49 protein-coding genes and 1 pseudogene (1 of these 50 running past the window's edge) are annotated in these 57,671 nt (G+C 31.0%); 35 read left to right on the forward strand and 15 right to left on the reverse strand.

Features of this window, described 5'->3' with window-relative positions:
* Positions 1-80: 80 nt before the first annotated feature.
* The gene (locus ACWG42_RS08945) at positions 81-2,048 is read right to left on the reverse strand and encodes a hypothetical protein (RefSeq protein ID WP_455791682.1); all 1,968 of its coding nucleotides are present in this window, start codon (positions 2,046-2,048) and stop codon (positions 81-83) included.
* A gap of 328 nt (positions 2,049-2,376) precedes the next feature.
* Between ACWG42_RS08945 and ACWG42_RS08950 the strand changes: the two genes are divergently transcribed.
* From ACWG42_RS08950 to ACWG42_RS09005, 12 genes are all read left to right on the forward strand, one after another.
* Positions 2,377-3,765, forward strand: a complete 1,389-nt coding sequence (locus ACWG42_RS08950) for an exopolysaccharide biosynthesis polyprenyl glycosylphosphotransferase (protein ID WP_455791684.1) — start codon at positions 2,377-2,379, stop codon at positions 3,763-3,765.
* A 45-nt stretch (positions 3,766-3,810) separates the two neighbouring features.
* Positions 3,811-4,260, forward strand: a complete 450-nt coding sequence (gene pssD / locus ACWG42_RS08955) for a PssD/Cps14F family polysaccharide biosynthesis glycosyltransferase (RefSeq protein WP_455791685.1) — start codon at positions 3,811-3,813, stop codon at positions 4,258-4,260.
* A 13-nt stretch (positions 4,261-4,273) separates the two neighbouring features.
* On the forward strand, positions 4,274-4,774 hold the full coding sequence (locus tag ACWG42_RS08960) for a glycosyltransferase (protein WP_455791686.1): 501 nt from the start codon (positions 4,274-4,276) through the stop codon (positions 4,772-4,774).
* Between the two features lie 80 nt (positions 4,775-4,854).
* Positions 4,855-5,949, forward strand: coding sequence for a glycosyltransferase (locus tag ACWG42_RS08965; RefSeq protein WP_455791688.1), 1,095 nt, complete (start codon positions 4,855-4,857; stop codon positions 5,947-5,949).
* 112 nt (positions 5,950-6,061) lie between these two features.
* The gene (locus tag ACWG42_RS08970; protein WP_455791689.1) at positions 6,062-6,784 is read left to right on the forward strand and encodes a glycosyltransferase family 32 protein; all 723 of its coding nucleotides are present in this window, start codon (positions 6,062-6,064) and stop codon (positions 6,782-6,784) included.
* 401 nt (positions 6,785-7,185) lie between these two features.
* On the forward strand, positions 7,186-8,469 hold the full coding sequence (locus ACWG42_RS08975) for an O-antigen ligase family protein (RefSeq protein WP_455791691.1): 1,284 nt from the start codon (positions 7,186-7,188) through the stop codon (positions 8,467-8,469).
* Positions 8,470-8,518: 49 nt separating this feature from the next.
* Entirely contained in the window at positions 8,519-9,724 is a 1,206-nt protein-coding gene (locus tag ACWG42_RS08980) for a CDP-glycerol glycerophosphotransferase family protein (protein WP_455791693.1), read from the forward strand.
* Positions 9,724-11,157 (forward strand): lipopolysaccharide biosynthesis protein, encoded by a 1,434-nt coding sequence (locus ACWG42_RS08985; RefSeq protein ID WP_455791694.1) that lies wholly within the window; start codon positions 9,724-9,726, stop codon positions 11,155-11,157. The genes ACWG42_RS08980 and ACWG42_RS08985 overlap by 1 nt, the downstream gene beginning before the upstream one ends.
* A gap of 15 nt (positions 11,158-11,172) precedes the next feature.
* On the forward strand, positions 11,173-12,303 hold the full coding sequence (locus tag ACWG42_RS08990) for a polysaccharide pyruvyl transferase family protein (protein ID WP_455791696.1): 1,131 nt from the start codon (positions 11,173-11,175) through the stop codon (positions 12,301-12,303).
* Positions 12,303-13,511, forward strand: coding sequence for a Coenzyme F420 hydrogenase/dehydrogenase, beta subunit C-terminal domain (locus ACWG42_RS08995; protein ID WP_455791697.1), 1,209 nt, complete (start codon positions 12,303-12,305; stop codon positions 13,509-13,511). Before ACWG42_RS08990 ends, ACWG42_RS08995 begins: the two co-directional genes overlap by 1 nt.
* Positions 13,512-13,539: 28 nt before the next feature.
* The gene (locus tag ACWG42_RS09000) at positions 13,540-14,598 is read left to right on the forward strand and encodes a pyridoxal phosphate-dependent aminotransferase (protein WP_455791698.1); all 1,059 of its coding nucleotides are present in this window, start codon (positions 13,540-13,542) and stop codon (positions 14,596-14,598) included.
* Positions 14,599-14,624: 26 nt separating this feature from the next.
* Positions 14,625-15,962 (forward strand): Gfo/Idh/MocA family oxidoreductase, encoded by a 1,338-nt coding sequence (locus tag ACWG42_RS09005; protein WP_455791699.1) that lies wholly within the window; start codon positions 14,625-14,627, stop codon positions 15,960-15,962.
* A gap of 582 nt (positions 15,963-16,544) precedes the next feature.
* On the opposite strand, the gene ACWG42_RS09010 is transcribed toward ACWG42_RS09005, so the two are convergent.
* From ACWG42_RS09010 to ACWG42_RS09055, 10 genes and pseudogenes are all read right to left on the reverse strand, one after another.
* Positions 16,545-17,576, reverse strand: coding sequence for an acyltransferase (locus ACWG42_RS09010; RefSeq protein ID WP_455791700.1), 1,032 nt, complete (start codon positions 17,574-17,576; stop codon positions 16,545-16,547).
* A gap of 23 nt (positions 17,577-17,599) precedes the next feature.
* Positions 17,600-19,120, reverse strand: coding sequence for an oligosaccharide flippase family protein (locus ACWG42_RS09015; RefSeq protein ID WP_455791701.1), 1,521 nt, complete (start codon positions 19,118-19,120; stop codon positions 17,600-17,602).
* Positions 19,110-20,246, reverse strand: coding sequence for a glycosyltransferase (locus tag ACWG42_RS09020; RefSeq protein ID WP_455791702.1), 1,137 nt, complete (start codon positions 20,244-20,246; stop codon positions 19,110-19,112). Before ACWG42_RS09020 ends, ACWG42_RS09015 begins: the two co-directional genes overlap by 11 nt.
* Positions 20,239-21,153, reverse strand: coding sequence for an SP_1767 family glycosyltransferase (locus ACWG42_RS09025; protein ID WP_455791703.1), 915 nt, complete (start codon positions 21,151-21,153; stop codon positions 20,239-20,241). The genes ACWG42_RS09020 and ACWG42_RS09025 overlap by 8 nt, the downstream gene beginning before the upstream one ends.
* A gap of 1 nt (position 21,154) precedes the next feature.
* Positions 21,155-22,120, reverse strand: a complete 966-nt coding sequence (locus ACWG42_RS09030) for a glycosyltransferase (RefSeq protein WP_455791704.1) — start codon at positions 22,118-22,120, stop codon at positions 21,155-21,157.
* Positions 22,107-23,330, reverse strand: a complete 1,224-nt coding sequence (locus tag ACWG42_RS09035; protein ID WP_455791706.1) for a hypothetical protein — start codon at positions 23,328-23,330, stop codon at positions 22,107-22,109. The genes ACWG42_RS09030 and ACWG42_RS09035 overlap by 14 nt, the downstream gene beginning before the upstream one ends.
* A gap of 6 nt (positions 23,331-23,336) precedes the next feature.
* On the reverse strand, positions 23,337-24,446 hold the full coding sequence (locus tag ACWG42_RS09040) for a glycosyltransferase family 4 protein (protein WP_455791707.1): 1,110 nt from the start codon (positions 24,444-24,446) through the stop codon (positions 23,337-23,339).
* Complete coding sequence (locus ACWG42_RS09045) at positions 24,424-25,176, reverse strand: WecB/TagA/CpsF family glycosyltransferase (RefSeq protein ID WP_455791709.1); 753 nt, start codon at positions 25,174-25,176, stop codon at positions 24,424-24,426. The genes ACWG42_RS09040 and ACWG42_RS09045 overlap by 23 nt, the downstream gene beginning before the upstream one ends.
* A 2-nt stretch (positions 25,177-25,178) precedes the next feature.
* Positions 25,179-26,276 (reverse strand): non-hydrolyzing UDP-N-acetylglucosamine 2-epimerase, encoded by a 1,098-nt coding sequence (wecB, locus tag ACWG42_RS09050; RefSeq protein ID WP_455791711.1) that lies wholly within the window; start codon positions 26,274-26,276, stop codon positions 25,179-25,181.
* A gap of 10 nt (positions 26,277-26,286) precedes the next feature.
* Positions 26,287-26,442, reverse strand: a pseudogene (locus ACWG42_RS09055) (DapH/DapD/GlmU-related protein); the annotation flags it as partial.
* A 430-nt stretch (positions 26,443-26,872) separates the two neighbouring features.
* Here ACWG42_RS09055 and ACWG42_RS09060 point away from each other — a divergent pair.
* From ACWG42_RS09060 to ACWG42_RS09070, 3 genes are all read left to right on the forward strand, one after another.
* A complete protein-coding gene (locus ACWG42_RS09060; protein ID WP_455791713.1) occupies positions 26,873-27,781 on the forward strand; it encodes a tyrosine-type recombinase/integrase in 909 nt (302 codons plus the stop codon).
* 141 nt (positions 27,782-27,922) lie between these two features.
* Entirely contained in the window at positions 27,923-29,404 is a 1,482-nt protein-coding gene (locus tag ACWG42_RS09065; RefSeq protein ID WP_455791714.1) for an LCP family protein, read from the forward strand.
* Between the two features lie 128 nt (positions 29,405-29,532).
* Positions 29,533-31,401: a polysaccharide biosynthesis protein gene (locus tag ACWG42_RS09070; RefSeq protein ID WP_455791715.1), complete on the forward strand. Its 1,869-nt coding sequence runs from the start codon at positions 29,533-29,535 to the stop codon at positions 31,399-31,401.
* 69 nt (positions 31,402-31,470) lie between these two features.
* Here the strand turns inward: ACWG42_RS09070 and ACWG42_RS09075 are convergent, their stop codons facing one another.
* On the reverse strand, positions 31,471-32,700 hold the full coding sequence (locus ACWG42_RS09075) for a glucosaminidase domain-containing protein (RefSeq protein WP_455791716.1): 1,230 nt from the start codon (positions 32,698-32,700) through the stop codon (positions 31,471-31,473).
* 276 nt (positions 32,701-32,976) lie between these two features.
* On the opposite strand from ACWG42_RS09075, the gene ACWG42_RS09080 reads away from it, so the two are divergent.
* From ACWG42_RS09080 to ACWG42_RS09145, 14 genes are all read left to right on the forward strand, one after another.
* Entirely contained in the window at positions 32,977-34,191 is a 1,215-nt protein-coding gene (locus tag ACWG42_RS09080) for a DegT/DnrJ/EryC1/StrS family aminotransferase (RefSeq protein WP_455791717.1), read from the forward strand.
* Entirely contained in the window at positions 34,185-34,883 is a 699-nt protein-coding gene (locus tag ACWG42_RS09085) for a sugar transferase (RefSeq protein ID WP_455791718.1), read from the forward strand. Before ACWG42_RS09080 ends, ACWG42_RS09085 begins: the two co-directional genes overlap by 7 nt.
* A gap of 14 nt (positions 34,884-34,897) precedes the next feature.
* The gene (locus ACWG42_RS09090; protein ID WP_455791719.1) at positions 34,898-35,890 is read left to right on the forward strand and encodes a glycosyltransferase family 2 protein; all 993 of its coding nucleotides are present in this window, start codon (positions 34,898-34,900) and stop codon (positions 35,888-35,890) included.
* Between the two features lie 16 nt (positions 35,891-35,906).
* Complete coding sequence (locus tag ACWG42_RS09095; RefSeq protein ID WP_455791720.1) at positions 35,907-37,118, forward strand: CDP-glycerol glycerophosphotransferase family protein; 1,212 nt, start codon at positions 35,907-35,909, stop codon at positions 37,116-37,118.
* Positions 37,054-38,187 (forward strand): glycosyltransferase family 4 protein, encoded by a 1,134-nt coding sequence (locus ACWG42_RS09100; RefSeq protein ID WP_455791722.1) that lies wholly within the window; start codon positions 37,054-37,056, stop codon positions 38,185-38,187. Before ACWG42_RS09095 ends, ACWG42_RS09100 begins: the two co-directional genes overlap by 65 nt.
* Positions 38,188-38,204: 17 nt before the next feature.
* On the forward strand, positions 38,205-39,728 hold the full coding sequence (locus tag ACWG42_RS09105; RefSeq protein ID WP_455791724.1) for an O-antigen polysaccharide polymerase Wzy family protein: 1,524 nt from the start codon (positions 38,205-38,207) through the stop codon (positions 39,726-39,728).
* Positions 39,715-40,593: a glycosyltransferase family 2 protein gene (locus ACWG42_RS09110; RefSeq protein WP_455791726.1), complete on the forward strand. Its 879-nt coding sequence runs from the start codon at positions 39,715-39,717 to the stop codon at positions 40,591-40,593. Before ACWG42_RS09105 ends, ACWG42_RS09110 begins: the two co-directional genes overlap by 14 nt.
* Before the next feature lie 4 nt (positions 40,594-40,597).
* Positions 40,598-42,121, forward strand: a complete 1,524-nt coding sequence (locus tag ACWG42_RS09115) for a lipopolysaccharide biosynthesis protein (protein ID WP_455791728.1) — start codon at positions 40,598-40,600, stop codon at positions 42,119-42,121.
* A gap of 171 nt (positions 42,122-42,292) precedes the next feature.
* Positions 42,293-43,867 (forward strand): LCP family glycopolymer transferase, encoded by a 1,575-nt coding sequence (locus ACWG42_RS09120; RefSeq protein WP_455791730.1) that lies wholly within the window; start codon positions 42,293-42,295, stop codon positions 43,865-43,867.
* Positions 43,868-43,945: 78 nt separating this feature from the next.
* Positions 43,946-44,644, forward strand: coding sequence for a CatB-related O-acetyltransferase (locus ACWG42_RS09125; protein ID WP_455791731.1), 699 nt, complete (start codon positions 43,946-43,948; stop codon positions 44,642-44,644).
* 189 nt (positions 44,645-44,833) lie between these two features.
* Positions 44,834-45,820, forward strand: coding sequence for an extracellular solute-binding protein (locus tag ACWG42_RS09130; RefSeq protein WP_455791733.1), 987 nt, complete (start codon positions 44,834-44,836; stop codon positions 45,818-45,820).
* Complete coding sequence (locus ACWG42_RS09135; RefSeq protein WP_455791734.1) at positions 45,808-46,596, forward strand: ABC transporter ATP-binding protein; 789 nt, start codon at positions 45,808-45,810, stop codon at positions 46,594-46,596. Before ACWG42_RS09130 ends, ACWG42_RS09135 begins: the two co-directional genes overlap by 13 nt.
* Before the next feature lie 133 nt (positions 46,597-46,729).
* Entirely contained in the window at positions 46,730-48,166 is a 1,437-nt protein-coding gene (locus ACWG42_RS09140; RefSeq protein ID WP_455791735.1) for an ABC transporter permease subunit, read from the forward strand.
* Positions 48,167-48,198: 32 nt separating this feature from the next.
* Positions 48,199-49,107 carry a sugar phosphate nucleotidyltransferase gene (locus tag ACWG42_RS09145; protein WP_455791737.1) on the forward strand — a complete coding sequence of 303 codons (909 nt, stop codon included), beginning with the start codon at positions 48,199-48,201 and terminating at the stop codon, positions 49,105-49,107.
* Positions 49,108-49,149: 42 nt separating this feature from the next.
* Here ACWG42_RS09145 and aepX read toward each other — a convergent pair whose 3' ends face one another.
* The 3 genes from aepX to phnW are packed head-to-tail and all read right to left on the reverse strand — an operon-like array spanning position 49,150 to position 52,665.
* Positions 49,150-50,445, reverse strand: coding sequence for a phosphoenolpyruvate mutase (gene aepX / locus ACWG42_RS09150; protein WP_455791739.1), 1,296 nt, complete (start codon positions 50,443-50,445; stop codon positions 49,150-49,152).
* A gap of 1 nt (position 50,446) precedes the next feature.
* Positions 50,447-51,580, reverse strand: a complete 1,134-nt coding sequence (gene aepY / locus ACWG42_RS09155; RefSeq protein WP_455791741.1) for a phosphonopyruvate decarboxylase — start codon at positions 51,578-51,580, stop codon at positions 50,447-50,449.
* Positions 51,577-52,665 carry a 2-aminoethylphosphonate--pyruvate transaminase gene (gene phnW, locus ACWG42_RS09160; RefSeq protein ID WP_455791743.1) on the reverse strand — a complete coding sequence of 363 codons (1,089 nt, stop codon included), beginning with the start codon at positions 52,663-52,665 and terminating at the stop codon, positions 51,577-51,579. Before phnW ends, aepY begins: the two co-directional genes overlap by 4 nt.
* Before the next feature lie 283 nt (positions 52,666-52,948).
* Here phnW and ACWG42_RS09165 point away from each other — a divergent pair, with 283 nt between their 5' ends.
* The 6 genes from ACWG42_RS09165 to secA form a co-directional block, all read left to right on the forward strand.
* Entirely contained in the window at positions 52,949-53,662 is a 714-nt protein-coding gene (locus ACWG42_RS09165) for an NTP transferase domain-containing protein (RefSeq protein ID WP_455791744.1), read from the forward strand.
* A 78-nt stretch (positions 53,663-53,740) separates the two neighbouring features.
* Positions 53,741-54,886: a DEAD/DEAH box helicase family protein gene (locus ACWG42_RS09170; protein ID WP_455791746.1), complete on the forward strand. Its 1,146-nt coding sequence runs from the start codon at positions 53,741-53,743 to the stop codon at positions 54,884-54,886.
* A gap of 31 nt (positions 54,887-54,917) precedes the next feature.
* On the forward strand, positions 54,918-55,592 hold the full coding sequence (locus tag ACWG42_RS09175; protein WP_455791747.1) for a ComF family protein: 675 nt from the start codon (positions 54,918-54,920) through the stop codon (positions 55,590-55,592).
* A complete protein-coding gene (locus ACWG42_RS09180; protein WP_455791749.1) occupies positions 55,589-55,786 on the forward strand; it encodes a cold-shock protein in 198 nt (65 codons plus the stop codon). Before ACWG42_RS09175 ends, ACWG42_RS09180 begins: the two co-directional genes overlap by 4 nt.
* Positions 55,787-55,991: 205 nt before the next feature.
* The gene (locus ACWG42_RS09185) at positions 55,992-56,189 is read left to right on the forward strand and encodes a cold-shock protein (protein WP_455791751.1); all 198 of its coding nucleotides are present in this window, start codon (positions 55,992-55,994) and stop codon (positions 56,187-56,189) included.
* A gap of 121 nt (positions 56,190-56,310) precedes the next feature.
* Positions 56,311-57,671: the 5' portion of a preprotein translocase subunit SecA gene (gene secA / locus ACWG42_RS09190; protein ID WP_455791752.1), read on the forward strand. The gene runs 982 nt beyond the window's last position; 1,361 of the gene's 2,343 nt are visible here — the first part of the coding sequence; its start codon is at positions 56,311-56,313; its stop codon lies beyond the right edge, outside the window.

The raw sequence follows: 57,671 nt of genomic DNA on the forward strand, positions 1-57,671 counted from the left end.
ACATAATTACTATATCATATTTTTTCAAAAAACCGATAAGAAATCGGTGTTTTTGTCGCGGAACTTTCATAATGATTAATTTATTCAATTTTATATTGACTTTTATTAACTAATTTTTTTGTATCATTATTTTGATAAATGTAATATAAAATAATCATGAGTTGCGTTAATGCATGATATGACCAAGTATGTTGGTTCTTTCTAAATTTCCTGAAAAAAGAATGAATACTTGTTTTCCTATTTAAAATATGCATAATTCTATTAACACTATTTTCATAGTTTCTTTTTTTAAACTTTTTGATAAATATATATTGATGCATCCATCGTGTTTTATATGCGCGCAGTATAAAATCTAAAAACTTCATTGCCAATGTAATCGTTGTAATTAAGATTCCAATCACAGATAAAAAAGATTGTATTTGAGTAGAAAAACTACCATCTTGAATCGTATAACCGAAATATAAAATTATGATTCCAGTCATTAAGGTTACAATATAATTCCAATTATCATTTAATGCATTTAAAATCGACAAAAACAAAGATCCTGCAGAAAAAGAATTAATTTTCAATCCTACAATTTTTTGATTTTCAAACCTTTCAGTAGCATATTCTCTAGCTTCTACAATTGAAGAAAATTCTTCTTTCGTATAGTTTTTAGCGATAATATTGAAATGCATACGCCTATTTCGAATGGATGTCTTATTTTCATTGTTAATCATTAGAAATGAAAAACCATAATAGACCCAATTGGCATCAAGAAGTTGTGCGTTTAACTCGGCAAAAGTTTCTCGTTGTATTTCTCCTTCGAAATCAATCCTATAGGGATCATTGTAGTTTAAGGTCGGATAATCTTCATAGACAGAGGTTTTGTATATTTCTGGGAATTCATCTCTAAATTCTGTTTGCCCATTTACAGAAGGATAAAAAGTATCAGAATCAATGCTTTTACCTTCTCTTTTACCGATAATTAAATATTTATCTTTGGTCTCAATGTTTCCTGATATTGCAATCGTATGAGTATTCGGGGATTTCTTCAAGTACTCATTTAAATTTTTTCTAAGTGAATTTTGATCGGTATAATCTAAAGTCAGATATTTTTGGGCTTCATCTTCTTTATCAAAAAAATCGTTTAGAGTCTGCTTATGAGTAGCTAAAAGTGGATGATCAATAATATAAGCATTATCAAATATATCTAAAGTTGCGAATGTTGTACGTTCACATATAAAAGTGAAAACATCAATATTGTTGTTGAATATATCGTTATTATATGAAACTTCAATTGTTCTTGGCATGACCCCTGAATAATATACACTGTTGGATAATAAGCGTACATAATGCTCTAGTTGTATTTCCTTATAAAAGCCATTGAAATTATCTAAATCTTTGACTAATAATAAATTATCATTTTCAATGATATATCCAAAAGAATGAGAAGACAGAAATCGAATGGAATTTTCTTGTATCCCACACGGGAAATAAACATGATTATCAACTATGTCTATCATTAAAGATTCATTCTTTTTATACTCTTTCAATGTAGAAATAATTTCTTTGTCTGCACATTTAAAAATAAATCCAAAATTATATGCCATTTTGACTAAAGTAGCTATGAACATAGAATTTAAATAATCTAAGCTCTCTATGTGAAGTTTAAAAAGAGGGAAATTTATTTTTACATCTGTATTTTTGATACCCATGAAAGAATCAAGTGATGTTTTGTCTGTTGCATGGCAGTTTGCAAACTCATGAAGATTTTCTTGGTTTCTAAATGTACCTTTTGCAATTGCTTTTATAATTTGTTTTGAAGAAAAGTAAGGATGTAAACCATAGTAAAACTCTGTGTCATTTTCATCTATCTTTGGTGTTTTTGTAGTTGCGGTGAAGGCGATGCTTTTTGATGTTTTTTTTGTTTCTATAATAATTGAACACTTGTGATCTTCTTTACAGGTAAAAAATCTAATAAAATTTACACCCTTTAGATTCCTTGTTTGGTTTTCTATTAATTTGTTTAACGTTTTACATTCTTCATCATTTAGTATATTGTTCATAATAAGCAATCCTCGTAAAGCTATTATATCATATAATGTATATTATATATTTATTCATTCAAATTTAATCTGTTGCGGTTGATTAATATAAATAATAGCCTTTCGTTTTATTTGAAAGCTTACTTAGAAGGATTACAGTATGTGTAATGAGATACTTATTTGAATTATGACGTAAATGTTACTATTTGTGTATATTTACTATGTATTCTTGCAATGTTTATGTAATAGTTATATAATATTAAGGTAAAAATATACGATCAAGAGGATGAGTTACTATATAGTAGAATGTATTGCATTCTACTATATATTTGTAAGGGGATATGGCGATATGAAGAAATATGTTTTAACAATTTTATTGTTCACTTTAGAAGCGATCGTTTTTTACAATGTTTCATTATTTTTTAATATTGAAACAGACCTGATGATTCGATATGCAATAACGTTATTTGTTTTTTTATTAATTTTTAATCATTTTAGTATAACGTCTAGTCTTATATGGGATGAGATAAAATCATTGTTTAAAGCATTTTGTAGCTATACAATCACGACATTCATTATCGTCGAACCAGAAGAAATTTCTTTTAGATTAATGGGAGAAAATATACTTTTGGCTATTTTTATGTTCGTTGTATGTCTTTTCCTGGATCGTTTTTTGCGCATTTTGCTTAGACCATATTTGTCAAAACGAACTTTAGTCATAGGGACTGGATATGATGCGAATCGCCTTGGTGAAATTGCTGGACATAATCGTTTTGCATTGACCAATGTAATCGGGTATGTAAAATATGGTGACAAGGTAATTGATCCAACGTTGATCGAAAGGATGGAAAAGTGGCAATTAGAGGATGAAAAATTTGCATTTTCTATTTTTAATTTTGAAGATTTAGATGATGTCATTTTTAAAGAAAATATCCAACAAGTTATTATAGCTCTTCCAAATTCGTCAAAATCGGATGTAAGTAATATTATGACTAGATTGCATAATAAGGTAGATGAAATAAAATATTTACCAAGTCTAGATATAATGATGACATTTGATTCTAAAATTCAGGATTTTGACGGAATGTTGTTAATTTCAACAGCAAAAGGTAAAATCAACTTATTGAATAGAGTCTTTAAAAGAATAATTGACATCATTAGCGGCATATGTGGTTTAGTTCTATTGATACCACTCACATTGTTTGTGAAAAGGAAGAATAGACAATCTGGAGATGATAACCCAATATTTTTCATTCAAGAGAGAATTGGACTTAACGGAAAGCCAATTAAAATATATAAATTTAGAACTATGGTACCCAATGCAGAATATATATTAGAAGAAATGATGGCAAGTGATCCTAAAATCAAAGATGAGTATTTGAAAAATAAGAAAATAGTAAACGATCCTAGAATTACAAAAATTGGCGAGTTTCTTAGGAAATCATCTCTTGATGAATTTCCACAGTTTATAAATGTCTTAAAAGGCGAAATGAGCCTTGTTGGTCCTAGGCCATATTTATATAGGGAAAAAAAGGATATGGATATTTACTATGATTCTATTATACAATGTAAACCAGGTATTACTGGTATGTGGCAAGCAAATGGTAGAAGTGATGTAGGATTTGCTGAACGATGCAAGTTGGATGATTATTATTTTAGAAACTGGACAATTTGGCTGGATATGATTATTATATATAAGACCATAAAAAGTGTATTATATGGTAAAGGCGCTTTATAACGATAAATTCGTAAAGTATATTCATTCAAGAAAGGAAGAAATATTATGAAAATTTGCTTGGTTGGGTCTAGTGGCGGTCACTTAACCCATTTATATATGTTGAAGCCAACTTGGGAAAAAGAAGAAAGATTTTGGGTAACCTTCGACAAAGAAGATGCAAGAAGCTTACTCAAAGGTGAAAAAGTCTATCCATGCTTTTATCCAACGAATAGAAATATAAAAAACTTAATCAAAAACACTTTTGTTGCTTGGAAGGTTTTAAAGAAAGAAAAGCCTGATGTCCTTATTTCATCTGGTGCAGCTGTAGCTGTTCCCTTTTTCTATTTAGGGAAAATAATGAGGAAAAAACTCATATATATTGAAGTGTTTGATCGGGTGAATAAACCAACATTAACTGGAAAACTTGTTTACCCAATTGTAAATGAATTTATAGTTCAATGGGATGAACAAAAAAGGGTTTATCCAAAAGCAAAAAATTTCGGCAGCATCTTTTGAGGAGGTATATCAAATGATTTTTGTAACGGTAGGAACACATGAACAACAATTTAATCGTTTGGTTAAAAAGGTTGATGTACTTAAAGGTAAAGGGCTTATTCAAGAGGATGTTTTTATTCAAACTGGATACAGTACATATGAGCCCAAATATTGCGAATGGTCCAGTTTAATCCCTTATAAAGAAATGTTAACAAAAGTAAGAGATGCTAGAATCATTATAACACATGGTGGACCAGCAAGCTTCATTATGCCTTTACAGGAAAACAAAATACCTATCGTTGTTCCAAGACAGCAGGAGTACGATGAACATATCAATAATCACCAAATTGAATTCGCAACGTTTATTGAAAGTAAACAACAAAATATTATTGTTGTCTTGGATGTTGAAAAGCTAGGGACGATTATCGATAAATACGATGAACTAGTCAAATTATCAGATAATCAAATCAACTCAAATAATGATGATTTCAATGCATCTTTACAAAACTTGTTAGAGATGTTTGAGCATAATTAGGATACTTTACTTTCTTTTATCATGCATTTATAACAGGAATATATATAGTGAAACATATCACGGATTGGAAGCGATTAAGTATGAAAATATTGTATATTTGCACAGTGGAATTGTCTAGAAATGGCATAATTACTTGGATCCAAAGCTATTCTCATCAGTTAAAAAAACTTGATGAAAATATTGATATAGGAATCATAACACCTTTTATTAGCGACCAATCTCTTATATCAGAATTTACAAAAGATGGAATTTTAATTACAGAGATTAAAAACAGAAAATCTAATCCTTTGAAATATATGTTTAACCTGTATAAATTATTAGCTAATAATCGATACGATATTATACATATTCATGGAAATAGTGCGCTAATGGTGATTGAACTAGTGATTTGTGCGATTGCGAAAATTAAAGTTAGAATTGTACATGCACACAATACAAAAACTGAATTTCCAATTATTGAAAAATTATGCAGACCTCTTTTTTACAGGCTTTACTCTAATGCTATTGCTTGTAGTAATGCTGCAGGAGAATTTCTATATAAAGAAAATAGTTTCACTGTTATCAAAAATGTAATCGAGATTGACAAATTCATTTTTGATTCCATAACAAGAAATAAAGTAAGAATCGAACTCGGGGTTAATGACGAAATGCTTATAGGACATATTGGATTATTTGAAAAAGTGAAAAACCAAGCTTTTCTAATCAATGTGTTGAAAAGACTAAAAAGAGAGTTATTAAATTGTAAACTTCTTTTAATTGGAGAAGGGACTTTAAAAAAAGAACTTGAAATTTTAGTTAATGAGTTAGACCTATCATCATTTGTAATTTTCTTAGGCAATACATCCATAGTAGAAAAATATTATCATGCAATGGATTTGTTTGCATTGCCCTCTCTACACGAAGGATTGCCCTATGTTTTAATAGAAGCACAGACTTCATCAACACCGTGCATTGTATCTAACAGAGTATCAAAGGAAGCTTGTCTATCAAATGATTTTGATTTTCTTGAACTGGACGAAATTATATGGATGAACAAAATTCGTGAATACTGCGGTAGTAGTTATATACAAAAAGAAGCTAAAAACATAGATAAAATCGAGAAAGAATTCGACTTAGAAAGAAACTGTATGATTCTATTTGACTATTACCAAACTTGTCTACGTGAACTTGCTTAGACTAAACTTAGAATGCTGAGTTAATTGTATGAAGATGAAGAATATTTGTGACAAAAGGATCATTAAATTTGATCTTTATATGTAATCAAAACACTACGAAAGGAGTGGTTCAATGATACCAAAGACTATACATTATTGCTGGTTTGGAGGAAAACCATTGCCCAAAGAGGTTGAGAGTTGTATTAAATCATGGAAGAAATACTGTCCCGATTACAAAATCATTCAATGGAATGAAGAGAATTTTGATATAAGAAGTCATCCTTTTATCGAAAATGCGTATAAGAATAAATATTGGGCTTTTGTATCAGATTATGTTCGTCTAAGGGTGATTTATGAGAATGGAGGCATATACTTAGATACAGATGTTGAAATTATCAAAAACTTGGATCCCTTGCTTCGGAATAAATGTTATTTTGGAGTTGAACAAGGTTGTGAAATGGTTGCAAGTGGTCTTGGGTTTGGCGCTGAGAAAGGACATCCAGCTATTTTAGAAATGATTAAAATCTATGATGAGTATATATTTGATGTAGAAAGAGTTATGGAAATATCGTGTCCTGTTTTGAATACCGAAGCATTGAAGAAATATGGAGTAGTCTACAATAATGAACTTGTGGTTTGCAATAATGTAACTATTTATCCTCCTTTGTATTTTGATCCATACTCTCCGGAAACTTTAGATAATTTATTGTGTGATGAAACTTACTCCATTCATCATTACAGTGCCTCTTGGACTTCATGGAAATTGAAAAGAAAAATCTGTAGATTTATTGGCAATACAAATACATTGAAAATAAAAAAAATTATATACTTTATTCATAGGAAAGGGAAAATATGAAATTCCGTAATAAGTTAAAAAAGTTATTATATAAATATGAAAATGAACTTTTGTACTTTATTCTATTACCGTTTCTATATCCTAAAGGATTTGATAGTTTTTCTAATTTGTATAAAGATATTTTCAAAATATGGATATTTATATCGTCAATTCTATTTATAGGTATTTTTCTTTATTTTCATCTTTTTCGCAAAATAAAGTATAAGCGGTATGTGTTATTCATATTAATATACTATTCTTTATTCATTATAATTACATTTTTAAATCAAGGAAGTATAAATGAAGGACTACAAAAATTATTTATTGTACCCATTTTTTGTCTCCTATGCACAATATGTTTACAATACAATCCTATTAAATTTACAAAAGTGATTGCCAATATACTGATATTTGAATTATTTTTGGGTTTAACAATTTTTAATCCTTGGCTGATGAATCATATAACACAAGAAAGCCATTTGATGTTCTTGGGGCATGTTCAAACCGCTGTTTCTGTTGGTATAGTATCATTATTTATAAGCTATCTATTAAAACTTCAGAATTACAAATCTAGTGCATTTGTTTTGAGCGCTTTTGCACTACTTTATATGTTACTATCGGCAACTCTCACTTCATTCTTTGCAATTTTCTTCATATGTAGTTATCTAGTTGTAGTGAAGTATAACATTATAAAAAAATTACTACAATCTCCTGTTCATCTTTTTTTTGGGATATATTTTATAGTCAATATTTTTCTTATTTTTTATAGTTTATATAGTAATCTTTATATTTTGTTTGGATTTGATTTTTCATTTTCAGGAAGAACAATCATTTGGAAAGAGGTATTTAACTTACTAGAGCATCATTGGCTTTTTGGGTATGGAGCATATGGTGTATTAATAAAAACTTTCTGGTCAACAGGTATGAACTATGCGCATAACGATTTTATGCAGCATCTGTTGGATGGAGGTATCATTCTTACGATATCGTTTTATTTGTTTATGATTTCCGCATGTGTAAATATAAACAAAACAAAGATAACTAAGCTAAAAATCACCTCTAATGCATGTTTAATTCTTGTATTATTAGTCATGTTGTTTGAAAGTATTTCAGAATCCAATTATTTGTTTTTATTATTATCTTATTTTGTTTATTTGCCAAATCTTTGTATAAAACAAAGTGTGCAAGAAGGAGAAATTATGGGATTGTATAGGAAATACAAATTGAAATTTAATAAATTGTATTATGGAATTAAAATAAAAAAAAGAGCGAAGTTTTGTGGTGAGAATTTATATGTTGGTGGAAAATCATATGTAACAACTAATACATATCTTGGCTCTAATGTAAATTTCAATGGTATGTCAATCATGGGAAATGGTAATGTTTCTATTGGAGATTATTTTCATTCTGGCATAAATTGTCAAATTATTACATCGTTTCATAATTATGATAATGGTAATGCAATACCATATGATAATACTTTTATAAATAAAGATGTGACAATAAAAGAAAATGTGTGGATTGGTAATAATGTTATTATCCTAGGTGGTTCAACCATTGGCGAAGGAGCAATAGTACAAGCAGGAAGTGTAGTTGTTAAGGATATTCCTCCTTTTGCAATAGCAGGAGGGCATCCTGCTATTGTATATAAATATCGTGATATAGACCATTATATGCGTTTAAAGAGAGAGTCTAAGTTTTATTAGAATAATAATATGTTTTTTGATATAAGAGTGCAGATATGGAGTGAATTTTATGATAATCAAATATATTAAAGAGAATGGAATTAGAAGAATTTTTCAGGTTATTTATCGATATAAAATACATAATATTTTATGTAAAATATTGAATATTTATTTGAATCATTGTTCATTATTAGATGTCATTGTAATTGAAAGTCATACCGATTTTGATTTCAATGGAGGTGCATTTTATGAATATCTTCTAGAAAACAATTTAAATGAAAAATACAAAATTGTATGGTTGTTAAAAAATGATATTCCTAGATTACTTCCACATAATGTCATAGGAGTTCCTTTATATAAGCCTAGTATGAAAAAAGCATATTACATTTGTAGAGCCAAATATTTTTTGGCAGATAATGAAATTACTGAAAAAGTTAGAAAAGATCAAAAATCATTTTATTTGACTCATGGAGCAGTTACATTAAAGAGCGTAAAAGGATTAGCATCATTGCCAAGTAGTGTTGATTATATTTTATCGCCCTCTAAAAATTATGACAAAACAATTGCTGAACAATTAGATTGGCCTTACCCAAATACTAATATGTTACACATCGGTATACCATCCAATGATATTTTATATAAAAGCAATAACAAAAGTGACATAAAAAAAATCATAGGTCAAGAATACAAAAAGGTTATACTTTGGATGCCTACATTTCGAAAAGGTGGAGGATTTCAACGAAATGATAGCAATGTAGATTTACCTTTGGGAGTCCCTCTTATCGAAACTATAGCTCAGTTAGAACAATTACAAGTGTATTTGGAAAAAAACGAAATTCTTATGATTATCAAAATACATCCAATGCAAGATTTAGAAACAATATTCAATTTAAAAGAACAAAAAAATATAAAAGTTTTGACTAATGAAATTTGCAAAAGCAAAAAAATAGATAATTTTGAATTATACAAATATGCTGATGCGTTAATAAGTGATTATTCATCTGCAGCATATATATTCTTATTGTTGAATAGACCTATCGCCTTTATTTTATCTGATTTTAAAGACTACAAACTTGATTACTCAGTTGATAATGTTGATGATTATTTAGTTGGACCTCAAATTTATACATTCGAGGAATTTATTACATTTATTAATGATGTTATAGTAGGTAATGATGTGTTCAAGAAAAAGCGTGAAACATTAATTGACTTCCTTTATGATTGGCAAGATGGCGAAAATTGTAAACGGTTAGCAGAATTCATGGGGATAATCTAATGAAATTACTAAAAAAATATGAACAATCATCAGTCCCGTTTAAAGCATCATTATGGTATACTGTGTGCAATGTTCTACAAAAAGGTATGGCATTGCTTGCTACTCCAATTTTCACAAGGATTATGACGCAAGATCAGTTTGGAACTTTTACACTCTTTCAATCTTGGTTTAGTATATTGCTGATCTTTGCATCTCTAAATCTATTTCAAGGTGCGTTCACAAAAGGACTAATACTGTATGAGGGTAAAGAGGCACAATTTACCAGTTCTCTCCTAAGCTTATCATTACTAGGAACTTTCATTGTTATAGTGGTTTATTGTTTAAATATCGATTATTGGACGCATGTTTTCTCATTAAATCCAATTATTATGATTGCAATGTTCATACAAATAGTTGCTATTACTGTAACTGAATTTTGGGCAGCGAAGGAAAGATTTGATTTTCAGTATAAAAAATATATAACAGTTGTATTACTTTCTACAATTATCAGTTTGTTACTAAGTGTTTTAACTGTAATGAATACTGATTCCAAAGCTGAAGCTAGAATTTACTCAGATACATTTGCTAAAAGCTTGTTTGGTATAATTATACTTGTTTATTTATTCAAACAAGGTAAACAATTGTATAATGGAAAATATTGGAAATATGCATTACTATTCAACTTACCACTTATACCACACTTTCTATCAACTTTTATATTAAATCAGTCTGATAGAATAATGATAGCTAAAATGGTGGGAACAAAGGAAGCTGCTATCTATGGAGTAGCATATACAGTTGCGACTATGATGCTTTTGGTTGTCAATGCTATTAATAACACACTCGTCCCTTATATTTATAAGAAAATAAAAGCAACTGATTATTTAAGTATAATGAGGAATACAAAACCCTTATTTTTGCTAGTTTTTACTCTATGTCTAGTAACTATGATATTTGCACCAGAAATAATATATATTTTTGGAGGAAATGATTACATGGAAGCAGTTTGGATTATTCCTCCTGTATCGGCTTCGTTATATTTCATTTTTGTATACAGCATGTTTAGTACAGTAGAGTATTATTATCAAAAAACAGGCTTAATCGCAATTGCTTCATGTATCTGTGCTATATTTAATATCCTATTAAACTATATCTTTATATCATTATTTGGGTACTATGCAGCAGGATATACAACATTAGTTTGCTATATTCTATTTTCAATATTACATTATGTATTTTATAAAAAGATTTTTAATAAAGAAAATCATGATATCACTCAGTTGTATGATATAAAAACAATCATTGTACTATCCATTGTTATTCTGTTTTTCATGAGCGCCATGATATATATATATCAATGGAATGTTGTAAGGTATGTGCTAATAACTGTGATGGTTATCCTCTTCATAATTTTCAAAAAAGGAATTTTTAGAGTATTAAAAAAATTTAAATAAAAGGAGATTAAATAAATGAAAAAAATCGGTATAATGAGTTGTAATATTTACTGTAATTTTACGAATTATGGATCTGCATTACAGTCTTGGGCTTTAAAAGAAGCTATAAATAGTATCAGTGAAGGAACTATTCAAGGAGTTTTAGTGGACTATTGCCCAGAAGTGTTATTGAATAGAAATTTTTTAAATCCACTCCAGTATATGTGGGATACTGATCCAATATCTAGAAAAATGTGCGAGTTATCACTCCCAGCTATACGTATAAATTATTATAAATTTGATGAATTTTATCATAAAAAGTTTCAAAGAACAAATAATAAATATACTAAAGACAATTTTAACGATATTATACATGATACTGATCTTGATGGTTTTGTATGCGGTAGTGATACTATATTCTGTGTTGATGAGTTTGGATTTGATGATGGATACTATGCTAATTTTTCATGTATGAAGAACCAATCAATTTCTTATGCTGCTAGTTTTGGAGATACGCATTTTGATGAAAATACTTACAAAACATTAAATCAACGATTACAAAACTTCAAAGCTATATCAATACGTGAAAATGGAATGTTGTCATATATAAAAGAACATGTTGATGTGCCTGCAGAAAAAGTTATTGATCCAACATTATTATTAGAAGAAAAGGATTATATATGTATCGAAGCACCAAGACAAGAAGAAAGTAAATATATTTTGCTTTATGCTAGACGTTATAATCCTCAAATGGAAGAGTTTGCAGAAACGAAAGCAAAAGAAAATGGTTGGAAAATCATTGAAATCAGTTTGAGAGCAACAAATGCTGAACGTCATCGTGTGTTTTATGAGGCGGGTGTAGAAGAATTTCTGTCATTAATTAAGCATGCGGAAATGGTAATAACAAATTCATTTCATGGCTTGATTTTTAGTGTACAGTATCGTAAGGAATTCTTTGGGTTTTCAAGAGAACAGTGTGACACTAAGATAATTGAACTCCTTAATTTATTCGGACTTTCTGATAGACTATTAACTAGTGGCAAGGAGGCGATGGTTAAGGAAATTGATTATGTAGATGTACATAAAAGAATTTCAATAGCACGCGCCGCTTCTAAAGACTTTTTAAAAAAAGCAATGTTACTTATAAATAAAGTAGAGAAACTCTAATGGGATACTTAGAATCAGGCAAGAAAGAAGAGTGCACTGGCTGCGAGGCTTGTGCGAGCATATGTCCTAAAAAAGCAATATTAATGAATGAGGATATGGAAGGATTTAGATATCCTATTATCATTCAAGAGTTGTGTATACACTGTAGTTTATGCAATAAAGTATGTCCATATGGATACGAAAATGAATTGAAGAATTATGAAAAGCCTTCAGTTTATGGTGGTTACAACATATCAGAATCTGTTCGAGAAGAAAGCACATCAGGAGGGGCCTTTTCAGCAATTGTTGATACATGGTACGATGAAAGTTCTGTTATATTTGGTGCTACATCAGATGTGCTCGATGTCTATCATATATATACTGAAAGCAAATATGAATATCAAAAGATACGTAAATCTAAGTATTCACAGAGTGTTATAGGGGATACTTATGCACAGGTAAGAAAGTTTCTTAATGAAGATAGAAAAGTGCTTTTTTCTGGAACACCTTGTCAAATATCTGGATTGAAAAAATTTTTAAAAATTTGTAACACAAGTGAAGATAATCTTCTAACTGTTGAAGTTATATGTGAAGGTGTTCCAAGCCCCTATTTTATAAGAAAATATGCAAATTATATAAACATGAAATATAAGTCACCTATTACTTCGATTGATTATCGACATAAAGATGGAAAGCGATGGGATTTCGAAGTTATGTCAACTAGATTGAAAAACGGAAAGTATTTGAAAAGAGATAGATGGTTTAATCCATTTTGGTCTATATGGCTGCAGCATCTAATGAGCCGTCCCTCTTGTTATCAATGCCCATTTACATCAACAGAAAGAATTGCGGATATAACACTAGGAGACTTATGGGGTGTTCATATTTATTGCCCAGGTTTATATGGACATAATGGTGGAGCTTCTCTAATTTTGTGCAATACGGAAAAAGGAGAAAAGGCATATCAAAACGCAAGAAAGAAAATGAATGATTCTGAACTGAATTTGAATGATGCTTTACGTTATCAATCACCTTTACGTAATCCAATTTCAAAGAATGAGAAAAGAGAAGTATTTATGAAAGATTTAGCTGATGAAAAATTAGGATATAAATTTATATGCAAAAAATGGGCAGATTCTTCAAGTTTAAAATTATTGTTTTCCAAATATGTGTGGGGAAATAAACAAAAAGTAAGGCTATGGAATTTTATGCATCGATTCGATCGATGATAACTTAAATGAGAAAGGTAAAATTATAATGAACATTTATGTAGATAAGAATATAAAAAATACTGAACGAGTGTTTCCTGAACAAAATCGATATGACTATTATCGATATGATATGAATGAGAATCCTGAAGGTCTTCCAAAAGATTTTGTAGATTCTGTTTTAAGTGAAATTACGCCAAATTTTCTTTCCATGTACCCTGAACCGGATTGTTTTTTGAAAAAGTATGCAAAGTTCATAGGAGGATCATATGAAAATGTCTTAGCTACAAATGGATCTGATATGGCTATTCGCTATTTACTAGAAACTTTTGGCGAAAGAGGGAAAGAGGTTGTGACTGTTGCACCATCTTTCGAAATGTATTGGGTCAATTGCTCTATTTTAGGATTAAAGCATAAGCCAGTCTCATATAATAATGATATGACTATTGATATAGAAAATATTATAACAGCTATTACTAAAGATACACGTATTGTTGTTTTATTAAATCCTAATAATCCAATTGGAAATGTATATACTGAAAAGGAGTTGCAATTAGTAATCAATCGTGCTAATGAAGTTAATGCAGTTATTATAATTGATGAAGCTTACCATTATTTCTATTCACAAACATTCATAAATTATGCTTTAGAGCATCAAAATGTGATTGTCTTACGAACATTCTCTAAGTTATTTTCTATTGCTGCATGCAGAATTGGTATGATTATAAGTTCGCCAAATATAATCAATCATGTAAAGAAAGCGAAATTAACTTTTGATGTTAATTCTATTGCACTCTTATTTGCTGAGCGTATCATTGATAATCCAGATCTCATAACTAAGCTAATCGATATCGAAAAAAAGGGGAGAAATTATACTTTAGAAACATTACGTGCCAATAATTACGAATGTAGAGATTGCAATGGAAATTTTATATTTATAAGAACTAAAAATGATGCTAATGAAATTGCTAGGAAGTTAAAAGAAGAAAGAAAAATCCTTGTACATGACTATAGCAACGATTTACTAAAGAATTATATTCGCGTATCTATAGGATCTATCGATGCAATGAAAATATTTTTAGAAGCATTTTTTGCTATTGATAAATAAGATAACAATGGAAGAGAGATGATAGAATGACTAAGGTTATTACATATGGAACATTCGACCTACTACATTTTGGACATATAAAGTTACTTGAAAGAGCAAAAATGCTTGGTGATTATTTGATAGTGGGTGTCACAGCTGATGATTTTGATAAAAAACGTGGTAAAATCAATGTTCAACAATCATTAATGGAAAGGGTAGAATCAGTTAAAGAAACTGGCTTGGCAGATGAAATTATAATTGAAGAATATGAAGGACAAAAAATCGATGATATTATTAGAATGGAAGTTGACATTTTCACCATAGGTTCTGATTGGGTTGGACAATTTGATTATTTAGATGAATTTTGTACAGTTGTATATTTGGATCGCACAAAAGGTATCTCAAGTAGCGAATTAAGGAGTGAAAAAAGAGAAGTTAGATTAGGTTTAGTTGGTGAATCAAATGTTATTAATAAATTTGCAAATGAAAGTCAATTTGTAAACGGTGTAAATATTACTGCATTATGTACAACTGATAGCTCATTTCTTTCCACTAACCTCATAAATGCAGATATGGTAACAGATAATTATAAATCATTTTTAGAGAATATAGATGCTGTCTATATAATTTCTCACCCGAGCAAGCATTATCAGCAAATAAAAGAAGCGATACAAAATAATAAAAATGTGCTTTGTGAATCGCCAATTGCATTGAATAAAGCAGACTGCGATGAATTATTTTCTTTGGCACATGAAAAAGGTTGTATATTGATGGAAGGTCTAAAAACCGCATATTCAACTGCTTATTCTCGACTTCTATTGTTAGTGAAAAGTGAAATCATTGGTGCTATTACATCAGTTGAAGCAACTTGTACCAGTCTAAAACTATTTCAAAATAGTCAGACAACATCAAATACTTGGAACAGCATATGTGCATGGGGACCTACTGCAATGCTGCCTGTTTTCCAGATTTTAGGCACAGATTATATAGAACATTCTATTGTATCGAAAATATCAAAGAAGATAGAGAACTTCGATCTGTTTACTAAAATTAATTTTATCTACAAGTCTTCAGTTGCTACAATTAATGTAGGTAAAGGCGTAAAATCGGAAGGCAACCTAGTGATAGCAGGTACAAAGGGATATATATATGTCCCATCGCCTTGGTGGAAGACAGATTATTTTGAAGTCCGTTTTGAAAATCAAGAAGATACTAAACGTTATTTTTATCAACTTGAGGGTGAGGGTATAAGATATGAAATTGTTGCATTTTTAAAAGCAATAGAAACAGGTAAAAATAAAAATAATATTGATCAAAATATCACAAGTGCAATATCCTCAATAATTGAAGATTTCTATCAGGGTAACTATACCAAGATTATATAGATAACTCAATTTGAAAATTAGTTAAAATTTACGTTTTAAAATATTTTAAATTATTTTCATTTACAAATTAAGTTCTTATGTAAAACAATAGAATTAATATTTATGAACTAATTTAATAAAAAATCTATTATATTGATTAATTTAATATTTTATAGTCAGACGCAGAAGACTAATTAAAAAACAAAATGAAATGTTGCACTTGGCCTTGTAAAGTAAAATAAGACAGTAAAAAAATTAGAGCCTTGAATCAAGCAAATGTAGTTACTTTCATTTTATAAATCCAAAGAAGAATTTATTGCCTCATTTTTCCTAAGAATAAGGTTTCAAGCTTGCACCTCTAAAAAGTGTACTCCTGAAGTTCAGAAACTGTTTATTTGATTGCTCTTTCTTTTGTATTGCCTGTGAGTATGCTTCTATTTGTTGATTGCGCTTGTTTTAGATGAATATCTGATATGCGCAAGATAAAATGGTTATGTATTAGTTTAGGTATGTCGTACATATGAATCTAAAGCAACATTATTTAATTTGAAAAGTTATTTGCCAAAAAGTGAATACTTCATTAATATTACTAAATAAACAGTTTTATTTACTGATATAGGTTTTTTTTAAATATAAAATCAAAATATATAGATACTCAATTATTTGAGAGATCATAATTGAAGAGAAAAACACTAGAAAAATAACTATAGGATAATATAGAATTCTATTATGGACCTCTGGAATATTGTTTCTTAAAATAGTATAGTACATTTCATCAAATATACTTGATACTAGATATGCCCCTAATGAGAGTTTTGCAATTGTAGAAATTATGAAAGAAATAAATCTAGTTGTTTTTAATTTTATATTTAAGACTAAAACAAAGAAAAGAACACTATTTATTAAATTTTGATAACTCATCCAATCAGTTGAACTGTTTATTATAAAATTACCATTTAAGGTTGTTCTAGATATGTAGAAATTGATAATTCCAAACATAAAAGCAAATAATATTAACAAAACGAAATTTTTTATAGGTTTAATTCTTATTGGGTAATATTTTAAATATATTCCTACATAGTAATATAATATCGGGTATAAGAACATCCAATAGTTGACACCATATCCTACTATAATTGTAGGTAGTGTAACACATATGAATAAGGTTATCAGTAAAATGATATGATCTTTTTTTACTTTTAAAGTATGCCAAATAATATTTAGGAAAGGAATTAATAAATAGAGTCCTATATACATATTTATATACCAAGAATATCTTGCAGCGGAAAAATTAAAAATCATTTTTAATATATCTAAAATATCGTAGTTTTTGCCTTCACTAATTAAACTGAATAGTATACAAATGATACTACTAGTAATATATACAAATAATGTGTGAAGAACTCCTTTATAATAATAAAGAGTTAGTTTTTTATTATTCATTAGATAGCCTGTCAATAGAAGGAATAAAGGAACGCAAATCATAAAAAATGTCCTTAGAACTGTTTGAAGCAACATTTTAATCCCTTCAAGAGGAGTATCATAAAATTCAATAGACGAAAAAAAATGCACACTTATTACAAAAAGCAGAGCAAAACATCTTATTAAGTCGATATTCAAATTCCTTTTATTCATCAATAATTACTCCGTTTCCTTTGCTAAACTTCCTTTTTCTTAAATTTAGATAGCGTGTCTTTTAGCATTAAAAGCTCCGATTCATTTATGCCGAATTTCATATATAAAAGTATAAATGATAAAGAATACAGTATACCGTAAAAAGCAAATAGAGCATGGGAATTAATTGGAAAGAAGATGATAATACCACATAAAGGTAGTGTAGCACACAAGAAAATAAATATTAATGGTAATAAATTTTTGTAAATTTTCAGAATATTGATTTTCATAACTTTTTCATAGTAAAATGTCATAAACACACCAAATCCGAGAAACATTGTTACAAAAGTGGTAATGGCCGCACCTATTTCATAAAAGTTGTTTATTAAAACAAAAGAAATAATCAAGTGTAGCAGTGCAATTCCTAGCATAAAAAATGCGCTAAATTTATGTTTGTTTAAAACCCTCTGAATTACTATTCCAATACTCTGTACACCCTGAATGCTAGATGCAGTCATAAGAATCACAGCAACTAGGTATGAATTTTCATAATCTACACCTGCCCAAATATTAATTATGAAATATTTTCCGACACAGATAAATCCACCTAATACAAATAGCATTAGTACTGTTTGTATTCTAGAAACTTTGATAAATATTTCTTCTAAAGAAATTTTTGCATTTTCTTTTGTAGAAATCAAATTAATTCTAGGAGCATAGATATTCGTGATTATATTGAAAATATTCAAAAAGTATGTATTAAGTTGTGCACCTATTGAATATATAGCAACGCTAATAGTGCCCAATAGTTTTCCTAGCATTAGTTTATCTATATTCCAGTTTATTTGATCCGTAATCATGGCTAAAAAAATAAAGAAAGTAAAGTTGAATATATCCTTCATTATTGTGAAATTTAAGTTTTTAAATACAAATTTTATTTTTGTCTTTTTAAATGCATAATAAATATTTGCAAAAATTCCAATGAAGTTTATTAGTGTAGTGGCCAGTACCAATCCAATTGATTGATATCCAAGCAGTAATAACGGAAAGGATATCATAGGGTTTAATAATGCTTTTATTACATCTAATAGCTTTAAAAAAATGAATTTTTCATTTGCAGCAATATTAGATGAGAAAACTATTGCGGGGAAATTGAATGCAATATTTATTACCATAAATAAAATCAATATTTTTGCCGTTCTAATTTCATTTGCTGATGCATTTGATGCTAATATAGAATCTGCGTTTAAAACAAGAAATATACCTGCAACCAAAGAGATTATACCTATGACAGAGAAAATAATTAGGAAAATACTGTTTGTTTTTTTTATGTTTTCTGTATCATTCAAAGCTTTGTATTTAGAAAAGTATTTGAAGTATGCACTATCAAAACCAAAACTTAATAGACCGAGATAGCTTACAATCGAGTATACTAGTTGATATAAGCCATATTCACTCTTACCTAATATATTTAACATAACTGGGGTATATAGGATCGAAATAAATGTAGATATTATTATTGAAGAGTATGATAATAAAACACCTATTTTAATTTCATTTTTCATTATAGCCAATTATCTCCATGATAATCTGTTTTATATTAACTGAATTATAAAATATCTCAGTGTTTCTTGAAAACCTATCATATTCTTTAAGTATTTCATCGATACAGTTTTTGATTGAATCCTTATTCTTTATATCACAAATAGTACCTATCATATTATTCTGTATTTCGTATTTCAATCCAGGAATGTCATTTCCTATAACAGGTTTTTTTAAGAAGGTATACTCGTAAATTTTATTTGGCGCACAGAATACAGAATTTAACGACTTATCATTAGCATAGTATGTCAAAATACCAATATCTGCTGCAGCGATTGCAGCTAAATGATTAGGGGCAGATATATAACCGAGATAATGTATATTAGATGAGGGAAATTCTTTTAATAGTCCGTCTAAGTAATTACTTCTATGTCCAATTAAAATCAATTCATACTTTTCAGAGTTCTCATACATCATTTCAAATAATGAATCTAGTTTTCTCTCCTCAATGAATATTCCTGCATAAACAATTATTGGCTTCATTTTTATTTTTATTTCATTAAGAAGATTATGTTTATCATTATCCAAAGTTGATATTACTTTACTAAATTCATAAGGTTTATTCGGCAAAATTTCAGGAAGTTCATCTAAACCCAATATTGTTCTAACAATATGGGCACGACAATATTCAGGGACTATGACTTTTATTGCATTTTTGCAAATGTTTTCTAGTAGCTTATCTTTGTGAAGTTGTAGTTGCATATTTAATTCATACAGAGTAATAAAGTAAGAATAGTTACGTATTTTATTTCCTATTAAATGTGCACTTTCCTCATGAAGGACCCATACACAGTCATTCACTGAAATATAGTTATAAACGGATCTTGCAATTAGTTTTTTCCAAATTTTATTTAATCTAAATTTAAGAATGCGACTTATACTGCGTTTTTGTGAATACACAGGAACTGTTCTATGGTCAAGAAATATATATTCAATTTTGCTCGTGAACGTTTTTGAAATATAATCTGTCTCATTGTACATAGTTATGAGAGTTACATCGACTTTTAAATCCTGCAATATTTTGACTAAAGTGACTACAGGTGGTAATTCTTCAATTGTGGTCAAACATATCAACTTAATTTTATTCATCACTATTCTCCATTCTTTTTATTCTAGTCACGATTTCATTTTGATATTTTTTACTATTACAGTTTTTAATATTTGTACCTCCATAAATCTTGGCTTCATTTGTATATTTGTTTTTTACTGGTATTTTATCTGTTGCTTTTATCAAAAACCATTCATATTCAATATCGATATGGCCAATATCAATAGCTTGTCTTTGTTTGTTTGATAAATCATATGCAAGAACAGTTGCCGTTGGTCCTATTGCTAACAAAATTAATGTGTTTGTTGTTGAAAATTCTAACGTTTTCTCTAATATTTTATCATAAACGCTATATGCATCTTCCGCTGGTACCAAAATTCTTGAGATGTTTTTGCTATTGTCGAAAAGATCGTTCCCAATCCCCAATCTGGTTTTCTCGCCCTCTATAATCAATACATCACGATTATCCCATAACATTTTGATTAGTTTAAAGCGTTCGCGAGATAATTGATAATCTTTATAATCTATATAAAATCGCGTCATATTAGCATTAAAATATTTCTTGTTTTTATCGAGATATTTAAGATACTTTTTTCCATATTTTGAAAGTTCCAGAATCCAAAATTCCGATGATTTTTTTTTCATTTCGCTAAAGTCAATACGAAAAGCATCGGGGAGACATATTATCAATTTGTCAGAATCGGTATAGATGACTTCTTTTAGTCTTTCAGAAAGTGATTTAGAATAGGTTTGAAATGACTCTTGATGGATGCATTCCATCCATTTGAACTCCCCATCTCCAAATCTGCTTACTGATTTCTTTTCAGATATGATATAGTCTAAAGTATTTTCAATTGTAGATATTTCGAGGTTTCTTAGAAAATATGATACATAGTAATATCTAATCCTTATTAAACTATGATAAATTGCCTTAATCAGATTTTTCATTTTAAAATTTCCTTTTCATTTTTAGTATTGAATTGAGTAGACCATATCTATATAGAAAAATCTTATATTTATAAGGATTTTTTGTACATAAGCTAAATTTTGCTCTCTTGTAATAAAATAGAAACTGTTTATAGATTTCATTCATATCAATTGTATCATTTGATGCTGTAACTGATAATGAAAGTCTTAACGCTAAATATAAAGTACACATATACTGGTTTAGGCATTTAGTATTGAAATTCTCTTTATCAATGAAACTTTCAATTTCATGCATCGTATTATATATGTCAAGGCAATCTTTTTCAGTTCTACTATTTGTAATAGAATCTTTTCTAGTGGCTAAATAATTGTATAATTTAGCATCAATAACTTTTATTTTTCTCGCTGTGTAAACTAACTTATACGTAGTTGCAATATCTTCGTATCTTCGATTTTCTGGAAACTTTGTATTTGTGAATAGTGATCTCCTGTAAACTTTATTCCATGCATAAGCCATGATTTTCTGAGAAAACAAAAGATCTAGCATTTGTTTATTATCAAATTCTCCACTTTTTATTCTTTGCTCGCGATACTTATCAGTGAGCTTTAAATGTTTCTCGTCTACAATAGAAAAATCAAATATTAACATATCTATATCGTCTGTTAATTCTCTGTTGATGACATATAAATAGTCATCTGTAACAAAATCATCACCGTCGACAAATAATATATACTCTCCCTCTGCAGCTATCAAACCATTATTTCTAGCCATTGATAGCCCTTGGTTTTTTTGATGAATAACATTTATATTCTTGTATATACTTGAAAAATCATTACAAATATCTCCACTTCTATCACTTGATCCATCATCTACTAGTATTAATTGAAAATCCTCGTATTTTTGGTTAATGAGACTATTGATACACAACTCTAGATATTGTTCAATGTTGTACACAGCAACGATTATGCTATATTTATATTTCCCCATTTTTATAGTTCCTTTCATTCAATAAGATGCCTAACAGAAACCCTAAGCTAACAGAAAAAGGGTGTACGAAAGCGGATTCACTTGTAGATGATATTAACAACGATGTTATAATTAACAACCCCGATGTATAAAAGTATTGCGATATTTTTTGCAATGATTGAATTTTAACAATTAAGCATATTAAACTACCAATATATATCAATAGCCCAATATAGCCAAATTGACCAAGTATCATTGGCCAAAAAGTATCAGATATATCTTGATTCCATTCAACAGATACTCCCCACTTGTCCCACAAGTCGTAAGAATAGTAAAAGGATGAATATGGTCTTATCGAATAAGCGGATCCAAAAGATGAAAATCCGGACCCTAATGGAAAGTAATCATTAGCAATTTTAAAAGATGTTTCAGTCAACAAAAGTCTTGATGCTTGACTGTTTACTAAATAATAATCTGATATTTGTTGCCAGGAGGCGAAAGCAGCAAATGGTGATGCAATAATAAAATGCTTAATGCTTATTTTTTTATTCTTTACTATTATCCAATAATAAAGAATAATGAAAAAAAGGATCGTCCCAAACGCTTTGGCACGCAAAGTACTCGCTATCAGAACTATGCAAAGAAGAATATACTTTTTATTATTTATTCTGAAATTTTCTAAATACACTAGAAATGCCAAAAGGAATACTCCTACAGTTACTAATCTACCAGGATGTTCGAATATAAGTTGCATGCTCCTTATCCCAAAGCGAAGATAGCCACTTGGAAATAAATTGAATACGATGTCTAAAATGAATAAAAGAAATAAGAATAGAGTAAGCAATCTAAGATGCTTATTCAAATTGTTTATATTCTTATGAATGTCTAACAATTTCAATAGTAAAATTGTAGTATAAATAGATAATACAAACTTAAAGCAAATAACAATGTCAGGCAGGATAGATGTCAGAGGTCTTGTATTGTTTATCGTTGAAAAGCATCCAATTATAAACAATATAAAATTCAGAAGAAAAATTTTTTTATCATTTATATCAAAAAATTTTTTATTTGGATTTTTTCTACGACATATTACAAAAAGGGGGAAAAACAGAAAACTATATAATTCATCATAATATTTAAAAAGTGAAACAAATTGTATATTTTCAAATAAATTTTGAAATACGAATAAATATAGCAATATTACAAATAAGTTTTTTTTAATAAAATCCATTTCTCCTTACTCCTTTCCTTTATATAGTTTACTGTATAAATTTTCAAGTTCTAAAATATTCTTCCTAATGTCAAAGTTTTTAACTGCAGAGTTATACCCATTATCTGATAATGAAGTATATAATTCACTATTTGTATATAATTCATATATCAAGCAAGCTAATGTATTTGAATCTCCCTTGTTGAATAATAACCCATTATCTTTATTTTTTATTATTTCTTTCACACCTCCTACATTTGTAGAAATAATAGGGACTCTCTCCACCATGGATTCGACAATGGACAATCCAAAAGTTTCATATAACGATGACTGAACAAACAAATGATAATTGTGAATATGCGTATATGCATCATTTACATATCCTTTTAGGCAAACAACGTTTTCTAACTTGTGGCTATTGATATACATTAGTAATTCATGTTTACAACTTCCTTCTCCATATATATCACAAATTAAGTGAACATCTGGATGTTTATCAATGAAGTATTCAAGCGCCTTTAATAAAGTTAAATGATCTTTTACTAATTCCAATCTCCCTATTGAACAAATTTTGAAAGTATCATTCTTTTTTTCCTTATCAAATACTTCATATAATTCAACACCATTATAAATAGTTACTATTTTGTCTTTTCGTATGTGTCTTGATATAAGAATTTCCTTTATAGAGTTAGATACTGCGACATACTTGTTATTAAAAATTGAAAGGATGACTTCTAAAATAGCAAAAGCTTCCCGATAAAAGACAGATTTATCTGCTCTATCGAATTTTGCATCACCATGAATAGTAGTTAGCCGCTTTGTTTTCCTATAACCGAGGGAAATCAAAACTGCAAGAAGATTAGACAAGATTCCATTTGAATGTATTAAGTCTATTCCTTCTTTTCTGACATATTCTCTAAGTTGCGGTATATCTTTCAAAATATAGTCGAATGATTTGAAAACACAAGTATCGTTTGACTTTTCAAAGCTAAGTAATTTTTTATTTAGTGGAGTACCTTTCCTGGTTAGAAAATGGAATTCGAATTTTTCTTTTGTTGCGTATTTATATATATCTAGAATGTATTTTTCAGCACCACCATTAGCTTTGCCTAAATTAATTACAAGTATTCTTTTCACAATTTATTTTCTCTTTTATAATGCCTATAATAAATTTGCTGTTTCCAACGAAGTATCTCCCAAATAATCTTCTTGGTTCTTGGCACATTCTATAAAACCATTCTAGATTAGCTTTTTGTAACCATACAGGTGCTCTTTTAATATTTCCAGAGATTACATCAAAACTTCCACCAACCCCCATATATATTGAATTGCTACCATTTTTTTGGAAATAGTCTATAAGATATTCCTTTTTTGGCGAAGTAATTCCCACAAAAACTATATCAGGCTTCTTCTTTTCTATTTCGATTAAAACTTCATTCCATTGAGAATCGTCAAAGTATCCATTTCTTATTCCAACGATGTTTAAATCTTCAAATCTAGATTTTAGCTCATTAGCGGTTTCTTCCACAACTTCTTGTTTTGCGCCTAAAAGGTATATTGAATATTTTTTTATTGACGCTGTACCAATCAGTTTCAACATCAAATCGATACCAGCAACTCTTTCCTGAATTCCTTTTCCGAGAAATCTACTAGCTAATACAACAGAAGCACCATCAGCGTTAATAATTTCACAATTATTAACGATATCCATTAATTGTTTATTTTGTAAACATTGGTTGATTTTATCTGCGTTCACCCCCATAAGATGTAATGGCTTTTTTTGTATGATGTATTCTTCTACTAATTTAACGGTTTCATTTACATTTAAATCATCTATGTTGACACCTTTGATTTGAATTCTTTTCATACTTATTTTCTCCATATATTCAAAACGATTTCTACAATTTTTTCGCAAGCATGGCCATCTCCATAAGGATTAGAGGCATTGGCCATTTTGAAATAAGCAGTTTTCGAATCTAGAAGTTCTTTGAAGTTTTTATATATGTTTTCTTCATCCGTTCCTACAAGTTTTAAAGTTCCAGCGTCTATACCCTCGGGACGCTCGGTTGTATCTCTCATTACTAAGACAGGAATACCTAAAGATGGAGCTTCTTCTTGGATACCACCACTATCTGTAAGTATTAAATAGCTTCGTTTCATAAAGTTATGAAAATCAAGCACATCTAACGGTTCGATAATTTTCATATTATTACAACCTGCAAATTCTTCATTAGCTGCATTTCTAACTGTTGGATTCATATGAATAGGATAAATTGCTTTTACATCAGGATGCTCATCAATTATTCTTCGTATTGCTCGAAACATGTGATGCATAGGTTCGCCTAAATTTTCACGACGATGAGCAGTTATTAAAATTAATTTTGAATTCCCTACCCAATCTAAGATGGGGTGTTGATATTTTTCGGTTATTGTTGTATTTAAAGCATCGATTGCTGTGTTTCCAGTCACGTAGATATTCTTTTTTCCTTCTCGAACCAAATTATCTTTACTTCTTTCAGTTGGTGCAAAATTTAAAGAACTAATCAAACTTACAGCTTGACGGTTAAATTCTTCAGGAAATGGTGAGTATATGTCATGAGTGCGCAGTCCTGCTTCGACATGTCCTACCGGAATTTGTAAATAATAACAGGCTAATGCAGTTACAAATGTAGTTGATGTATCGCCATGCACTAATACAATATCTGGTTTTTCTTTTATTAAAACATCGCGGATTCCATTCAAGATATTTGATGTTACATCAAATAATGTTTGATTATCTTTCATAATGGCCAAATCATAGTTAGGTTCAATATCAAATGCTTTCAAAACTTGTTTTAACATTTCTTTATGTTGTCCTGTAACACACACAGTTGTGTTAACTTTATCGTGTTTTTTAAATTCTCTTATCAATGGGCACATTTTTATTGCCTCAGGTCTAGTTCCAAATACTATCATCACTTTATTCATAATCTCTTCCTCTTTTCTTTAATAATCTCGCGGGATTTCCTCCTACTACTGTGAATGCATTTACATTTTTAGTTACTACTGATCCTGCCGCTATAATTGATCCTGTTTCAATTACAACACCAGGTAGGATTATGCAACGCGCTCCTATCCAAACATCGTCTTGAATAATGACGGGTTTCAACTTCCCGTTTCCTTGATGAATCATTGGTTTACAAATGTCGCTATGTTTGTGATTAGTTGTGTATATTAAACATTCGGGACCCATCATTATATTGCTGTGCATTATTACTCCTTTGCCAATCCTGCTATAGTCTCCAAAACCAACGTTACTACCCACAGAAACATCAGTAGAAATATCAACACTTCTCCCAATGTTGATTTTTTCTCCATGCTTTGTTTTTACAAAGCATTTTACAACAATATTTTTCAATATATTGGACACGTATCCGACTATTGGAGCATTGTAAGCTGGTAAAAATTTTAATGATGAATGATAAATTAAATAACATATCGATATACATAGTTTTTTCATTCTCTACACCTTTCTTAAATGAATATACTTTACGAAAGTGATACTATAAGCAGGAGGTGAAATTATGAGTTATAAATATAAGCGTTTTGGAGATGTATGCGAGCTTTGGCTCGCTTATAAATCTATAGGGGTTAAAGAGTCAACATTTGCAATTTATTCACGCATTGTCCACAAAAAAATATTGCCTGTTATAGGCAATATTCAAATTGAGGAACTTGATTTAGAAGTGATAATGGATTTTATAAAAAGAATGGAAGTAGAAACGGAGTTATCATCAAAATCTATTATGGATATCACAATTGTATTAAAGGGTATAATTAAATATGCGTTTCAATTACACTTGACAGATATACCAGTGAATATGATTCCTTTACCAAAGGTACAAAACAGTAAAATTGAGATTATAAAGCAGAGGGATATGCAGAAAATTATTCATTTTATATCTATGCGGTGTTTACCAAGGGATATTGCGTTATTAATTTCGATTTACACAGGAACAAGGTTAGGGGAAGTATGTGCGCTTATGTGGAGTGATATAGATTTTGATCGAGGTATTATTTCTATTGAACGAACAGTACAAAGAATAAGTTATGGGGCGGAAACTAGATTGGTGATACAAACTGCAAAAACAAAGAATTCAATAAGGCGAGTACCTTTTCAAGGATGTTTGGAGAGTATCCTATTCAGATTAAAAACAGAAGATGATGTCTATATCGCAACGGGGACACAGAAAGTATTGGAACCTAGACTACTCCAAATGCATTTTAAAAAAACATTATTAGATTTAGATATAACAAATGTAAAATATCATACTTTGCGTCATACATTTGCAAGTCGTTGTGTGCAGTGTAATGTGGATGTTAAAAGTTTAAGTGAGGTGTTAGGTCATTCATCCGTGAATATTACATTGAATAAATATGTACATACTTCTATTGATGAACAAAGGAGACAATTGGAAAAGTTGACGTTTTAAAGTAACATTTGATTGAATGCTAACGAAATTGTAAGGAAATTTTGTGGTATTTACTGGGAGAAAAGGCTATAATATTAATGGTTAAATACATGGTTAGTGTGAATGGGTAAATTTATTTGATTTATCTGGGATGGAGGATATATGACTCAGAAGAATAAGAAGAGTGTGAAAAAGAAAAGCTTAACAAAGAATGTTGGATTTTATTTTGCAATTATTTATGTAGTGTTAACAGTTTTATTTTTATTCCAAATATTTTTGTTAAATATAGTTCCTATGAAATATGCGATTCCTTTGGCAATAGTTCTGGTATTGATCGCAGCTGGACTTGCTTATCTACAGTTAGGAAAGCACATGAACAAGGTAAATAAGATTTTGGGGAAAATATTGATTGTTTTATTAAGTGTTTTATTGGGTGTTGGAAATTGGTATATGTTTAAGACAAGTTCTGCATTTGCGAAAATGACAGGAGCAGATACAGATACTTCTGTTGTTTCCGTTGTTGTTATGAAAGATAGTTCTTATGAGAGTATGAAAGATCTTACAGATAAAAAGTTAGGCACCATCACAATAGGCGATATGGAAGTTCAAAGTGAAGCGTTAACAGATGTAAACAAAGAGGCAAATATGGAACAGGTTAACTTTGCTTCTTTCGATAAATTTGGTGATGCTTTGTATAACAATGAGGTAGACGCTATACTTGTGAATGAGAGTAATCGCGGATCATTTGAGGATAAACATCCTAACTTTGAATCTGAAACTCGTGTGATTAAACAATACACATATACAAAAGAAGCAAAAGATTTAAGTAAAAATGTAAATGTTACGAAAGAATCTTTTAGTGTTTATATTACTGGAATCGATACATATGGCACGATTGCAACTGTATCTAGATCGGATGTAAACATGATTGCAACAGTGAATCCAAAAACTAGACAAGTTTTATTAACAAGTATTCCACGTGATTACTATGTGCCTCAAACATGTCAAGGGAATCAAAAAGACAAATTAACACATACAGGTATTTATGGCGTTTCGTGTACTATTGATACTACCGAACAATTTATGAATATCGATATCAATTACTATGCTCGAGTAAATTTTTCAAGCCTGGTTGAAATTGTTGATGCTTTAGGTGGTGTAACAGTTAATTCTCCAAATGCATTTACATCATTACACGGTAACTACAATATCGTAGTTGGAGAAAACTACCTTGATGGAAATAAAGCATTAGGTTTTGTACGTGAACGTTATTCATTACCAGGAGGAGACCGCGATCGTGGTAAGAATCAAATGCTTGTACTTTCTGCAATTATTGAGAAAGCTACATCTCCAGCCATCATTACTGGATATGCAAGCATTATGGATGCTGTTGGTGGGACATTCCAGACAAATATGAGCCAAGGAGAAATGAACTCTCTAATAAAGATGCAGTTAAGTGATATGAGCGGATGGAATATTAAACAGTTTAGTTTAAATGGTATCGGTGAAACAAATTGGTCTCCAGCAAATGGATTCAATTCTTATGTAATGGAGCCAGATCAAGCAACTGTTCAAACTGCAACGTCATTAATTAATAAAGTTATAAATGGAGAAGTATTAAGTGATGCTGATGTGGCACAATAACAAAAGGGGGATATCGTAAGATATCTCTTTTTTAAAGCAGTGATAGTATTCATAAGATATATTAAGAAATTTAGTAAAATATATCATATAAATGTGGTAAAATAATTAGGAATGAGAGGTTGGTCCTAATGATTGATATATTATATTCAAATCCTATTTATAAAAAACACAGAGAAACACTTCTTTGCGTAATAGATCTTACAATTGTTATTTTTTCGTTCCTTTTAGCGTATTGGGTTAAAATTGATTTTGCAATTCCTAATTTGGATGATTTTAATTACTCAAAAGCTTTTTGGTCGATTGTTGTTGTTCTTGCTGTATATACAATAAGTTTTCTTGCTTTCAAAATACATAAGAGTTTGTGGAAATATATGGGAGCTACGGAGTCTTTAAGAATTGGATTCTCTGCGATTAGCTCTACAATTGTATTACTGATATGTGTACTAGCCTCTAATTTTGATCGTTTCTATTTAGGAGTTACAGTAATCGGAGGCCTATTGTCGGCTTTGATTATGTTTATTTTAAGACTTAGCTATCGTTTGTATAGAAGCTATTCTGAAAAATCTTATGAAATCAAGAGAAAGTCAGTTATCATTGGTGCAGGAGACGGGGGATACATCTTACTTAAGGAGCTTCAACAAAACAAAAGGTTCAATGTCGAAATTGTTGGTTTTGTTGATGATAAAAAGGTAGATAAAGTGCTAGCTGGTTATAAAGTACTTGGAGATACATATGACCTTCCGAGTATTGTTCAAAAATATGGTGTAGAAAGAGCTTATATTGCAATACCGAGTGCAAGTAAAGAGAGTATTCGTAGAATATACGATATTTGTCAATCTTTAAAGTTGGACACGAAGATTATGAAGTTAGGGGATTCGTTGCTTGAGGAGGGCGATTCAAGTAATGCGAAAATACCTGTAAAAGATTTAAGCATAGAAGATTTACTAGGACGTGGTGAAATTCATTTGGATCAAAGTGAAATCAAATCTTATCTAACTGGGAATGTAGTGGCGGTAACAGGAGCAGGAGGAAGTATTGGATCTGAACTATGTCGTCAAATCGTGAAGTTTAAACCGTCTAAATTAATTATGATAGATATTAATGAAAACTCTTTATATATGTTAGAACAAGAATTCAATCGACATAGAATGAGTGGTACTATTAATAAAAATATTGAAATATATTCTATTATTACATCAATTCGTGAAAAATCTGCGATAAGTGATGTTTTACAAAAGTACAAACCTTCCGTTGTATATCATGCTGCGGCACATAAACATGTACCGTTGATGGAAACAAGGCCAATGGAAGCAATAAAAAACAATGTTTTTGGTACAAAGAACGTAATCACAGCTTGTATCGAAAATGAAGTTTCGCACTTTATCATGATAAGTACGGATAAAGCAGTAAATCCAACGAATGTGATGGGAGCAACAAAACGTATGACAGAAATGATTCTACAATCCTATGGTGATAATGGAGTTACAAAAATGGCTGCTGTACGTTTTGGGAATGTATTAGGTTCTAATGGTTCGGTAATTCCAATCTTTAAACAACAAATTGAAGAAGGCGGTCCTTTGACAATTACAAATAAGAATATTACTAGATACTTCATGACGATACCTGAAGCAGCGCAGTTAGTGTTGCAAGCTGGATATTATGCGGATAAAGGCGAAATTTTTGTTCTTGATATGGGAGAGCCAGTAAGGATAATCGATTTAGCAGAGAAGATGATAAGACTTTCTGGATATAAGCCTTATGAGGATATAGATATCGTTGAAATTGGATTAAGACCAGGTGAAAAAATGTATGAAGAACTTCGTCTCGATGGTGAAACGACAATTCGTACGAAGAACAATCTTATCTTTAAAAATCAAGTAATGCCAATATCGAAAGATGAAATTGATGGTAAATTGAAAAAACTAAACGATGTTATTAGTGATTATGAACATCATGATTTAATCAAAAGTGTTGTTTTAGAGGTAATAAAAGATTGAGTATGTGAAAAAAAGCACATCCCATTTTTAAGATAGGATGTGCTTTTACTTGGTAAGTCAATTTTATATTTATTCTTTTAATGAAGATTTTTTCAAACTCTTATCTTTTAATCCAAGAGATTGGTCAAGGGACGCATAGATAGAAGTTATCTTTTCCCCCCAATATACATCATTTGAGTATGCATATTGAATTCCTTCTGCTTTTGTACCTAAGAAATCGCCATTGTATAGAGGGCTAGTTTTGTTCAAATACTTATCATTTAATATTTCCTTTGCGAATTTGTTAATACTTTCAGAAATTGAATTGAATTTCTCTTTGCTTTGAGTTGTATATAATGCATTATTCTTTTGTGTATATTCGTTCATACCGTAATCACTTTCAAAGCATGCAATAGAGAATAATGTAATTGCATTTATATGGAACTTATCTTGGGCTTGAAAGAATAAGTCTGCGCTATTTTGTAATTTACTATCCTTGTCTAAGTTTAAAGAAATATATTCATTAAGCTCATCAATAGAATAATTTGTATCTTGTTGAATGTCTTGATAAATATATGGGAGAGTATAACTGACAAATTTCTTTTTGCTTTTTTTAAGCTGTACCTTATCTTTAATAAGACTTTCAAAATCTGTATAAAAGTAAGCTCCATCCCAACTATAATACACATCATTTTTAAATTTTGTTGGTGCTTTGCCTAAAAATATTTCTTCAGCAGAATTTATTTTATGGATATCATTCACTACTCTGTGATATAAATTTCCATCCTTTACGATATATTTTGTAAAAGACGATACTTCTTTTTCATTGAAAATATTTAGTAATTCCACATCTTTTAATTCGATAAGACCTACAGAAGTAGATAGTTGAAACTGTACTTGTAATTTTCCATTGACACTTCGTGTGTCTTGGTAGAGGGCATCGTTGCTGTTTTGAGTATCGAGTGTTTGCATTTTATCTAAGTGCTCATCATAATATTTGATATTTGTTTTTTCACTTTTACTGAAGGTTGCGATACCATAAGCTATGGAGACACGTTCACCTTGATCATTTTCAATGACTGCATTTATTTGCTTATCAGGGTCTGCATATTTATACATTTCCTTTTTTGCAACGTTCAAAGATTTTATATCTTTGACTTTCTCCTTTTGACCATTTGATTGTAATCGATAAATTGTATACTGTGGGATTGGACGTATTTTCTCGATGCCTAAAATAGCAACAATCAATAAAATAGTTGCTAATGATAAAAAAAGAATCTTTTGACGATTTGTTGTTTTCTCTGTATTTTTCAATTTCATGTGCATATTATAACATAAAGAGTACATGGCGAAAACTAAAAATCATTAAAAATAGATGAAGATTTCGTAGGATGTTTCTTGTTTTAATTTATAGTACTGTGTGGTAAAATATAACAGTATGAAAGGGAGTAGTAGAACTACACTGCATAATTCAGTAATTACGCTAGTTTAAATTTCGTACAAACATAGAAAATGCATGACCCTATCTCTGAGGTATCTAGAATAATCCTATATACTTATGGGATGGAAGTTTATGATGATAAAGGAGTATAAATTATGGAAAAAATGAATATACCGTTCTCTCCACCAGATATAAGTGAAGAAGAAATCCAAGAAGTGTGCGATGCTTTACGTTCAGGATGGATTACAACAGGACCAAAGACAAAGTTATTTGAAAAAGAAATAGCCGCATACTCAAATACAAATAGAATGGTTGCATTGAATTCTGCAACGGCAGCAATGGAGTTAACTCTTCGTTTGCTAGAAATTGGTCCAGGTGATGAAGTTATCGTACCTGCATATACATATACAGCTTCTTGTAGTGTTATTTGCCATGTTGGCGCAACTCCCATTATGGTTGATTGTGCAAAGGATTCTTTTGAAATGGATTATGAGGCATTGGCAGATGCTATTACCGAGCGAACAAAGGCCATTATTCCAGTAGATATAGCAGGTATCATTTGCGATTATGAAAAAATTGATTCAATATTGAATGAAAAGAAACATCTCTATACACCAGTTTCTAAATTACAAAAGAAATTTGATAGAATTATCGTTTTAGCAGATAGTGCTCATAGTTTTGGCGCAGAAAAAAATGGGAAAAAGGCCGGTAATTTTGCGGATTTCACAAGTTTTTCATTTCATGCGGTAAAAAATTTAACTACTGCTGAAGGTGGAGCAATTACTTGGAAGGCAATAGATGGAGTAGAAGACGAATGGATTTATAAACAATTCCAATTATTATCTTTACATGGACAAACAAAGGATGCTTTATCAAAAAATAAACTTGGTGCATGGGAATACGATATTATCTCTCCAGCGTATAAATGCAATATGACAGATGTATTAGCTGGAATAGGGTTAGCACAATTAAAACGTTATCCTGAAATGATAGAACGTCGTCATACAATTATCGAAAAATATAACAAAGGTTTTCAATCATTGCATGTTGATGTGTTGAATCACAGAGATTCTCGTCATCGTTCATCTGGGCATTTGTATTTTGTTAGAATCCCGAATATAACATTAGAACAACGTAATGAAATCATCATTAAGCTAGCAGAAGCTGGCGTGTCTGCTAATGTTCACTATAAACCATTGCCATTACTAACGGCATATAAGGAATTAGGATTTTGTATTGATGATTATCCGAATGCATATTCACAATTTGCAAATGAAATTACACTGCCACTTTACTCTCGGTTGAGCAACGAAGAAGTTGAATATATTATCCAAAAATTTACTAGCATAGTAAAGGAGTATGTATGCTAATCAAAAAATGGAATTCCCTTCCTGAAGAATTGAAATGTGATGAAGTAAGAATATACTATGAAGTATTAAGGAAAAAGCAATGCTCATTAATCATAAAACGTGTTTTTGATTTTGTATGTTCTTTATGTATGTTGATAATTTTATCGCCAATATTCCTTATTTTAATATGTTGGATACGGTTGGATTCAAAAGGAACAGCGTTTTACAGACAAGAACGTGTTACACAATATGGAAAGATATTCAAAATTTATAAATTTAGAACAATGGTAAATGACGCTGATAAAATTGGCGCTTTGGTAACAACTGAACATGATGCAAGAATAACAAAAGTAGGAAAGAAAATACGAAAATGTCGTCTTGATGAATTACCACAATTAATCAATGTTTTGTTAGGTGATATGACATTTGTCGGAACTAGACCTGAAGTTAGAAAATATGTAGATCAATATACAAACGAGATGAAGGCGACATTATTATTGCCAGCAGGAATAACATCATTAGCGAGCTTGTATTTTAAAGATGAAGATGCAATACTTGCAAAATTTAAAGACAGCGGTGAGTCTATCGATAGTATATACATGACGAAAGTACTACCTAAGAAAATGGAATATAATCTTCAATCTCTAGAGCATGTAGGACTCTTGTCAGATTTTCAAGTCTGCTTTAAAACTGTTATTGGTGTCTCTCATTAAGAATAGGAGCGGTTATGGAAAATGTTTCAATAGTAATACCTATATATAATGAATCGAAGTATATAAAAAACCTCATTCATTCTTTACATATGCAAGATTATGATCATGAAAAAATGGAAGTTATATTTGTAGATGGTTATTCCGAGGATGCGACAGTAGAGATTATAAGACAGACAATGCTTTCTACAAATATTGAATATCGTTTGTTATTTAATACAGAGAAGAATGTGTCTAAGTCAATGAACATCGGAATAAAAGAAAGCAATGGAGATATTATCGTTCGTCTTGATGGTCATACTGAAATACCCTATAATTATATTTCTTTGAATGTAAAATATTTAAAAGAAACAGGGGCAATGAATGTTGGTTGCTTGATTGATACTAGGAGTCAAGGAATTTTGGGGAATGCAATTGCAGGAGTCCTTTCTTCACCCTTTGGAGTGGGCAATTCTAGTTTTCGTATTGGAAGTCCAAGCGGTTATGTAGATACAGTACCTTTTGGTTGCTTGTGGAAGAAAACATTCGATGAGCTAGGATATTTTAATGAAAGTTTGACACGTAGTGAAGATAACGAATTAAATTCAAGAATTCTAAAACATGGTGGAAAAATTTATTTATTTAATGATATACAGACAATTTATCATCCTAGAGATACAATTAAGAGTTTGGTTAAGATGGGAAACGCAAATGGGAATGAAATCATACAAACGATTTTACGTTATCACGAGAATATGCGCATACGATATCTAATACCATTGTTTTTCGTTCTATATTTGATTGTAGGAATGGTTGCATGTTTTTTTATAAAAATTGTTAGAATTCCATTTATTATGGTATTATCGTTCTATCTTATCCTAGATTTTTTATCAAGTTTCATTTTTGTTAAGGATAAAAAGCAATTAATTGCTTGTGGTTGTTTGAAACTTTTCATCTTTCCTATCTTTCATGTTAGTTATGGGAGAGGATCTATAAGAGGAATTCTTAATTATATAAAGAAAAATAATTAGAAATGGAGGATTTAACATGGAGAGATTTATTAATAAACTAAGATTGGTAAAAATCAAGGATGTTTTTTCACTTTTTCTGTTCTTAGTAGCTCTTCCATGCTCGATTGTTAAAAAACATTTTGATAAAGAAATTTGGCTAATTTGTGAAAGTGAAAAAGAAGCTCGAGATAATGGGTATTGGTTCTATCGATATCTTTGTGAGCAACACCCAGAAATAAATGCTGTGTACGCAATAAACAAACATAGTGTTGATTATGAACGGATAAAAAACATGGGACGTGTGATTTCTTTTGGAACGTTCCAACATTGGATTTACTATTTATCTGCTAAATACAATATCAGTTCTCAAAAGGATGGGAAACCAAATGCAGCAGCATGTTATCTCTTAGAAGTGTATGGTGTATTAAAAAATACGCGTATTTTCTTGCAACATGGAATAACAATTTCTAAGGCTACATGGCTTTTTTATGAAAATACAAAAATGCGTTTATTTGTATGTGGCGCAAAACCAGAATTTGAGGCTATTAAAAGAGACTTCCATTATCCAGATGACCATGTTGCCCTGCTGGGCTTTTGTCGTTTTGATGCTCTTTATGATCGAAAGACAAAAAAAGGTCAAATACTTGTTATGCCAAGTTGGAGAGAATGGCTAAACTCCAATACAGTAGCTCGTAAAGAATTAGAATATGATGGGGATTTTTTGCATTCTAAATATTATAAATATTGGAATGAATTTTTAGAAAGTGAACGTTTAAAGAATATCTTAGATGCCAATAATCTTGAACTTGTTTTTTATCCTCATAGAAATATGCAACAATATTTGAATAGTTTTAAACCTAAATCAGAAAGGATCGTCCTTGGGGATTGGACAAAGTATGATGTCCAAACACTTCTAAAAGAATCTGCATTATTGATAACTGATTATTCAAGTGTGTTTATGGATTTCTCTTATATGTACAAGCCTATTCAATATTATCAATTTGATGTTGAAGATTTCCGAAAGGGGCAATATGCAGAAGGATATTTTAGTTATGTAAATGACGGATTTGGAGAGGTATCTTTTGATTTGACAAATCTTCTAGATGTTTTAGAGGGAAAATGTAATAACGATATGAAACTTGAAGACATTTATAAGCAAAGAATTGATTCTTTCTTTACAGTACATGACACAAGTAATTGTGAAAGAACATATAAAGCGATTCGCGGATTGGATGATGGACATGAATAAACGTAAAAACCTTGCCTTTTTGGTTTACGACATTTCCTTAACTGGAGGTGCAGAAGTAATTACACGACAACTTGCTAGAGAATTAAGTAAAGAGTATAATGTACAAATCATAAGCTTATTTCAAGAAAATGATTTGGAAAGTGATGGTTTTGAATTGAATTATCTAAGTAAAGAAGTCAAAAGTATACCATTCAACCTGTTTTCACTGGCGAAGGGAGTCCGCAAAATTATACTTGAGAAACAAATAGATATCTTATTTAGTGTTACTGCAGGTGTAAATAGTGTAGCTTTACAAGCCGCTAAACATACGAGTGCAAAAGTGGTGTATGTGGAGCATTCAAACTTATCTAATCAAACATATGGGAAAAAACATTTTTATCGTCAACGTCTTGGTGCGCGTCATGCAAGTCACATAGTAACATTAACTCAAAGAGATAAAGAGAATTATATTAGAACATTTAAACTAGATGGAAATGCTATATCTGTTATTCCAAATTGGTTCGAAAACAAACTTGAAGAAAGTGAATATGATGTGAATTCTAAGAAAATAATTTCAGTAGGTAGACTTGTGCCATTAAAGGGTTATGATACTATGCTAGAAGTTGCTAAAATTGTTTTAAGGAAACATGACGATTGGACTTGGGATATATATGGAGATGGGTGTGATAGAGAACATCTTGAAAGTAAAATTAAAGAGTTTGATTTAGAGAATAATGTATTTTTAAAAGGTAATGTATCTAATATTAGTGAATTATATTGTGAATATTCGTTCTTTGTTTTGTGTTCTCGTTATGAGGGAATCCCAATGGTTATGTTAGAAGCACAATCTGCAAGACTACCTCTTATTAGCTTTGATTGTCAAACTGGACCTCGTGAAATCATTCTTGATCAAGTAAATGGAGAACTCATTGATGAGGGTGATGTTGAAGGTATGGCAAAAGCAGTTTTACACTTGATAGAGCAACCTAAAGTTAGACAAGGTTATGCAAGTCATTCTCTAGATAATATTGGACAATTTAGTAAAGAAGTTGTTTTTAAGAAGTGGATTACGTTGATAGAAGCTTTATGAAAAAGGAGGTTTTGAATATGCGAAAACATAAGATATTTTCAAAAATAAATGATTTTTTTCGCGAGGCAATGATTATTCATAATTCCTTTACTTGGAAATGTATATGTATATCTATCATGTCGCTAGTGTTTGCTTGTGGATTTGTGATGGACAATTATAATATATCTTTATTATCTATTATACTGTTTTTGATTTATAATATTTGGTATTTCTTCGCTAATATCAAAGAGCGATGCATATTCTTTTTGATGAACTTTTCTATTTTTCTATTTTTAATTTCTAGGCCATTAATTAGCATGGTTCGTGGGAATGAATGGTGGTATTTCAAAGATTATTCTATATGGATGTCTTTATTATCATTATTTCTTGTACTGTTATGTTTAAACATAGGATATTGTCACGCACACGAGATTGTTAGTGGCATAAAGAAAGTGTTCAAAAGGAACAAGGCGCAAAAGAAAGAAAAAAAACACTATCATATAGACCGTAAAATTATGCAGAATATTTGCCTATTCCTTTTTGCAGTTGGATTTATTGCTACGATGTATCAAGAACTACCAAAATTGCTTTATGCTATGAAGCATGGCTATACTGAAATTTATAGTGAGTATGTAGACACGACACCATTTGTTATAAGGATTTTTGCTACAATGATGCCTTATTTCTTATGTGGTTTCCTTGTCTGTTTTCCTACGAAAAGGAAAGCATTTATACCTTTAGCATTTTATATTATTAGTGGTATGCCTGGCTTCATCTCCGGAGCACGTAGTGCAATGATGGTAAAAGTGATGTTTGTCTTTATGTATTATTGCTTAAGGGATTATATGGCTGTAGGTAAAGATGTTTGGTTAGGGAAGCTTGAGAAAATCTTAATTGTTATTTTATTACCTCTAACAATTGTAGGGTTAGGATTGTATAGCTACATACGTGAAGGAGATAGTATTAAGAAAAATGATGGTAATGTCATTGTTGATTTCTTTTACTTGCAAGGAACATCTTTTGATACAGTTGCAGAAGGATATGAATACAAAGATGAGTTGCGTTCCAGCGAAGCGGTTATTAGTTATACATTTGGTGGGTTTGTAGATTATATTAAATATGGAACTGCATCACAAATTTTATTTAATGCAGAAGATTTAGGGTCAGGTAATAGTGTTGCTATGGCTACAAAAAGCAATAGCATGGCTCATCATTTATCTTACTTGGTGTTAAATAAAAATTATTTATTTGGTCATGGTAGAGGATCCTCCTTTATTATTGAAACCTACATAGATTTTGGAATGATAGGAATGGTACTTTATACACTTATATTGGGTATGGGATTGAGATATATTCCAGTGTTTTTAAAGAAAAATTGGTTTATTAGGATTAGTACGCTTGTAACCCTACTTAATATTTTTATGATTCCACGAAGCGCTGCCATGGAAATGCTAAATTATATTATAACATTTCAATTTTGGATTGCGATAGTATTGATACTAATCACCTACTTCGCGATTACGTATGTAAAGAAAAGGAGATTAGGGTATGCCAGAAAATAAATATGTAACTATTTTTACGCCTACATATAATCGTAAAGATAAATTATCTGTGTTATTTAATTCTCTTTGTAGACAAACTTCTAAAGATTTCGAGTGGGTGATTGTTGATGATGGGTCAATTGATGAAACTGAATCATTTATAAAAGAATTACAATCGGATGAATTTCCTATACTTTTTTTTAAAAAAGAAAATGGTGGAAAGCATACTGCGATAAACTATGGTGTGAAAGAAGCGAAAGGTAAAGTATTTGCTATTGTAGATTCAGATGATTATCTTGTCCCTAAAGCAGTAGAGACAATTATCAAATGGTTTAAAGAAATCGAAAATATAAATAATTTTGCAGGTGTAGCTGCACAAAAAGCCTTTGAAAACTCAAATGTCGTTGGAACATTTTATGATAAAGATTATGTTGATGCATTGAGCACAGAGCGAGATAAATTACATATTGACGGAGATAAATTCGAAGTCTTTTACACTGATGTTTTGAGGCAATTTCCTTTTCCCGTTATTGAAAAAGAAACATTTATGACGGAAGCAGTTGTTTGGAATCGTATTGCAAGTGCTGGGTTAAAGTTAAGATGGCATAAAGAATCTCTATATGTCTGTGAGTACTTAGAAAATGGACTTACTGATCAAAAAGATCGCCTTGTTAAACATAGTCCTAAAGGATATGCTCTTTTTATTAGAGAAATAGCAAAAACGGACATTTCACTAAAAAGGTTGTTAGGATTTTATTCATATTATTATGGAATTAGAAAGGATCAATGTTCTTTTAAAGAGGTTGCAAAAGAATTAGAATGTAGTGTGTTTATTTTATATGTATCCAATATTTTACGTAAACTGCTATATATGATGAGAAGGTGAAGTAATGAAAGAAAACAAACGTTCTAGATCAAAGTTAGCAGCTTTAAATGTTATCTTTAACACAGGTTATCAAGTGGTAAATACTGTGGTGAATTTGATAATTCCACCATTGATTATTAGTACATTTGGATCAAAGGTTAATGGACTTATCCAAACTATAAAACAAATCATTTCTTACGTTCAATTGATAGGTGCAGGTATTGCAGAATCTACGGTAGTGTCTCTCTATAAACCTTTATCTCAAAAAGATGATCAAAAAGTGAGTGCTATTTTTAATGCAAGTGCAAAATCTTTTTGGCAAGCGGGTATCATATTTTCTGTTATATCTGTACTAGTAGCATTTATATATCCATTCTTTTCAGGGGGTGGTATTGATAAAGTGTTTGTAGGCTGCATGGTGCTTGTTTTATGTGTTGCAGGTGCTTCTGAATTCTTCGTTATTGGTAAATGCCGTACGTTACTACAAGCTGATCAAAAAATTTATATAGTTAATATTGCTCAGATTATCGGTGCAATTGCTATGCTAATTGCAACAGTAATTATGATGAAGTTGGGTGCAAATGTATTGGTTGTACAGTTGATTGCCTCATGTGCATATATTTTACGTTTATTTATATTATACGTTTATGTAAAAAAGAATTATAGATTTTTAGATAAAAACGTACCTTTGGATAGAAGCGCTACATCACGTAGGAAAGCTGCAACCATTCATCAGCTTGCGGGAATTATTGTTTTTGGAAGTCAAACAGTTGTAATTTCTAAATTCGTAGGTTATGCAGAAGCTAGTGTTTACTCTGTGTACGCACTTATTTTTACTGGGATTAATACTTTACTTTCAACGTTATCTTCCGCATTACTTGCTACATTTGGTGACATCATAGCTAATGAAAGTAGAGAGAAATTAACTTCTACATATGATATGTATGAGTTTGTATATTATTTTCTGATATTTTCTATTTATAGTGCTGCCTTTGTGATGATAATACCTTTTATATCCATCTACACCGCTGGATTTGATGACGCAAATTATATACGTCCACTGACAGGGGCTTTGCTATGCGTTATGGGAGTGTTAAATTGCATTCGTACACCTGGAGCCACTTTGATTAATGCAATAGGACACTATGATGAAACAAAGAATCGGGCTATAATTGAAATGTTAATATGTTTTATTACAGAAATAGTTTTGGTTCTAATATGGGGGATGAATGGTGTAATTATTGGAACAATATTGGCATTCTTATATCGTTCAGCAGATATTGTTTTTTATTCAAATCGTAGAATTTTAAAAAGATCAATCATTCCATCTTGTAAGAGACTACTATTATGTGTTTTCACTTCAATTATCGTAATTTTGATTTCACAATGTATACCGATTGATGTCTCAGGTTATTTTATGTGGTTTGTTTATGGTGTGTTTATCTTTTGCTTATCTATAGTATTGTTCTCAATGATGAGTTTTGTTTTTTATCGTACTGAGATGAAAAAGATTTGGATACGCGTTTTAGGAATTGTAAAAAGAGCATAATTACTGTCTAAATTGTAATAAAATCGGAGGCACAGCTCTATTGTAATTTGTATTCTAAACGTATATACTGTTATAGTATATAGCAATATGTTTGTTTTATATGGAAGGAGAATGGCTGTTTTAAAAGATAGTCATGTGAGAATAATGGGAATGAAATATACATCTGACAGAATGAAAAATGAGAAGATAAGGAAGAAAAAACAAAGGTCACGTTACTATAGTATCGGATTTAGTTTTCTATATTTACTTCTATCTATATTATTAATCGTACAAATATTAATATTTGACATATTACCAATAAAATATTTAATTCCATTGATTATAATCTTGTTATTGATTGCAAGTGGTTTAATGTACATACAGTTAAAACGTAGGATGGCAAGAGCCACTATGTTACTTGGAAGAGTAATTATTCTGATTTTAAGCGTGATTTTATGTTTTGTGAATTTCTATATTTTCAAAACCAATAATGGATTAAATAGGATTGCAAATAATAAAAATATGATTACCATATCTGTTGTAGTTAACAAAGATAGCAAGGCATCTGATTTAAAGGATTTGGCAAAATCAGATTTTGGAAGATCTCAAAGTGGTACACAGCAGTATATTGTAAAAGCATTAGCAGATGTGCAATATGAAACGGGTAAAGATATTGTGCCAAAGTCTGAAAAATCGATTCAAACATTAGTTCAAAATTTGTATGATGGAAAAATCGATGCAATTATTTTAGAAGAAAATATGCGTAGTTTATTTACCGATGCAGTTTCAGATTTTACAGATAACACAAAAGTAGTATGGACAAAATCTTATGAGAAGGAAGAGGAAGAAAACGAAAAATCTGTTGCTGTAACAGAAGAACCTTTCAATGTATACATATCTGGTATTGACACCTATGGTACTGTAGATACAAGTGGGCGTTCAGATGTAAATATGATTGTTACAGTTAATCCTAAAACAAACCAAGTTTTAATGACAAACATTCCAAGAGATTACTATATTCCGCAATCCTGTCAAGCAAACGAAAGTGATAAGTTGACACATACTGGAATTTTTGGAGTAGATTGTACAGTATCATCGGTCGAAAATTATTTCGATGTTCCAATCAATTATTATTTAAAAGTAAATTATTCAGGAGTAACAAATATACTTACTGCTATTGGTGATATCGAAGTAGATAATCCAATCGAATTTACAGGTGGAGAGGGAAATTATCACTTTGCAGTAGGAAAATTGAAATTAAATGCTCAACAAGCATTAAGTTATGCAAGAGAGAGACAATCCTTTTTATCATCGGATGCAATTCGAATACAAAATCAGTCAAGAGTTTTGGCGGGTGTTATAAACAAGGTTACATCACCATCAATTATTGTGCGTTACGCTGGTTTAATTGATGCATTAAGCGATTCCTTCCAAACAAACATGGGAAGAAATGAAATTAATGCGTTAGTGAAAATGCAAATTAGTGATATGCCTAGTTGGACAATTTCTACCATAGCTGTAACTGGAGAAGATGCTGAGAAATTCTCTGCAGCAAATGGATTTAATTCATTTGTATTAGACCCTAATGTAAAATCAGTTAAAGAAGCTAAAAAAATTATCGACATGGTAACTAAGGGTGAAGATATTACTGCGGCAATCAAGAAATATAAAGAAACCAATTTCGTTGATGAAGAAGTCATAGATACCAATTTCTACAAAGACAGAAATGATTTAGGTGAAAGAAGCGACGTGGAATTAGCAGATTAAATAGAAGAGAACGCAAAATATAATCATATGTTTTGCGTTTTTAATAAAAACTTGTTCGAAAAAAGGAATGGTGAAATTATGGAAGTGAAATCATATATCAAGTACATTGTACAAAAGAGAGTTGCAAGAAAACAAAAATCTAAATTGGAGTCTAGACATATTTCTAAAGACTTTAAAATTGGAAGGTATTGTATTTTTGGAGAAAAATGTTACATAGATAGAAATGTTACAATTGGAGATTTTAATTATTTTAATGCAAATCAATTAGAAGTAATCATAGAGCCAAATACTAGAATTGGAAAGTTTTGTTCAATCGCTCCTGGAGTAGTCATTGGGCTAGGTAATCATAATGTTCATAGTGTAACAACACACCCAATTCTTTTTAATCCCTATTATAGCAAATTGTTAGATGTGGAATTCTCTGGTGAGCGCTTAGGGCTTATGGATGATGATGTTGAAACAATTATAGGATCTGATGTTTGGATTGGGGCACGCGCTACTTTGAAGAGAGGGATAACTGTCGGCAATGGTGCGGTGATTGCTGGCGAAGCAATGGTTAACAAAGACGTTCCAGCATATTCTATAGTTGGAGGGATACCTGCTAAGGTCATGGGGTATCGTTTTGACAAAGAAATTATTGAAAAGCTAAACGAAAATGAAAAGTATACTTTTTGGAATTGGAGCGAGGATTTTTTCAAAGGACACTTGAATGAACTTAATGATATAAATAGTTATTTAAACTGTATAGAAATTTATAAAACATTTTCTAAAGGGTAATGATATTCATAGCAAGGACTCGGAAAGGGTCCTTTTTTTGAACTAAATAATGCATTTGTTGTCTGTAAAACGTTCATATTTTGAACGTTTTATATGATTTTGTAATGAAATGTGTTATTATATTTAATGCTTAATACTATGCTTATTGTATAAATCCATACAATTGCATTAAATATATATGATAAGGTTGTGATCAAATTGAAAAAAGCATTTTTAATCTTATGTACGTTCGCTATGATACTATTGAGTAGTGTGATAAAATCAGAACAAGGAAGCATTATTATCTATTCTTCTATGGAACAATACCGTACAGAAGAACTCCAAAAACAATTAAGTGCAAAGTTTCCAGATGAGGATATTTTGGTGATGTATGTATCCACCGCCAAAGCAGCTGCGAAAATCAAAGTAGAAAAAGAAGATGTTGATGCAGATATCGTAGTAGGTCTAGAAACATCCTATCTAGAAAAAGTTAAGGATAGTCTACAGGATTTAAGTGGTTACAAAGAACAGAATTATTTGCCTGATTTAAAGATGGGAATGCATGATAATAAATATATTACATGGGAACGCCAAGCAGGGACGTTTATCATAAATAAAGAAGTTCTTAAAAAGAATAACCTTCCTATACCTCAAACATATGAAGATTTATTAGATGAAAAATACAAAAATCTTATTTCGATGCCAGATCCTAAAACAAGTGGTACAGGCTACTTCTTTTATAAGTCGCTAGTAAATTCTATGGGTGATAAAAAAGCATTAGCGTACTTCGATAAATTAGAAAAGAACATAAAATCATTTACAGAATCAGGCTCAGGGCCAGTAAAATTACTTATCCAAGGAGAGGTAGCAATTGGATTAGGCTTAACCTTTCAAGCAATGGAAGAAATAAACAATGGATCACCATTTGAAATTGTTTATCCTCCACAAGGATCTCCATTCTCTCTAACTGGGACAGCAATTATCAAAGATAAAAATACGAAGAAAGTGAATGAAATCTTTGATTTCATCGCAAACGACTTTTTCATCTACGATAAAGAGAATTTCTCTCCAGAACAAGTAATAGTGAAACAACATAATAATATTCAAAATTATCCTACAAATATTCACTATGCAGATATGAATGGAATTCAAGATATTAATGAAAAAGAAAGGTTGTTAGCATTATGGAAATATTAAATCAAGAAATTAAACTGTCCGTGCGACAGCTATATAAAAATTATGAAGGTAAAGATGTATTAAAGCATATTTCTTTTGATGTGAAAGATGGAGAATTTTTAAGTGTTCTAGGACCAAGCGGTTGTGGAAAAACAACATTACTTCGTATATTGATTGGATTAGAGTTACAAAGTGGTGGTGAGATTCTACTGAATGGAAAAGATATTTCAAAATTAAAACCCAATGAAAGAGATATGGGAATTATTTTCCAAAACTATGCACTATTTCCAAACATGACTGTTTTTGAAAATGTAGAATATGCACTCAAACTAAATAAGAAATTAAAAAATAGAAGTCAGGAAATCGCGACTTCTACATTAGAACAGATTGGAATGATGGAACATAAAGATAAAAAACCAAGTCAATTATCAGGTGGGCAACAACAACGTGTTGCGATAGCTCGCACACTTGCGTTAAACCCAAAGGTTATATTACTAGATGAACCGATTTCTGCATTAGATGTTACCAATCGTGAAATTATGAAAAGAGAGTTAAAAGAGATTCAAAGAAAATTTAATTCCACGATGATTTTTATCACTCATGAACAAGAAGAAGCTTTCTATTTATCTGATCGTATTATGGTAATGAGTGAAGGTAATATTGAACAATTAGACACTCCTAAGAATATTTATGATCATCCAGCAAATCAGTACATCAAAGATTTTGTAATTGCACATCTTGATCAAAAGTTTGAATCCTTATTAAAATGTACTGGAAAGGATTCCTATGAAAAATAGAACATTCAATGGAATAAAAATATTAATCATAGTATTCCTTTTAGTAAGTGTGGTATTCCCCCTTATAACTTTATTGCTAAATATAAATACGAATGATATTCAAAAAGTTATTACATCACCTCAATTCTCGCCCATGATAGGAAATTCTTTGTTGGCAACAAGCATTTCAACTATACTATCAGTATTACTGGCATTTGTGCTTGCTTGGAGTATCAATCGCAGTAATATACGTTACAAATCTGTTTTTTCCATGCTTTTCACACTTCCTATGTTGATACCTTCTATTTCACATGGGATGGGTCTTGTGTTATTGTTTGGAGACAACGGAATTATTACCAATTTTTTAGGTGTTAATATTGGATTGTATGGATTTCCAGGCATTATTATTGGATCTATTCTGTATTCCTTTCCTGTGGCATTCTTGATGTTAACAGATATCTTTAAGTATGAAGATTACACCACATATGAAGCAGCACAAGTGTTAGGTCTTAGTAAACGACAACAACTTCTGTCTATTACCCTACCAAATATGAAAGGTGCTTTAATCTCTGTAATATTTGCGGTATTCACAATGATATTTACAGATTATGGTGTGCCACTTGTTGTCGGGGGTAAAATTATGACACTCCCTGTATACATGTATCGTGAAGTAATTGGACTTTTAGATTTTTCTAAAGGTGCAATTATAGGTGTGATTTTATTGATTCCTGCATTTATTGCATTCATCATAGATTTTAAAAATGATAACAAAGGTAATACGAGTACAGTTACAAGACCATATCTTATAGCTAAAAATAAGAAGAGGGATAGTTTCTGCTATGCATTTTGCGGATTGATTGTATTTCTGGTTTCTTTGCCAATCTTTGCGTTTGTGTTTTTATCCTTTGTCAAACAATACCCAATTGATATGAGCTTTTCTCTTTCAAATATTGCGGATGCATTTCATTTGGGTGTAGGCATGTATCTAAAGAACTCCTTAGCAATTGCATTAGTTACTGCTCTTGTAGGAGTATGCTTTATTTATTTCACGGCATACATGACCGCACGTTCTAAACGAACCTTCACAACGATGACACTACATCTAATTGCTATGGTATCTTTAGCAATTCCTGGAGTAGTATTAGGTTTATGTTATGTTATTTTCTTTAAGGGAAGTCTTATATATGGAACAATAATGATTTTGATTCTGGTAAATACTATTCATTTCTTTGCCTCTCCATATTTATTAGCTTATAACTCTTTACAGAAATTCAACGAAAATTTGGAAGATGTATCCATGAGTATGGGAATTAGTAAAATGCATATGTTGAAAGATATTTATATTCCTTGTACAAGAGAGACTATTATTGAAATGTTTTCATACCTCTTTGTAAACTCTATGGTAACCATATCTGCAGTATCATTCTTAGCAAATTTTAGAAATATGCCACTTGCATTGATGATTCCTCAATTCGATTCTCAATCTTTGATTGAAGCAACAGCATTTATTTCTGTTATAATATTAGTTGTAAATGGAATTTTGAAATTATTGATTTATGTATTTAAGAGATATATTAAAAAAATAAGCTAATATAAAATGGCATAATAAAGAGGAGATTAACTATGAATTTAACATTGACACAGTTTGAAATTTTGACAAGAATTGAACGACACCAAGATCAAAAACATTCACAAAGAACACTAGCGACTAAGCTTGATGTATCTTTGGGGATAATCAATAAGACAATTGCTGAGCTTACAGAATTGGAATTGATTCGTCCATTAGGGAATAGCCATTATGATGTAACTTTAAAAGGATATGAATGGTTAGAACCACATCGTGTTAAGAAAGCCGTCTTTATGGCAGCTGGTTTTGGTAGTCGAATGGTTCCTGTCACTTTAAATACGCCTAAACCATTGATTATGGTTCATGGTAAACGAATCATTGAAACTTTGTTAGATGCAGTTCTTGCGGCAGGAATCAATGACATTACGATTGTACGAGGATACTTAGGAGAACAGTTTGATGTGCTTTTAAAGAAATATCCAATGATTAAATTTCTTGAAAATCCAATCTATAACGAAGCGAATAATATTTCGAGTGCCTATGTCGCAAAAGATATTCTAGCAAATGCATATGTCTTAGAATCTGATCTTGTATTATACAATCCAGAATTAGTTAGAAAATATGAATATGCATCAAACTATATGGGAATGAAAGTAGACGTAACGGATGATTGGTGTTTTGAAACGAAAAAAGGAATCATTACGAAAGTGAAGGTTGGCGGAAACAACGTTCATCATATGTTCGGTATATCTTATTGGACGAGTGAAGATGCTCAAAAGCTTTCTGCAGATATAGATGCAGTCTTCCATATGCCAGGAGGTAGAGAAAAATATTGGGATGAAGTTGCGCTTAGAGAGTGTATCGATCATTACCAAGTTCTAGTGCGTCCAGTACAAAAAGATGAAATTATAGAAATTGATACCTATAATGAATTGAAACAAATAGATCCAATTTATAACGTTTAAGAATAGAAAAGGAAGGACTTCATTACGAAACCCTTCCTCTTTTTATAATTCATCAATTAATGTTATAATATCTTTTATTGACATCAATGTATCATCGACTTCTTTTGCTCTATGATTTTTAAGGATGTTTACTGCTGTATCCTGCATAGCAGGGAAAGCACTTCTGGTAAGTTGGTTGGCATAGATTACGACATTCACACCATGTTGTGCAAGTTCCTCTTCACTAACGGTGTTATAAGAAGTAGGTACTACAACGATAGGAGTATCTTTATCTTGTGCGCGGAACTTATCACAGAATTCAAAGATTTCTGCTGGATCTTTTTTGCGAGAATGAATCATAATGCCATCTGCACCAGCATCAACATAAGCAAATGCTCTATCTAATGCATCTTGCATGCCTTTATCAAGAATCAAGCTTTCAATACGTGCAATGATCATAAAGTCATCACTTAATTGTACATTTTTACCTGCTTTGATTTTTTCAGAGAAGTTTTCAATAGTATCCTGTGTTTGCTCTACATCATTTCCAAATAAAGAGTTTTTCTTAAGCCCAGTTTTATCTTCAATAATTACAGCTGAAACTCCCATTCTTTCTAAAGTACGTACATTGTATACGAAGTGTTCAATCAAACCACCAGTATCACCATCTAATATAATCGGCTTTGTAGAAACGTCCATTACATCATCAATTGTGCGCATTCTAGAAGACATATCCACAAGTTCTATATCGGGTTTTCCTTTTGCGGTTGAATCACAAAGACTACTAATCCACATAGCATCATATTGATCAAGTTCATCCCCGCGTTCAACAACTGTTTTTTCCGCAATCAATGCAGTGATACCGCTGTGTACTTCTAGTGTCTTCACGATTGGACGCATTTTTAATAATTGTTTTAGACGTTTTCTTCTGAATTCAGGCATAGATAGTTTATCACGCATGACTTTATCCGTATGAAGTACGGATTCACTTCTTGTGTACGGTATTTCAATTAACTCTCCCCCCCATTCATTCAGTGTCTTAATTACATTTTCACGAATAATGTGTTGTTGGTTATCCTTCCAGTTATCACCATGAATAACATAGTCCGGTTTAAGCTTACGCAGATTAGACGTATAAGATACACTATCTTGTAAGACCACTTCAGCTACTCCATCCAAACTTTTGATTAGTTCAACTCGTTCTTCTTGTGATATAGTAGGGAAACGATCGAATTTAACCATTGCTTCATCTGTTAAAATCCCAACAGTTAATGCCCCATATTTCTGTGCTTCTTTAATAATATTCAAATGACCTTCATGAATAATATCGGTACTCATACATGCATATACTTTTTTCATTTTAATTTCTCCATTTCGTTATATGATTCATAAAGTTTATTTTATTCTCAACTGCAGTTTCTTTTGGACGTCCTAAATCATCTCTAGCGCCTAATGCAACCTGTACTTCAATATAGTGAGGTCCATCAACGTTTACACATTTAGATAGTGTGTTTGTTAATTCATCTAAATTTGTAACAGAACTTGCACTTCTATATCCACATGCTTGTGCAATCTTCGCAAAAGATACATGTTGACAATTGGTAGGCATGCCTCCCACAGATTCATGTGCTTCATTGTTCAATGTAACATGAATAAGGTTTGTACATGGTTGATTCGCAAGGAACGCCATAGAGCCCATATGCATCAATGCTGCTCCATCTCCATCTAAACAATATACTTTGCGTTCTGTATTCTTCATTGCGATTCCTAACGCAATCATACTTGCATGTCCCATGGATCCAACGGTTAAAAATGTACGTTCATGATTTCCAAATAATGCATCGCATTGTTCATATACTTCGCGAGATATTTTACCTGTAGTAGAAACAACAATATCTTCTTCATTTGTAAAAGTAAGAATATCTTTGATTGCTTGTTCTCTGTTATATGGATAAGGATTTTCAAAATGAAAAGCTTCTGCTTTATCAAAGGTATCCTTTTTCACTATAATTGCATATTGTTTGTTTGCGTCTAACTGTGATTTCGCTTGTTTCAAAATCACGTTCATTTCTTCCTCTGTGGTTTCTTTGCTAATGCAAGCATGAGGGATTTCTAGACATTCCATCAAAGGTTCTGTGATTTCTCCTTGAAACTTATGTTGAGGTTCATCTTTGATCCCTGGTTCACCTCGATAGCCGATGATAAATAGCATTGGAATATCATATACCTTTTCATTTATTAAGCTAGCGATTGGGTTAATAGCATTTCCAATTCCACTATTTTGCATATAAACGCAACTTGTTTTTTTATCACCCAAATATAATCCAGCAGCAAGTGCTACACAAGCACCCTCATTTACAGGCACAAAGTGATGCTCATTGGAAACATGTAAATTCAAATAATCACAAAAACTCTTGAGTGTAGAATCTGGAACACCAATAAAGTCTTCTATTCCAAGATTTTTTACATTTTTTATAAATTTTTCAACATTCATTTTGCATACCCCTTGTAATTGTCCAATAGTTGTTTAAAGCGTACGATATCTTCATCCATAATGTGACCAATATTTCCTATACGAAATGCATCGATGCCAGGAAGTTTTCCACTATATAGTAGGAATCCATGTTCTTTGAAATACGCATAAAAATCATCGAAATCAAATCCCTGTGGATTTAAGTAGGTGGTAATAACAGGAGACTGTATGGATCTATCCACCAATATATCAAACCCATGCATAGACATGGCGTCATATATTTCTTTTTGAATGTGATAATATCGTTTTGAACGACTCACAATTCCACCAGCTTCTTCTAGCTCTAAGATTGCTTCTTGTAGGGCTAAGATAACATGCGTTGGAGATGTAAAACGAAAAGATCCGGGTGAAGTTTCCATATCATAATACTGCGCATATAAATCCAAAGAAAGACTATGACTAATGTTTTTACATGTATCTAATAATTCTCTTCTCGCAAATACGATGACGATTCCAGGAACCCCATGCATACACTTATTAGAACTAGTGATTAGATAATCAATTCCAAGTTCCTCTATGGATATTTCAACACTTGCAAAGCTACTCATAGCATCCACAATGCTAATTTTGCCATGTTTGAGAATGAGTGCTTGAATTGCTTTTATATCATTTAGTACTCCTGCCGTTGTTTCGCAGTGTATATAAGCGACATGTGTGATATCTTCTCGCGCTATTTCTTTTTCTATATCTGTTATTGGAAGTGCTTCAATCATAGAAAAAGATTTTAATACATATGGTACGTTTGCCTTTTTACAAATTTGTTCCATACGTTGTCCATAGGATCCATTCGCAAGAATCAAAAGTTTTTGATCATTACGAATAGTACTTGTAAGGACACTCTCTACACCATAGGTTCCAGAACCTTGTAAAAGTACACAACTGTAGTTATCTTCCTTCGCATGAGCTAGCTGTAATAGAGAATGACGGATGTTTTGAACGATATCTTGATAGTCTTTGTCTCTTGTACCCGCATCTACTTGCATGGCTTGTTTTACTCTAGTAGATGTGGTAAGTGGACCTGGTGTTAGTAATACACGTTGTTTCATAAGTTTCCTCCTGATTATAAGAAATGTTGCGTTTTGTATCATTTGATTCATAAATTGAACGATAGAGTTGTTAAATTGATGTTGATTTGTTCAATATGTTGCATTATATTCCTTTATATAAACAAAATCAAGCATTTATTTATATATTTTGTTTTAATTGCTTATATACTCGTAGTGATATGAAACAAATTATGTCTTCAGTTTCTATTCAACAGTTTTGTTGTAATTTCAAATATCTTGTATTAAAATAGAAAAGGGCTGGGAAGAAAGAGGGAAATACAACATGAATGCAATTATCTTAGCGGCGGGAGTTGGCTTGAGAATGCGCGAAGTGGCTTTACAAGGGCATAAAGCATTTTTACCAATTGGTAGGGTTCCAATGATAGAACGATTGATTCTATATTTGCACGAAGCACAAATAAGTGATATTACAATAGTTACAGGACATATGAAAGATTTATTTCTTCCGCTTAAGGAGAAGTATAAAGTCAAATTAGTGCATAATAAAAAATACTCCATGAACAACAATTTACATTCGTTGGAATTGGTGTTGGACGAAGTTGGCGATACGTTCATCATTCATGGAGATGTTGCGATTTTTAAAAATATATTCAAACAAAAAGATAATAATTCGTTTTTCTATACAATATTGAAAGAATCACGTGGGATTCCTTTGCTTCATCCGGAAGTGAATAAATCTAGAGTTATAACAAACTTTTACAAGTATGCTGGACCAGATGCAGTTACTACAATGTTAGGTATTTCCTATTGGACAAAAGAGGACGCTGTTCATTTAAAGGAATATTTTAAAGAAAACATTAGTGAAAAGATGAAAAGATATCACCACCGTGAATGGGAAGAAGAAATACTTAACCTTTCAAAAAAAATACCTATAGAAGCACATCAACTTGATCGAAAATACGCTAGAGATGTAAATTTAATGCGTGATTATTTTGATGCTTGTTACATATATGATGAGTTTTGGAAAGAACGATAAAATGCAGAATTAAATTTCTGTATTTTTTTTAGGAATTTTATAACTTTTTCTCGTATATAAATAGTAGGAGGTGATATTGTGCGTTGTTTACGTTGTGGCAATAGCGAACATAGATTTTTTTATAAAGATCAGTCTGTTTGGTATTGTAGAAAATGCATTGGATTTGGAAGGATGAATGTAAATGAGGTTCCCAAACGGGGTGTTTATGAAAGAAAGAAGCATAGTTGTACATATGACTTAGACTATGGGTTAACGCCAAAACAACAAGTGGCATCGGAAGCAATTTGTTATCATACTTCACATCATCAGTCCGTATTGGCATACGCAGTTTGTGGCGCTGGCAAAACAGAGATGGTTATGGAGGTGATGAAGAAGTATTTGAACGAAGGGAAAAAAGTCGGATTTGCGATATCAAGAAGACAAGTTGTTTTGGAAATAAAAGAAAGAATGCAAAAGGCTTTTAAAGGTTTAAATGTCATTGCGGTATGTGAAGGCTACACGGATGTATGTGATGGAGATATCATTGTATGTACGATGCATCAACTCTATCGCTATCATCAAACCTTTGATTTGCTTATTATGGATGAGGTGGATGCCTTTCCATATAGAGGCAATGATATCTTAAAACAAATCGCGATGCATGCCTCAACTGGAGAGATCGTATACCTTACCGCTACACCAGATGAAGAGATGCTAAAGGATGTTGAAGAAGGAAACTTACAGATGGTGGAATTGTTTCAAAGACCACATGGGTATCCATTGATAGAGCCACAAATACTTACAAGACCAAAGAGTCTTCAGTTTTTATATCTGGTTAAGTTCTTGTTTAAACAAAGGAAAGAACACATTCAAACGTTAGTGTTTGTACCTACTATCGCTTTAGCACGAAAACTAAGTGTAGCATTAAGACCACTTTTTCGATGTGTTTCATTTACATCGAAGAGTGAGAATAAGGAGGACATTGTACGAGCGTTTCATGAGAAAAAATATGAATGCCTAATTACGACAACCATATTAGAGAGAGGAATTACCATCAAAGGCATTTACATTATTGTACTGCAAGCAGATCATGTGGTTTTTAATGAAGCAAGTCTAACTCAAATTATCGGACGTGTTGGAAGGAATATTGAAATGCCTACTGGTAAAGGTATATTTTTATGCACAAAGAAAACGAACGATATTTTACGATGTGAAAGAGCAATTCAAATGATGAACAGAAGGTGAATGCGTGAAAGAGGAATATTGTAGATTATGTATGGAAGAGATACATAAAAAGATATCTGTTTTCGATTATTTGAAACAAGATCAACTACTGTGTACAAGTTGTAAAACGCAATTGAAAAGAATCAATCGAAGAACCCATTTAGAAAATATACCTCTTACAATCTTGTATGAGTACAATGATTTTTTAGAAAATATGATTTTCCAATATAAAGAAGGACATGATGTAGCATTACGAGACGTGTTTTTTTATGAAGATATAAAATTCTTGAACGACAAATATCGACATTACACAATTGTACTTATGCCATCCTCACAAGAGAAATTATGTGAGAGAGGATTTGTGCCTGTAGAGGATATGCTTGCGCGATGCAAATTACCTATCATTAAACCTTTTTATAAGAGTGAAAATCATAAACAGTCTCTACAAAGCTTTAAGGATAGGGAACATATCAAGGATGTGATACATAGAAAACCAGGATATAATTTACCAAAGACAAAGTTGTTATTGGTAGATGATGTGTGTACAAGTGGATCTACTTTAAAATATGCATATCAATTGTTGAAGCAGCATACATATAAAATAGAAGCTCTCGTGCTAAGTGCACATCCTCTTTTTGTCGAATCTTGCGATGGAAAAGGTTTGAAAAGAGATAAGAGATTTTCTATACTTAAAAGGAAAATAAATAAGGAAGGTGAAGTAAAATGAAAGGTAAAGTCAAATGGTTTAACGCAGAGAAGGGATTTGGATTCATATGTGGAGAAGATGGAAAAGATATATTTGTGCATTATTCTCAAATATTAGTGGATGGATACAAATCTTTAGACGAAGGACAAGAAGTTACGTTTGAAATAGTAGAATCCGATAAAGGTCTTCAAGCTAGAAATGTAGAAAAGTGTTAAGAACTTGTGCAAAAATTTACAGAATAAATGAAAGAAGTTTACATTTATTGCACAAAAATGTAAGAAAGTTCACGTACGAAAAACAAAGAGAAAAGAAGATGTTAAAATTTCATAAATAAAACATAGATATCGTTGATTTTTAAATATCGGATGTCTATAATTTAGATATGCATGATGTAGCATAGAAAGGTATAGGAGTATCGGAATGCAAGGAAAAGTAAAAATGTTTAACCAAGAGAAGGGGTATGGTTTCATCACATTGGAGGATGGAAAAGACGTATTCTTTCACTACTCACAACTTATGATGGAAGGGTTCAAAACAATCGACAGTGAGGCCGCTGTTGAGTTTGAAGTCGTAGAAACTGAACGAGGATTACAAGCGCATAATATTGTAAAAGCGTAAAAAACATGAAAACAGGCAGGAAGCCTGTTTTTTTTATAGTATCGCTTAGTTTTTTATGATACAATAAACTAGGTTATATTTGAGAAAAATATAAAAAATAATAGTATAAATGGAGGTCACAATGGGCAATTATATTGAACGCTTAATTAGTGGTGAAGCGAAAGCATTAAAACAATTAGGAAAAATCGCAGACGATGTTTTAGCATTGGCTGGACAAATGGAAGCATTGAGTGATGATGCACTGAAAGAAAAAACAGTAGAATTCAAAGAACGTTATGCAAATGGTGAAACCTTAGATAGTATGATGGTGGAAGCGTTTGCGACTTCTAGAGAAGCTGCACGTCGTACAATTGGAGAATATCCATATAAGGTACAGGTAATGGGAGCTGCAGCGATGCATGGAGGCGATATTGCCGAAATGAGAACTGGAGAAGGGAAAACCTTAACATCTACTATGTGTGTATACTTAAATGCATTAGCAGGAAAAGGTGTGCATGTAGTAACTGTAAATGATTACTTGGCAAGTCGAGATGCAGAATGGATGGGGCAAATTTATCGATTCTTAGGACTTAGCGTTGGTGTAAACTCTCGTCCTTTATCACCAGCAGAAAAACGCGCAGCATTTGCATGTGATATTACGTATACAACAAATTCAGAATTAGGATTTGATTACTTAAGAGATAACATGGTTACAGATGTTGAGGATCGTGTTCTTCGTGGGTTGAATGTCGCAATTGTCGATGAGGTCGATTCTATTTTAGTCGATGAGTCTAGAACTCCATTGATTATTTCAGGTGGCGCTAAGAAGACTGCGAACTTATACTTACAAGCAGATGCATTCGCAAAACGTTTAAGTAGTGAAGATTATGAAATTGATGAAAAAACAAAACAAATTATGTTGAGTGAACAAGGTGTTACCAATGCAGAACGTCACTTTAAAATTGACAATCTTTATAACGTAGAACACACACAACTTGTACATCACATTACACAAGCATTAAAAGCAAACTACATCATGAAGAACGAAGTTGAATATGTAGTACAAGATGATGAAGTTGTTATTGTCGATCAGTTTACAGGACGTACAATGCCAGGGCGTGCTTATTCTGATGGATTACATCAAGCAATTGAGGCAAAAGAAGGCGTTTCTATCAAAGAAGAAACATCTACTTTGGCAACGATTACTTACCAGAACTTCTTCCGTCTATATGACAAACTTGCAGGTATGACTGGTACTGCAAAAACAGAAGAAGAAGAATTCTTAGATATTTACAATATGCGTGTTGTGGAAATTCCAACAAACATGCCTGTTGTTCGTGAGGATTTCCCAGATGCAATTTTCGCAAATCCTGAATTAAAATTCAATGCATTGGTAGAAGAAGTAAAAGAATTGTATGAAAAAGGACAACCAGTATTGGTTGGTACAATTTCTGTTGAAACCAGTGAATTGGTAGATATGTTACTAGATAAAGAAAAGATTCC

This window comes from Amedibacillus sp. YH-ame10, assembly GCF_053848885.1.

Excerpts from the sequence above, each read along its gene's own strand:
- ACWG42_RS08945 (WP_455791682.1), bottom strand. The coding sequence starts at position 2,048 with ATGAACAATATACTAAATGATGAAGAATGTAAAACGTTAAACAAATTA.
- ACWG42_RS08950 (WP_455791684.1), top strand. The coding sequence starts at position 2,377 with ATGAAGAAATATGTTTTAACAATTTTATTGTTCACTTTAGAAGCGATC.
- pssD (WP_455791685.1), top strand. The coding sequence starts at position 3,811 with ATGAAAATTTGCTTGGTTGGGTCTAGTGGCGGTCACTTAACCCATTTA.
- ACWG42_RS08960 (WP_455791686.1), top strand. The coding sequence starts at position 4,274 with ATGATTTTTGTAACGGTAGGAACACATGAACAACAATTTAATCGTTTG.
- ACWG42_RS08965 (WP_455791688.1), top strand. The coding sequence starts at position 4,855 with ATGAAAATATTGTATATTTGCACAGTGGAATTGTCTAGAAATGGCATA.
- ACWG42_RS08970 (WP_455791689.1), top strand. The coding sequence starts at position 6,062 with ATGATACCAAAGACTATACATTATTGCTGGTTTGGAGGAAAACCATTG.
- ACWG42_RS08980 (WP_455791693.1), top strand. The coding sequence starts at position 8,519 with ATGATAATCAAATATATTAAAGAGAATGGAATTAGAAGAATTTTTCAG.
- ACWG42_RS08985 (WP_455791694.1), top strand. The coding sequence starts at position 9,724 with ATGAAATTACTAAAAAAATATGAACAATCATCAGTCCCGTTTAAAGCA.
- ACWG42_RS08990 (WP_455791696.1), top strand. The coding sequence starts at position 11,173 with ATGAAAAAAATCGGTATAATGAGTTGTAATATTTACTGTAATTTTACG.
- ACWG42_RS08995 (WP_455791697.1), top strand. The coding sequence starts at position 12,303 with ATGGGATACTTAGAATCAGGCAAGAAAGAAGAGTGCACTGGCTGCGAG.
- ACWG42_RS09000 (WP_455791698.1), top strand. The coding sequence starts at position 13,540 with ATGAACATTTATGTAGATAAGAATATAAAAAATACTGAACGAGTGTTT.
- ACWG42_RS09005 (WP_455791699.1), top strand. The coding sequence starts at position 14,625 with ATGACTAAGGTTATTACATATGGAACATTCGACCTACTACATTTTGGA.
- ACWG42_RS09010 (WP_455791700.1), bottom strand. The coding sequence starts at position 17,576 with ATGAATAAAAGGAATTTGAATATCGACTTAATAAGATGTTTTGCTCTG.
- ACWG42_RS09015 (WP_455791701.1), bottom strand. The coding sequence starts at position 19,120 with ATGAAAAATGAAATTAAAATAGGTGTTTTATTATCATACTCTTCAATA.
- ACWG42_RS09020 (WP_455791702.1), bottom strand. The coding sequence starts at position 20,246 with ATGAATAAAATTAAGTTGATATGTTTGACCACAATTGAAGAATTACCA.
- ACWG42_RS09025 (WP_455791703.1), bottom strand. The coding sequence starts at position 21,153 with ATGAAAAATCTGATTAAGGCAATTTATCATAGTTTAATAAGGATTAGA.
- ACWG42_RS09030 (WP_455791704.1), bottom strand. The coding sequence starts at position 22,120 with ATGGGGAAATATAAATATAGCATAATCGTTGCTGTGTACAACATTGAA.
- ACWG42_RS09035 (WP_455791706.1), bottom strand. The coding sequence starts at position 23,330 with ATGGATTTTATTAAAAAAAACTTATTTGTAATATTGCTATATTTATTC.
- ACWG42_RS09045 (WP_455791709.1), bottom strand. The coding sequence starts at position 25,176 with ATGAAAAGAATTCAAATCAAAGGTGTCAACATAGATGATTTAAATGTA.
- wecB (WP_455791711.1), bottom strand. The coding sequence starts at position 26,276 with ATGAATAAAGTGATGATAGTATTTGGAACTAGACCTGAGGCAATAAAA.
- ACWG42_RS09060 (WP_455791713.1), top strand. The coding sequence starts at position 26,873 with ATGAGTTATAAATATAAGCGTTTTGGAGATGTATGCGAGCTTTGGCTC.
- ACWG42_RS09065 (WP_455791714.1), top strand. The coding sequence starts at position 27,923 with ATGACTCAGAAGAATAAGAAGAGTGTGAAAAAGAAAAGCTTAACAAAG.
- ACWG42_RS09070 (WP_455791715.1), top strand. The coding sequence starts at position 29,533 with ATGATTGATATATTATATTCAAATCCTATTTATAAAAAACACAGAGAA.
- ACWG42_RS09075 (WP_455791716.1), bottom strand. The coding sequence starts at position 32,700 with ATGAAATTGAAAAATACAGAGAAAACAACAAATCGTCAAAAGATTCTT.
- ACWG42_RS09080 (WP_455791717.1), top strand. The coding sequence starts at position 32,977 with ATGGAAAAAATGAATATACCGTTCTCTCCACCAGATATAAGTGAAGAA.
- ACWG42_RS09085 (WP_455791718.1), top strand. The coding sequence starts at position 34,185 with ATGCTAATCAAAAAATGGAATTCCCTTCCTGAAGAATTGAAATGTGAT.
- ACWG42_RS09090 (WP_455791719.1), top strand. The coding sequence starts at position 34,898 with ATGGAAAATGTTTCAATAGTAATACCTATATATAATGAATCGAAGTAT.
- ACWG42_RS09095 (WP_455791720.1), top strand. The coding sequence starts at position 35,907 with ATGGAGAGATTTATTAATAAACTAAGATTGGTAAAAATCAAGGATGTT.
- ACWG42_RS09100 (WP_455791722.1), top strand. The coding sequence starts at position 37,054 with ATGACACAAGTAATTGTGAAAGAACATATAAAGCGATTCGCGGATTGG.
- ACWG42_RS09105 (WP_455791724.1), top strand. The coding sequence starts at position 38,205 with ATGCGAAAACATAAGATATTTTCAAAAATAAATGATTTTTTTCGCGAG.
- ACWG42_RS09110 (WP_455791726.1), top strand. The coding sequence starts at position 39,715 with ATGCCAGAAAATAAATATGTAACTATTTTTACGCCTACATATAATCGT.
- ACWG42_RS09115 (WP_455791728.1), top strand. The coding sequence starts at position 40,598 with ATGAAAGAAAACAAACGTTCTAGATCAAAGTTAGCAGCTTTAAATGTT.
- ACWG42_RS09120 (WP_455791730.1), top strand. The coding sequence starts at position 42,293 with ATGAAAAATGAGAAGATAAGGAAGAAAAAACAAAGGTCACGTTACTAT.
- ACWG42_RS09125 (WP_455791731.1), top strand. The coding sequence starts at position 43,946 with ATGGAAGTGAAATCATATATCAAGTACATTGTACAAAAGAGAGTTGCA.
- ACWG42_RS09135 (WP_455791734.1), top strand. The coding sequence starts at position 45,808 with ATGGAAATATTAAATCAAGAAATTAAACTGTCCGTGCGACAGCTATAT.
- ACWG42_RS09140 (WP_455791735.1), top strand. The coding sequence starts at position 46,730 with ATGATAGGAAATTCTTTGTTGGCAACAAGCATTTCAACTATACTATCA.
- ACWG42_RS09145 (WP_455791737.1), top strand. The coding sequence starts at position 48,199 with ATGAATTTAACATTGACACAGTTTGAAATTTTGACAAGAATTGAACGA.
- aepX (WP_455791739.1), bottom strand. The coding sequence starts at position 50,445 with ATGAAAAAAGTATATGCATGTATGAGTACCGATATTATTCATGAAGGT.
- aepY (WP_455791741.1), bottom strand. The coding sequence starts at position 51,580 with ATGAATGTTGAAAAATTTATAAAAAATGTAAAAAATCTTGGAATAGAA.
- phnW (WP_455791743.1), bottom strand. The coding sequence starts at position 52,665 with ATGAAACAACGTGTATTACTAACACCAGGTCCACTTACCACATCTACT.
- ACWG42_RS09165 (WP_455791744.1), top strand. The coding sequence starts at position 52,949 with ATGAATGCAATTATCTTAGCGGCGGGAGTTGGCTTGAGAATGCGCGAA.
- ACWG42_RS09175 (WP_455791747.1), top strand. The coding sequence starts at position 54,918 with ATGGAAGAGATACATAAAAAGATATCTGTTTTCGATTATTTGAAACAA.
- ACWG42_RS09180 (WP_455791749.1), top strand. The coding sequence starts at position 55,589 with ATGAAAGGTAAAGTCAAATGGTTTAACGCAGAGAAGGGATTTGGATTC.
- ACWG42_RS09185 (WP_455791751.1), top strand. The coding sequence starts at position 55,992 with ATGCAAGGAAAAGTAAAAATGTTTAACCAAGAGAAGGGGTATGGTTTC.